Annotated in this window: 50 protein-coding genes, 2 tRNA genes, 3 rRNA genes, 3 pseudogenes and 1 riboswitch (2 of these 59 running past the window's edge); of the genes and pseudogenes, 31 read left to right on the forward strand and 27 right to left on the reverse strand. The window is 43.3% G+C overall.

Annotation, left to right across the window (positions count from 1 at the left end; genetic code table 11):
- From E5Y90_RS06820 to E5Y90_RS06850, 7 genes are all read right to left on the reverse strand, one after another.
- Positions 1-146: the beginning of a D-Ala-D-Ala carboxypeptidase family metallohydrolase gene (locus E5Y90_RS06820; protein ID WP_174659788.1), read on the reverse strand. The gene continues 571 nt to the left of window position 1, outside the view; 146 of the gene's 717 nt are visible here — the first part of the coding sequence; its start codon is at positions 144-146; its stop codon lies off the left edge, out of view.
- Positions 147-287: 141 nt separating this feature from the next.
- Entirely contained in the window at positions 288-611 is a 324-nt protein-coding gene (gene fdxA, locus E5Y90_RS06825) for a ferredoxin FdxA (RefSeq protein WP_004973093.1), read from the reverse strand.
- Between the two features lie 204 nt (positions 612-815).
- Entirely contained in the window at positions 816-3,395 is a 2,580-nt protein-coding gene (mutS, locus tag E5Y90_RS06830) for a DNA mismatch repair protein MutS (protein WP_218955279.1), read from the reverse strand.
- Positions 3,396-3,937: 542 nt separating this feature from the next.
- On the reverse strand, positions 3,938-4,351 hold the full coding sequence (locus E5Y90_RS06835) for an HIT family protein (RefSeq protein WP_151203145.1): 414 nt from the start codon (positions 4,349-4,351) through the stop codon (positions 3,938-3,940).
- 31 nt (positions 4,352-4,382) lie between these two features.
- A complete protein-coding gene (locus E5Y90_RS06840) occupies positions 4,383-4,652 on the reverse strand; it encodes a YARHG domain-containing protein (RefSeq protein WP_151203144.1) in 270 nt (89 codons plus the stop codon).
- A gap of 86 nt (positions 4,653-4,738) precedes the next feature.
- Positions 4,739-5,611, reverse strand: coding sequence for an NAD(P)-dependent oxidoreductase (locus E5Y90_RS06845; protein ID WP_151203143.1), 873 nt, complete (start codon positions 5,609-5,611; stop codon positions 4,739-4,741).
- Between the two features lie 65 nt (positions 5,612-5,676).
- Positions 5,677-6,774, reverse strand: coding sequence for an alpha/beta fold hydrolase (locus tag E5Y90_RS06850; RefSeq protein ID WP_174659790.1), 1,098 nt, complete (start codon positions 6,772-6,774; stop codon positions 5,677-5,679).
- Positions 6,775-6,916: 142 nt separating this feature from the next.
- Here E5Y90_RS06850 and E5Y90_RS06855 point away from each other — a divergent pair, with 142 nt between their 5' ends.
- The 9 genes from E5Y90_RS06855 (at position 6,917) to trpB (ending at position 14,628) form a co-directional block, all read left to right on the forward strand.
- A complete protein-coding gene (locus E5Y90_RS06855; RefSeq protein ID WP_151203141.1) occupies positions 6,917-8,104 on the forward strand; it encodes an O-succinylhomoserine sulfhydrylase in 1,188 nt (395 codons plus the stop codon).
- Positions 8,105-8,132: 28 nt separating this feature from the next.
- Positions 8,133-8,462 (forward strand): YbaB/EbfC family nucleoid-associated protein, encoded by a 330-nt coding sequence (locus tag E5Y90_RS06860; protein ID WP_151208127.1) that lies wholly within the window; start codon positions 8,133-8,135, stop codon positions 8,460-8,462.
- A gap of 13 nt (positions 8,463-8,475) precedes the next feature.
- Positions 8,476-9,072, forward strand: a complete 597-nt coding sequence (recR, locus tag E5Y90_RS06865) for a recombination mediator RecR (RefSeq protein WP_151203139.1) — start codon at positions 8,476-8,478, stop codon at positions 9,070-9,072.
- A 179-nt stretch (positions 9,073-9,251) separates the two neighbouring features.
- On the forward strand, positions 9,252-10,394 hold the full coding sequence (locus tag E5Y90_RS06870) for a ribonuclease D (RefSeq protein ID WP_151208128.1): 1,143 nt from the start codon (positions 9,252-9,254) through the stop codon (positions 10,392-10,394).
- Positions 10,395-10,523: 129 nt separating this feature from the next.
- Entirely contained in the window at positions 10,524-10,832 is a 309-nt protein-coding gene (locus E5Y90_RS06875; protein ID WP_151203137.1) for a YcgL domain-containing protein, read from the forward strand.
- A 21-nt stretch (positions 10,833-10,853) separates the two neighbouring features.
- Positions 10,854-11,237 carry a hypothetical protein gene (locus E5Y90_RS06880; RefSeq protein WP_174659791.1) on the forward strand — a complete coding sequence of 128 codons (384 nt, stop codon included), beginning with the start codon at positions 10,854-10,856 and terminating at the stop codon, positions 11,235-11,237.
- 21 nt (positions 11,238-11,258) lie between these two features.
- Positions 11,259-12,110, forward strand: a complete 852-nt coding sequence (locus E5Y90_RS06885; protein ID WP_174659792.1) for an AAA family ATPase — start codon at positions 11,259-11,261, stop codon at positions 12,108-12,110.
- Between the two features lie 12 nt (positions 12,111-12,122).
- A complete protein-coding gene (locus E5Y90_RS06890; protein WP_174659793.1) occupies positions 12,123-13,310 on the forward strand; it encodes a vWA domain-containing protein in 1,188 nt (395 codons plus the stop codon).
- A 109-nt stretch (positions 13,311-13,419) separates the two neighbouring features.
- Positions 13,420-14,628 (forward strand): tryptophan synthase subunit beta, encoded by a 1,209-nt coding sequence (trpB, locus tag E5Y90_RS06895; protein ID WP_174659794.1) that lies wholly within the window; start codon positions 13,420-13,422, stop codon positions 14,626-14,628.
- A 128-nt stretch (positions 14,629-14,756) separates the two neighbouring features.
- On the opposite strand, the gene E5Y90_RS06900 is transcribed toward trpB, so the two are convergent.
- The 3 genes from E5Y90_RS06900 to E5Y90_RS06910 all read right to left on the reverse strand — a co-directional run bounded on the left by E5Y90_RS06900 (position 14,757) and on the right by E5Y90_RS06910 (position 16,071).
- Positions 14,757-15,188 carry a CBS domain-containing protein gene (locus E5Y90_RS06900; RefSeq protein WP_174659795.1) on the reverse strand — a complete coding sequence of 144 codons (432 nt, stop codon included), beginning with the start codon at positions 15,186-15,188 and terminating at the stop codon, positions 14,757-14,759.
- A 101-nt stretch (positions 15,189-15,289) separates the two neighbouring features.
- Positions 15,290-15,685, reverse strand: a complete 396-nt coding sequence (locus tag E5Y90_RS06905) for a DUF2750 domain-containing protein (RefSeq protein ID WP_151203131.1) — start codon at positions 15,683-15,685, stop codon at positions 15,290-15,292.
- Between the two features lie 152 nt (positions 15,686-15,837).
- Positions 15,838-16,071 carry a hypothetical protein gene (locus tag E5Y90_RS06910; protein WP_151203130.1) on the reverse strand — a complete coding sequence of 78 codons (234 nt, stop codon included), beginning with the start codon at positions 16,069-16,071 and terminating at the stop codon, positions 15,838-15,840.
- 225 nt (positions 16,072-16,296) lie between these two features.
- Here E5Y90_RS06910 and E5Y90_RS06915 point away from each other — a divergent pair, with 225 nt between their 5' ends.
- Both E5Y90_RS06915 and E5Y90_RS06920 read left to right on the forward strand, forming a co-directional pair.
- Positions 16,297-16,656, forward strand: coding sequence for a hypothetical protein (locus E5Y90_RS06915; RefSeq protein ID WP_151203129.1), 360 nt, complete (start codon positions 16,297-16,299; stop codon positions 16,654-16,656).
- Positions 16,657-16,752: 96 nt separating this feature from the next.
- A complete protein-coding gene (locus tag E5Y90_RS06920; RefSeq protein ID WP_174659796.1) occupies positions 16,753-17,076 on the forward strand; it encodes a hypothetical protein in 324 nt (107 codons plus the stop codon).
- Here the strand turns inward: E5Y90_RS06920 and E5Y90_RS06925 are convergent.
- Positions 17,073-18,575, reverse strand: a complete 1,503-nt coding sequence (locus E5Y90_RS06925; RefSeq protein WP_174660577.1) for a M16 family metallopeptidase — start codon at positions 18,573-18,575, stop codon at positions 17,073-17,075. The two genes, E5Y90_RS06920 and E5Y90_RS06925, sit on opposite strands and share 4 nt — an antisense overlap.
- Before the next feature lie 8 nt (positions 18,576-18,583).
- A complete protein-coding gene (locus tag E5Y90_RS06930) occupies positions 18,584-19,981 on the reverse strand; it encodes a M16 family metallopeptidase (RefSeq protein WP_174659797.1) in 1,398 nt (465 codons plus the stop codon).
- Between the two features lie 175 nt (positions 19,982-20,156).
- Between E5Y90_RS06930 and ftsY the strand changes: the two genes are divergently transcribed.
- The 9 genes and pseudogenes from ftsY (at position 20,157) to rrf (ending at position 29,587) form a co-directional block, all read left to right on the forward strand.
- Positions 20,157-21,272, forward strand: a complete 1,116-nt coding sequence (gene ftsY, locus E5Y90_RS06935) for a signal recognition particle-docking protein FtsY (RefSeq protein WP_151203125.1) — start codon at positions 20,157-20,159, stop codon at positions 21,270-21,272.
- 176 nt (positions 21,273-21,448) lie between these two features.
- A pseudogene (locus tag E5Y90_RS06940) lies at positions 21,449-22,137 on the forward strand (nitroreductase family protein).
- A 183-nt stretch (positions 22,138-22,320) separates the two neighbouring features.
- Positions 22,321-22,914: a nitroreductase family protein gene (locus E5Y90_RS06945; RefSeq protein WP_151203123.1), complete on the forward strand. Its 594-nt coding sequence runs from the start codon at positions 22,321-22,323 to the stop codon at positions 22,912-22,914.
- A gap of 173 nt (positions 22,915-23,087) precedes the next feature.
- On the forward strand, positions 23,088-23,756 hold the full coding sequence (locus E5Y90_RS06950; protein WP_174659798.1) for a DUF2057 family protein: 669 nt from the start codon (positions 23,088-23,090) through the stop codon (positions 23,754-23,756).
- A gap of 466 nt (positions 23,757-24,222) precedes the next feature.
- Positions 24,223-25,763 (forward strand): 16S ribosomal RNA (locus tag E5Y90_RS06955).
- A gap of 59 nt (positions 25,764-25,822) precedes the next feature.
- A tRNA-Ile gene (locus tag E5Y90_RS06960) sits at positions 25,823-25,899 on the forward strand.
- Positions 25,900-25,967: 68 nt separating this feature from the next.
- Positions 25,968-26,043, forward strand: a tRNA-Ala gene (locus tag E5Y90_RS06965).
- A gap of 346 nt (positions 26,044-26,389) precedes the next feature.
- A 23S ribosomal RNA gene (locus E5Y90_RS06970) occupies positions 26,390-29,282 on the forward strand.
- A gap of 190 nt (positions 29,283-29,472) precedes the next feature.
- Positions 29,473-29,587, forward strand: a 5S ribosomal RNA gene (gene rrf, locus E5Y90_RS06975).
- The 16S, 23S and 5S rRNA genes sit together here with 2 tRNA genes alongside, the layout of an rRNA operon.
- Positions 29,588-29,756: 169 nt before the next feature.
- On the opposite strand, the pseudogene E5Y90_RS06980 reads toward rrf, so the two are convergent.
- The 7 genes and pseudogenes from E5Y90_RS06980 to E5Y90_RS07010 all read right to left on the reverse strand — a co-directional run.
- Positions 29,757-30,424 (reverse strand): annotated as a pseudogene (locus E5Y90_RS06980) (IS30 family transposase); the annotation flags it as partial.
- 439 nt (positions 30,425-30,863) lie between these two features.
- Positions 30,864-31,445: a lytic transglycosylase domain-containing protein gene (locus E5Y90_RS06985; protein ID WP_174659799.1), complete on the reverse strand. Its 582-nt coding sequence runs from the start codon at positions 31,443-31,445 to the stop codon at positions 30,864-30,866.
- A 258-nt stretch (positions 31,446-31,703) separates the two neighbouring features.
- On the reverse strand, positions 31,704-32,189 hold the full coding sequence (locus E5Y90_RS06990; RefSeq protein ID WP_174659800.1) for a GNAT family N-acetyltransferase: 486 nt from the start codon (positions 32,187-32,189) through the stop codon (positions 31,704-31,706).
- A 111-nt stretch (positions 32,190-32,300) separates the two neighbouring features.
- Entirely contained in the window at positions 32,301-33,500 is a 1,200-nt protein-coding gene (locus E5Y90_RS06995; RefSeq protein ID WP_174659801.1) for an acyl-CoA dehydrogenase family protein, read from the reverse strand.
- Between the two features lie 22 nt (positions 33,501-33,522).
- Positions 33,523-34,818 (reverse strand): acyl-CoA dehydrogenase family protein, encoded by a 1,296-nt coding sequence (locus E5Y90_RS07000; protein ID WP_174659802.1) that lies wholly within the window; start codon positions 34,816-34,818, stop codon positions 33,523-33,525.
- A 246-nt stretch (positions 34,819-35,064) separates the two neighbouring features.
- Positions 35,065-36,438: an ABC1 kinase family protein gene (locus tag E5Y90_RS07005; RefSeq protein ID WP_174659803.1), complete on the reverse strand. Its 1,374-nt coding sequence runs from the start codon at positions 36,436-36,438 to the stop codon at positions 35,065-35,067.
- Positions 36,439-36,594: 156 nt separating this feature from the next.
- Positions 36,595-36,903: a hypothetical protein gene (locus tag E5Y90_RS07010; protein WP_151204378.1), complete on the reverse strand. Its 309-nt coding sequence runs from the start codon at positions 36,901-36,903 to the stop codon at positions 36,595-36,597.
- Between the two features lie 201 nt (positions 36,904-37,104).
- Between E5Y90_RS07010 and E5Y90_RS07015 the strand changes: the two genes are divergently transcribed.
- From E5Y90_RS07015 to E5Y90_RS07040, 6 genes are all read left to right on the forward strand, one after another.
- Entirely contained in the window at positions 37,105-37,491 is a 387-nt protein-coding gene (locus E5Y90_RS07015; protein WP_174659804.1) for a lysozyme inhibitor LprI family protein, read from the forward strand.
- A 198-nt stretch (positions 37,492-37,689) separates the two neighbouring features.
- Entirely contained in the window at positions 37,690-38,700 is a 1,011-nt protein-coding gene (prmB, locus tag E5Y90_RS07020; protein WP_151204380.1) for a 50S ribosomal protein L3 N(5)-glutamine methyltransferase, read from the forward strand.
- A 13-nt stretch (positions 38,701-38,713) separates the two neighbouring features.
- Complete coding sequence (gene aroC / locus E5Y90_RS07025; protein WP_151204381.1) at positions 38,714-39,808, forward strand: chorismate synthase; 1,095 nt, start codon at positions 38,714-38,716, stop codon at positions 39,806-39,808.
- Positions 39,809-39,876: 68 nt separating this feature from the next.
- Positions 39,877-40,089, forward strand: coding sequence for a hypothetical protein (locus E5Y90_RS07030; RefSeq protein WP_151204382.1), 213 nt, complete (start codon positions 39,877-39,879; stop codon positions 40,087-40,089).
- Positions 40,090-40,218: 129 nt separating this feature from the next.
- Positions 40,219-41,127: an AEC family transporter gene (locus E5Y90_RS07035; RefSeq protein WP_151204383.1), complete on the forward strand. Its 909-nt coding sequence runs from the start codon at positions 40,219-40,221 to the stop codon at positions 41,125-41,127.
- A 266-nt stretch (positions 41,128-41,393) separates the two neighbouring features.
- A riboswitch (glycine riboswitch) is annotated at positions 41,394-41,481 on the forward strand.
- A gap of 131 nt (positions 41,482-41,612) precedes the next feature.
- A complete protein-coding gene (locus E5Y90_RS07040) occupies positions 41,613-42,857 on the forward strand; it encodes a D-amino acid dehydrogenase (protein ID WP_174659805.1) in 1,245 nt (414 codons plus the stop codon).
- A 118-nt stretch (positions 42,858-42,975) separates the two neighbouring features.
- On the opposite strand, the gene E5Y90_RS07045 is transcribed toward E5Y90_RS07040, so the two are convergent.
- Positions 42,976-43,632: a hypothetical protein gene (locus E5Y90_RS07045; RefSeq protein ID WP_151204385.1), complete on the reverse strand. Its 657-nt coding sequence runs from the start codon at positions 43,630-43,632 to the stop codon at positions 42,976-42,978.
- Positions 43,633-43,732: 100 nt separating this feature from the next.
- Here E5Y90_RS07045 and ispF point away from each other — a divergent pair, with 100 nt between their 5' ends.
- Positions 43,733-44,221, forward strand: a complete 489-nt coding sequence (ispF, locus tag E5Y90_RS07050; protein WP_151204386.1) for a 2-C-methyl-D-erythritol 2,4-cyclodiphosphate synthase — start codon at positions 43,733-43,735, stop codon at positions 44,219-44,221.
- 2 nt (positions 44,222-44,223) lie between these two features.
- Here ispF and E5Y90_RS07055 read toward each other — a convergent pair whose 3' ends face one another.
- From E5Y90_RS07055 to E5Y90_RS07065, 3 genes are all read right to left on the reverse strand, one after another.
- A complete protein-coding gene (locus tag E5Y90_RS07055) occupies positions 44,224-44,748 on the reverse strand; it encodes a protein tyrosine phosphatase family protein (protein ID WP_151204387.1) in 525 nt (174 codons plus the stop codon).
- A 62-nt stretch (positions 44,749-44,810) separates the two neighbouring features.
- Positions 44,811-45,902 carry a 3-deoxy-7-phosphoheptulonate synthase gene (locus E5Y90_RS07060; protein WP_151204388.1) on the reverse strand — a complete coding sequence of 364 codons (1,092 nt, stop codon included), beginning with the start codon at positions 45,900-45,902 and terminating at the stop codon, positions 44,811-44,813.
- Positions 45,903-46,029: 127 nt separating this feature from the next.
- Complete coding sequence (locus E5Y90_RS07065) at positions 46,030-46,920, reverse strand: sulfite exporter TauE/SafE family protein (RefSeq protein ID WP_174659806.1); 891 nt, start codon at positions 46,918-46,920, stop codon at positions 46,030-46,032.
- A gap of 547 nt (positions 46,921-47,467) precedes the next feature.
- Here E5Y90_RS07065 and lpxB point away from each other — a divergent pair.
- The gene (gene lpxB / locus E5Y90_RS07070; protein ID WP_174659807.1) at positions 47,468-48,640 is read left to right on the forward strand and encodes a lipid-A-disaccharide synthase; all 1,173 of its coding nucleotides are present in this window, start codon (positions 47,468-47,470) and stop codon (positions 48,638-48,640) included.
- On the opposite strand, the gene E5Y90_RS07075 is transcribed toward lpxB, so the two are convergent.
- Positions 48,629-49,579, reverse strand: a complete 951-nt coding sequence (locus tag E5Y90_RS07075; RefSeq protein WP_174659808.1) for an AraC family transcriptional regulator — start codon at positions 49,577-49,579, stop codon at positions 48,629-48,631. The genes lpxB and E5Y90_RS07075 overlap by 12 nt on opposite strands.
- A 184-nt stretch (positions 49,580-49,763) precedes the next feature.
- On the opposite strand from E5Y90_RS07075, the gene E5Y90_RS07080 reads away from it, so the two are divergent.
- Positions 49,764-50,981, forward strand: coding sequence for an alkane 1-monooxygenase (locus E5Y90_RS07080; protein WP_174659809.1), 1,218 nt, complete (start codon positions 49,764-49,766; stop codon positions 50,979-50,981).
- Between the two features lie 347 nt (positions 50,982-51,328).
- Here the strand turns inward: E5Y90_RS07080 and E5Y90_RS07085 are convergent, their stop codons facing one another.
- The gene (locus E5Y90_RS07085; RefSeq protein ID WP_174659810.1) at positions 51,329-53,116 is read right to left on the reverse strand and encodes an acyl-CoA dehydrogenase; all 1,788 of its coding nucleotides are present in this window, start codon (positions 53,114-53,116) and stop codon (positions 51,329-51,331) included.
- Positions 53,117-53,229: 113 nt separating this feature from the next.
- On the opposite strand from E5Y90_RS07085, the gene E5Y90_RS07090 reads away from it, so the two are divergent.
- The gene (locus E5Y90_RS07090) at positions 53,230-54,210 is read left to right on the forward strand and encodes a GlxA family transcriptional regulator (RefSeq protein ID WP_174659811.1); all 981 of its coding nucleotides are present in this window, start codon (positions 53,230-53,232) and stop codon (positions 54,208-54,210) included.
- Between the two features lie 4 nt (positions 54,211-54,214).
- Here E5Y90_RS07090 and E5Y90_RS07095 read toward each other — a convergent pair.
- Positions 54,215-55,415, reverse strand: a pseudogene (locus E5Y90_RS07095) (MFS transporter).
- A complete protein-coding gene (locus E5Y90_RS07100) occupies positions 55,402-55,845 on the reverse strand; it encodes a MarR family winged helix-turn-helix transcriptional regulator (protein ID WP_227548032.1) in 444 nt (147 codons plus the stop codon). Before E5Y90_RS07100 ends, E5Y90_RS07095 begins: the two are co-directional and overlap by 14 nt.
- 542 nt (positions 55,846-56,387) lie before the next feature.
- Here E5Y90_RS07100 and E5Y90_RS07105 point away from each other — a divergent pair.
- Positions 56,388-57,671, forward strand: partial view of a cytochrome ubiquinol oxidase subunit I gene (locus E5Y90_RS07105; RefSeq protein ID WP_151207663.1) — the 5' portion only. It continues 162 nt past the right edge of the window; only the first 1,284 of its 1,446 coding nucleotides appear in the window; its start codon is at positions 56,388-56,390; its stop codon lies off the right edge, out of view.

Raw genomic sequence — 57,671 nt, forward strand, 5'->3', positions numbered from 1 at the left:
CGATCGTATTGAACCCGTTCTTGTGGAATATAAATCCGTTTTCCATCTGCAGGGCTTACACGACCGGGTTGTTTTGTGGTCGTACAACCCACAAATATCAGCGGGATTAGGCATAGACCTAAAAGTCCCTTTGAAAATTGCTTCATTTAAAGAAATACAAGTGTTTATAAAATAGCGCTATTCTAGACTAAATATGCGGAGAAAATTGGAGAATATTGCAATGAAATGTGTGTTATGAGTATAAAAAAAAGATCAGTATGTACTGATCTTTTTTAAAATACGCTAAATTACTTTTCAAGATATTGTAATTTATCAGGTTTACCGTTCCATTCTTCACGGTCAGCAGGCTGGTCACCGATTTGAGTGATATTTGGCCATGTTTGTGAAAGTTCAGCGTTTAATTCGATAAACACTTCTTGGCCTTCTGGTAATTCATCTTCGGAGAAAATTGCATTGGCAGGACATTCAGGTTCACATAACGCACAGTCGATACATTCGTCTGGATTAATTACAAGGAAGTTAGGGCCTTCATAAAAACAGTCTACAGGGCAAACTTCCACACAGTCTTGATATTTACATTTAATACAATTTTCAGTGACAACGAAGGTCATGGCGACAGCTACCTAAAAAATATGGTTCTAATTACGAATGCTGTATTTTAGGCAAAAACGGGGGGAACTAACAATTCCTTTTATTGATATTTGTTATAGATAGGGCTGTTAAATTTGAAAAAAATTAAATTATACGGATAAATGGCTAAAAATGAGGAAACTTATGACCAGAACCCTAGAAAAATCAGGGTTCTGGCAAAGATGTTAGCCTGGTTGTTTCATCAGATCTTTTAAAGCATACAATTGTTGTAGCGCTTCACGTGGACTCAGATTGTCAATATCCAGCTCTTCCAGCAGCTCCAGCGCTGGCGACGTTTTTTCAACCTCAATGATCTTTTCCACGATTTCAGGTTCGGAAAACAGATCATGCTGTGGACTGAAAGGTTTCACCTGATGCTGCTTTTCCAGAGCTTTCAGACGATTTTGTGCTTCTTTAATGACTGCCGCAGGAATGCCAGCCAGTTTGGCGACCTGCAAGCCGTGACTCTGACTGGCCGGACCATGTTGAACTTTGTGCAGTAAAATCAGATTGCCATTCAGTTCTTTGGCAGTAACATGGTAATTGTCGATACCTTTTTCCCGGTCAAGTTCGGTCAGTTCGAAATAGTGGGTCGCGAACAAGCACAAGCATTGAATGCGCTTGGTCAGATCAAGTACACAAGCCCAGGCTAATGACAAACCGTCATAAGTACTGGTACCGCGACCGACTTCATCCATCAGAACCAGTGACTGGCTGGTGGCATGATGTAAAATCTGCGAAGTTTCAGTCATTTCCACCATAAAAGTTGATTTGCCAGTAGAAAGGTCATCTGCAGAGCCAATTCGGGTAAAAATCCGGTCAATCGGACCAAGTACGGCCGATTGCGCGGGCACATAACTACCGCAGTAGGCCAGCAAGGCAATCAGGGCAGTCTGGCGCATAAAGGTCGATTTACCCCCCATGTTTGGACCGGTAATAATCGCCATGCGATGTGCATAATCGAGCTTGGTATCATTCGGGGTGAAGGCAGTCTTGCTTAGAGCTTCAACCACAGGATGGCGCCCAGCAATGATTTTAACACCAGTTTCAGGACTGAATGTCGGTCGTGACCAGTTACGCAGTCGTGCCTGATAGGCAAAGTTTGCCAGCAGATCAATCTGGGCAATGGCACTGCTCATCATCTGTAAGTTGCCAATATCTTGCCGTAGTTCATCCAGAAGCATTTCAAACAGCATTTTTTCACGGGCAAGCGCACGAGATTCGCTAGACAGTACCTTATCTTCAAAAGACTTTAATTCTGGCGTGATATAACGTTCGGCATTTTTCAGGGTCTGACGGCGGATATAATGTTCAGGTGCCTGTTCTGCCTGCGAACGATTCAGCTCAATATAATAGCCGCTCACTCGGTTGTAACCGATTTTCAAGTTGGGAATACCGCTTTGTTCGCGCTCCCTGATTTCCAGATCAATCAGGAATTGACCAGCATGGTCCCGAATTTTACGCAGTTCATCCAGCTCGCTGTCAAAGCCTTCCGCAATGACATTGCCATCACGCAGTAACACGGGCGGATTCTCTACAATCGCAGACATAAGCCGCTGATGCAGACCATGAAAATCCCCAAGCTCTTGATTTAGCTGCTGTAACAAGAAGGATTGTGGTTGGCTGATTGCCGGTTGCAGGGCATGCCTTAAAAATGGGATTTGTGCACAGGCTTGGCGCAGTTGAACCAGATCGCGTGGACGGGCACTGCCTAAGGCAATCCGGCTTAATACACGCTCAATATCACTGATTTCTTTTAATATCAGGCGTACAGGGGTTTCATGAAAACCGTCCAGCAAGGCCTGTGTGGCATCCAGTCGCTCATCTAAAACCGCAGTATCTCGTAAAGGCTGCATCAGGGTGCGGCTAAGTAGGCGACCCCCCATCGCCGTCTGGCAGTCATTGATCAGTTGAAACAGTGAAGTACCATGGTCAAAAAGTGGTTCAATCAGTTCCAGATTACGACGGGTGACAGGGTCAAGTGCAATAAAGTCCGAGCTTTGTTCCAGCTGAATCGTGCGGATATGCGGTAAAGCCGTTTTCTGGGTTTCTTTGGCATAGTGAATTAAAGCAGCAGCGGCGGCTTTGGCCAAAGGCAAGTGATCAATGCCAAATCCTGAAAGGGTGCTGACCGCAAACTGGTCACACAAAGTTTTTTGGGCATTGTTCAGGTTGAAGTCAACATTCGGACGTTTGGTCACCGGCAAATCAAGCTGTTTTTTAAGTTGCTCAATGATCTCTGGATCTGCAATATTTTCATCTAAAACAATTTCGCTTGGCATCAAGCGTGCCAGTTCAATGGCCAGCTGGTTAAGGTCATAGTCCTGCTGCTGGACTTTAAAGAGACCTGCACTCAGATCTAAGAGTGCAATCCCGATCTGCTGTTGCTGAATACATAAGGCGACCAGATTGGAAGATTGGTGAGCGCCTAAGAGAGCATCATCCGTTAAGGTACCCGGGGTAATAATACGTACCACACCACGCTCGACCGGTCCTTTACCTGTAACTTCACCGATCTGCTCGCAGATCACCACAGTTTCGCCGTTTTTTACCAGACGGGCCAGATAACCCTCGGCTGCATGAAAAGGTACGCCAGCCATTGGAATCGGCTGGCCATTGGCTTTACCGCGATGAGTCAGGGTAATACCTAAAATTTTGGCAGCCTTATGGGCATCTTCAAAAAACAGTTCATAGAAGTCACCCATCCGATAAAACATTAATGAGTGTGGATGTTGCATTTTGACCGACATGTACTGCTGCATCATCGGTGTAAGCGTGGATAGGTCAGGGATTATATTTTCTGTTTTCACTTTATTTAGCACCCTTAAAACTATTAATATTTACAATAAATTGCATAAAAAAATCCTGACAAATCCCGTTAAATCTTTTTGAAACCTGATTAATCTAATGAGTAAGTGTACCTTCTCAGGGTTCAAGTTTCTAATACCAAGCATTAGATAGCGGAGGTTTGAGCTTCTGAGCAGGATTCTAGCAAAAACTGCGTTGTAAGTTCTAAGAGGATTTTTAGGTGAGTGAAAAAGAAACGTAATTAACAGTCTGCTGCGATTGCCTCATGGTAACCGAGTCAATATACATACCCAAGCAACAGAATTTTTATGGCCAATTAAATTTTATTTTTTGAACAGCGAATAGCCGCCGACTATGGTGAGGTTATTAATTTACATTCTTAAATGCGGTTGGAATTGTCTCAGCGTATGATTGAAATAATTAAAAATAAAAGATTATAGTGCCTGAAAGAGCATAAAAAATGGAGCTATCTAGCTCCATCTTTAAATTGATTTCGTACTTAAAGTGCAGCTTTAATTTTTTCAGCAAGCGCCTTGATTTTCTCTTGATCACCCATCTGTGCGGCATGTTTGCCCAGGTTATGCAGAGAAGTCGGTACGAGATGGAAATGCACATGTGGTACGGTCTGACCTGCGGCTGCACCTGACAACTGCATCAAGACAATTCCATCTACGCCTAAACCTTTCTCAATAGCTTTCGCAATTTTCTGTACGACCTGAATGGTATAGGCTGCTGTTTCTGCTGGCAGATCCAGCAGCGTTATTGCTGGCGTTTTGGGAATGATCAGGGTATGACCATCTGCCTGAGGCATAATGTCCATGAATGCAAGAACCTGGTCATCTTCATACACTTTAATGGCAGGAAGTTCACCACGTAAAATTCGTGCAAAAATATTCTGATCATCATAAGTCATAGTTACATTCCTTGAAATTATTGAAACTGTATTATTTACAGTTCAATTCTTTCTGACGTTCCTTGATCGCGTCAAGCCGTTGTTGCTCTTTTTCAGAGAATTTTGGCTTGGTGGTATAGCAATTGTCATTACCAAACTTGGCCTTGGCTTCAGGATCTTTAAAACAGAAGCCTTTAGATGCATAAATGACATCATGATCATTTTTCAGTTTTTTGCATTCCTGTTCAGATGCAAGTACCGATGTTGAAGCCCCAAACAATGTTGCAAAACCTACTAATACTGCAACAGATAATTTTTTCATAGCAATTTCCTCTAGCTTATTCACTCAGTGTGACTGCTTTATAGTCACAATATGTGGTTTTATTATCATTATTCAATGGCGAGATATTACTCAATGGTAATTTTACTCCATGATTCATACATTTTCACGGCAGTTGAAAAATCACTATTTTTATCTGATAAGCTGTTTGCTGCCTGAATCAGATTCTGTGCCAGCGCCAGAACAGGTACTGAAAGTTTGGCTTCTTGCGCCAGATCTATGGCAATGCCTGTGTCTTTGGCTAATAAAGGCAGAGCAAAGGTTAGCGGGAAACTGCGATTTAAAATACGCTGTGGAATCACGGTTTCAGTCACCATACTTTTACCGCTCGATGCATTAATACAATCCAGTGCTTCACTCAGATTAACACGGTGTGCTTTTAAGGTGGTCAAGCCTTCGGCCGCTGCGCAAAGGTGAGCGGCCATTAACATATTATTCACCGCTTTGACTGCAAAACCAGAGCCAGATTCCCCGACATGCTTGATTAGCTTGCCAAAAGCCTGCATGGCTGGCAGAGCTTTTTCAAAGCCTTGGGCATCACCGCCGACCATCACGGTTAACGTGGCATTTTCAGCGCCAATCGTCTGGCCGCTTACCGGCGCATCCAGAAAAATAACGCCCTGATCACTCAGTTGAGTGACCAGTTTACGAGCGGATTCAGGCACACCACTGGTACAATCTACCCAGATAGAACCTGCTTTAAGCGGCAGGTCTTTTAAGAGATGTTCAACATCCGCACTGGTGGGGAGGCAGGAGAAAATAATATCAGCCTGAACAGCCTGCTCCAGAGCAACCGCCTGTGTAGCATATTCAGCGGCATGTTGTTCAGCCTTGGCAAAAGTCCGGTTCCAGACATAGACCGTATCGAAATGCTTGGGCAGATGCGCTGCCATACGATAACCCATTGCACCCAAACCAATAAAAGCCACTGACTGAATCATGTTTATCCTCTGAATATTCTTTCTGATTTAAAGCTAATTTTAAAAGGCTCTGGATCCCCGAGCGGTCAGGCATCAAGTCGTGTGGAGCGGTGTGCCAGCCAAGCGGTTAATTTAGGCCAGAAGGTATTGGCCGCTTTCTGGTTGGACATCAGCCCCAAATGGCCCCCTGGGATAAGAGTAAACGTCTTATCGGTGCTGCTTGTCAATTCCATCAAAGGCTTAGCTGAGTGCTTGGTGACAATCTGGTCGGTTTGGCCTGCGCCTACCAACAAGGAGCAGTTGATATTTTTCAGGTCGATGGTTTGCCCCTTTAAAGTCATAGAACCTTCTTTCAGAGGATTCTGTAACCATAAATTCAGCACCATGTCCTGATTGATTCCACCCGGATAGTCAATCATTTTGTTAAGAAAATTGCCCATGGTGGCATGTTCATAGACATCTTCTACATTTTCCAGATTCAGTAAAAACTGCTTCTGGCTTTTAAACCAGCCAATAGGGTCCAGTAATTTAAAGCCAAGCGCATTGAGGACACCCGGTGAATGGATATAGAGTTTTGGAATCAGGCCTTGATAGAGGCTATGTTGCAAGTTTTTATTTTTAGAAATTAACTGATTGGCGCTCCTAAACAGTTTACCAATACGACCAGAAGCATAGCTGTCAATCGGGCTGCCGAGTACGATCAGATTTTTAACATGTTCAGGTGAATGCAGGGCAGTATAGAGCGTGACAAAAATTCCGGCCATACTCCAGCCATGCAACGAAATAAACTGGCTGCCAGAATGAGCACAAATGCGCTCAATTGCTTGCGGAATTGCGCCGTCAACAAAGGATAGGAAATTTAAATGGCGATGTTTATAGCGAAAACGTTTCCATTCCACCAAATACACATCAAAGCCACTATGCTGAAAATGTTTGACTAGGGAGCGATAAGGATAAAGGTCGTAAATATCCATATTGATTGCAAGTGGCGCGATAAAGACCAGGGGCTCACGATATTTCTTGTCAGGAGAGGCATAATAACGAATCTTGCAGAATTCAGTGGCGGCAATATATTCAAAAGGTGTTTTTTGCGAAAGAATCAGGGTAGATGAGTTAAACAGACGCGCATTAAGATGTTTTAATTTTTTCCGCTGGCGCTGAATATTTTGTTTTAATTGAATCATGTAAATAAATTATCCGTATTCGGGAAGATTTGATCGAAGTCTAAGCAATATTTGCTTATTATACCTTGACCTGAAATAGCTTAGGCGCTCAAAATGTTGGCAAATTTTTACAAAAGGCAGTCCCTTGGACTGGGGTAAAGTGATGAGCCAGCAAGATGATATTTCCTACCAGTTAGAAACCTTAGCCATTCGTACCGGTCATACCCGTAGTTTTGAAGGCGAGCACGGCGAACCGATTTTTCTAACATCTTCATTTGTCTATGAGAATGCGGCCGAAGCGGCAGCAAAATTTTCAGGCCAGGAACCGGGCAATATCTACTCCCGCTTTACCAATCCAACTGTGGCCACTTTTGAAAAACGTCTGGCTGCACTCGAAGGTGCAGAGCGCGCCGTTGCTACCAGTTCAGGTATGGCAGCCATTATGGCCGTGGCAATGGCTTTTTTAAAAGCAGGCGATCATGTGATCTGTTCACGTGCAGTATTTGGCTCGACTGTATCTTTGTTTGAAAAGTACGTGGCTAAATTTGGCGTGGCTGTAGATTTCGTCGACCTGCATGATATAGCGGCCTGGAACAATGCTATTAAGCCAGAAACCAGACTGCTCTTTGTTGAATCTCCATCAAATCCTTTGGCAGAAGTGGCGGATATTCAGGCGCTAGCAGATATTGCGCATGCAAATGATGCCTTGCTAGCAATTGATAACAGCTTCTGTACGCCTGTATTACAACAACCCATCAAATTTGGTGCAGACTTGGTGGTGTATTCTGCGACTAAATATCTGGATGGTCAGGGGCGTGCTCTAGGCGGTGCAGTTGTGGGGAGCCATAAGCTGCTTGAAGAGGTTTTCGGTTATGTACGCACGACGGGGCCATCCATGAGTCCGTTTAATGCCTGGGTCTTTTTGAAAGGTCTGGAAACATTACGCTTACGTATGCGTGAACATTCTGCCAATGCACAAAAATTAGCCGAGTTCCTGAATGCGCATCCGAAAGTAGAAAAAGTCTATTATGCAGGCCTGCCTGAGCATGTTGGTCATGAGCTGGCAGCAAAACAGCAAACTGGTTTTGGCGGTATAGTCTCTTTTGTGGTGAAGGCGGGCCGTGAAGGTGCATGGAAAGTAATTGATAATACAAACTTTATCTCAATTACCGGTAATCTGGGGGATGTCAAGTCAACTATTACTCATCCGGCAACCACCACGCATGGCAAACTGTCTCCAGAAGCCAAAGCTGCAGCAGGTATTTGCGAAGGTTTAATTCGTATTTCTGTCGGTTTGGAAGAGATTGATGATATTATCCGTGATATTACACGCGGTTTAGATCTAATTTAATTTTATAAATATATGTTCGGAGATTTTTATGAACATTAATATGTTGATGCAGCAAGCGCAGCGCATGCAAAAAGAAGTTGAAAACAACGTGAAAAAGGCCAAAGAAGAGCTTGCGCAAACTGAAGTGCATGCTGAGGCTGGTGGTGGTTTGGTAAAAGTAACCATGACTGCACGTAATGTAGTGAAACGTATCGAAATTAACCCTGAACTTCTTCAGGACGATCCTGACATGATCGAAGACCTGATTGCAGCTGCTATGAATGATGCAGCACGTCAGGCTGAAGCCATTTCAGAAGAGCGCATGAAAGCAGCAAACTCAGGCATGGGCTTGCCACCAGGTCTGGCTGGTTTATTCTAAGGAAGAGTGCGCAATGTTTAGTGATCGTTTTGATCAACTCGTTCAAGCATTACGCATTTTGCCAAGCGTTGGGCCGAAATCGGCTCAGCGTATGGCTTTGCACCTGATCATGAAAAACCGTGAAGGTGCGATTGGTCTGGCACATGCTTTGACTGAGGCGACCAATCATATTCATGAGTGCTCTATTTGTCATTCGCTGACCGAAGATGAGGTCTGTAATATCTGTACCTCCTTGGAGCGAGATGATGAATTGCTGTGCGTGGTAGAATCACCTGCCGATGTGATGGCTATTGAGCAAAGTGGCAGCTTCCGGGGTAAATATCATGTTTTGGGTGGGCACTTGTCACCACTTGACGGGATTGGGCCGGAAGAAATTGGCATTCCTTATTTACTGCAGCGTTTAAGTCAAGGGCAGATTAAGGAAGTGATCCTGGCCACCAATGCGACTGTAGAAGGACAGGCAACAGCACATTATCTGGTTGAAGCCAGCAAGCATTTAGCGGTGCAGATGACGCGTATTGCTCAAGGTGTGCCTCAAGGAGGCGAACTGGAGTATGTGGACAGCCATACGCTGAGTCAGGCCGTGCATAACCGCATGAGGATTAAATAAAATTTGTATAACTGAAGGTGTGAGTTTAATAGGAAAAAGATATTAATTTATACCTAACTACTCCTTACAAAGTAAATTATTTTAGATAATTAGTCGCATTAAGTATGTTTTTTTATATAAATATTTTATATATTAGCTAGTATTCCGCTATCGAGCATCTATCCTTAGACTCAGCCTTTATGTTTCAGTTTATTCAACACCAAAACGACCTGTATCCTGTTCTGGATTTAATGGATCAAAATTCAATCTATGGTCTGGATACCGAGTTTATCAAGGTAGATACCCTGTGGCCCAAACTCGGTGTTTTTCAGATCAATGTCGACAATCAGGTTTATCTTCTGGATGGAACCACTCTGGATCTGACTGAGTTTTTGCACAAAATTTTTAATGCTCAACAGAATGTTTTTCACGCCTGTAGCGAAGACATCGACCTGATTTATCATTATACCCAGCAAAAAGCACTGGAGAATGTTTTTGATACGCAGGTGGGTATGTCATTTTTGGGTCATGGTCTGCAAGTCAGCTACCAGAATGCCTTGAAGCAGATGCTGGAAATAGATATTGAAAAAGACCAGACCCGCTCCAACTGGCTGGCGCGTCCTTTAAGTAGCGAGCAGTTACTGTATGCGGCCAATGATGTACATTATCTGATGCAATTGGCTGAAAAAATCAAACAGGATTTAAACAGCAAATCCCTGCTTGATTTTGCCTTACAGGATTGTCAGTTCCTGACCCGGGAAATAGGGGAAGAAACACCGACTGCCTTGCTGTATCAGGATGTGGGAAATTACCGGCATTCTCGCCGTCAGCTTATGCAATTACAGCAGCTGGCAGTTTGGCGTGAACAGATTGCCAAGGCTTTAAATCAGCCACGCAGCTTTATTCTGAAAAATGCGACCATGATTGATCTGGTTGAGAAATTTCCGCGCAATAATTTTCAGTTGAGCCAGGTGAAAGATATACGTGCCAATATTGTACGTGATCATGGTAAAACGATTCTGGACTTATTGAAATTCCTGCCAGAACAGTCGGACTGGCCATTACGTCTGGCTCGTCCAATCCGTCATTCTTCCAGAGAAGTTGGTGATAAAATTGATCTGCTTATTCAGCAGGTCTCTGCTGAAACCACCATTCCTAAGGAAGTGCTGATGCGTAAAAAATGGCTAAATGCCCTGTATCAACATGTGGTCTTTCATAAGGATGAACAAGAGTTGCCGGATTATCTGCTAGGCTGGCGCTATGAGCTGCTGACCTTGCCGCTACTTCGGGTGCTGCATGAGGATGAATCTTATCTTTCGACCCAGATGAAAGTCACGGAATGACTGGGGAAAGAATTGATTAAAGATAAAGCAATTATACAAAATCACGACTGATGCATTCGGCAAGGCTAATGTATCTGTCTTTTTTTTAATGTATCCTTGCGGTTGTTTTTAAGAAAAGTCGTTTAAAACATGCAAGTGTCTATCTACAAATCCAGTAAAAAAGATGAAATGTATCTTTATGTGGCGCGTCCTGCAGATGAGGGCGAAACTGAAGAAACATTTGAGCCGCTCGAAGTCTTGTCTGAGCCGGTACGTGTAGCATTTGGGCGTGCAACTTTTGTCATGCACCTTGAATTGAGTGAATCGCGCAAACTGGCGCGTGCCAATGTCCTGCATGTAATGGACTCCATTGTGACTCGCGGTTTCTTTTTGCAAATGCCGCCAGAAGGCCTGATCAATCCAAATGCAGTAGCGCCCGAAGGATTGCGTGGTGCCTAATATGAATTCAGGAGTTGTGAGATGAATGGTTATGTAAACGTATTAGATTCAATTCCTGAACAGAGTATTGCAGTAGCCGTGTATATGCTTGGCAGCCTGATTGCCTTACTTTGCTGGTATGGGGTAACCAGACGCCTGCCAAGAGTAATGGGCAGTTTTTTATGGTTACTGGCCTTCGCGGTTTTATTAACCCCCACCGTTTCTGAAGGCCCGAATGCCTCGGTTGCCCCGGCAATTTTCGGTCTGCTATTTGGGGTTTTAACCAAGGAGCAGGAGCTGGTTTGGATTAATGCGTCACTTATTTTATTTGTCATTGGCCTTGGATGTGTGATTGGCTATTGCTGGTCCAGTTATATATCGAAAAAACCGGATACGACTTTAAACAAGAAAAGTTCACCGTTGTAAGTAAAAAAATAAGGTTAAATCATGTCTGCTGATATTCAACAATTTTCAGGTACAGATCAGTACATTGCGACTGACAGTCTAAAGCTGGCCGTAAAAGCTGCGCGTAGTTTGCAAAAGCCTTTACTGGTAAAAGGTGAGCCGGGGACCGGTAAAACCCTGCTGGCTGAACAGGTGGCACACAGTTTGGGATTGAGGCTGATTACCTGGCATATCAAGTCGACCACCAAGGCACAACAGGGATTGTATGAATATGATGCAGTTTCTCGTTTGCGTGATAGCCAGCTGGGTGATGACCGGGTCTATGATATTAAAAACTACATCAAACCAGGTAAACTCTGGGAAGCTTTTACCAGTGAAGAGCGCTGTGTTCTGCTGATTGATGAAATTGACAAGGCCGATATCGAGTTTCCAAATGACTTGTTGCATGAACTCGATAAAATGTCGTTCTATGTTTACGAAACTGGCGAGACCATTACTGCGACCCAGCGTCCAATCGTCATCATTACCTCAAATAATGAAAAAGAATTGCCAGATGCATTTCTGCGCCGTTGTTTCTTCCACTATATCGAATTCCCGGATGAAGCCACCATGCGCGAAATCATCGATGTGCATTTCGAGAATATCTCTGCCACATTGGTGAATGAAGCTTTACAAGTTTTCTTTAAATTACGTCAGATTCCCGGTTTAAAAAAACCACCTTCAACCTCTGAACTGATTGACTGGCTCAGCCTGCTCATGGCCGATGACATGCCGGAAGATGTGCTGCGTAATGCTGATAAAACCAAAGCCATTCCGCCACTCTACGGCGCACTCATCAAAAACGAGCAGGATGTACAGCTGCTTGAGCGTCTAGCCTTTATGTCACGCCGTTAGGGGGAAACAGGCATGTTTGTGCGACTGTTTTATACCTTGCGCCGCTATGGTGTGCCGGTTTCGACCCGTGAACTGATTGACCTGAATCAGGCAGTAGCTGCCGGAATTGTCTTTGCTGATCAGGATGAATTCTATCAGCTGGCCAAAACTATCATGGTTAAAGATGAGCGCTATTTCGACAAGTTTGATCGCGCCATGAAAGACTATTTTGATGGTATTTCAACCTTTGATCTGGATGAGCTGTTGAATCAGGTGCACAAACTGCCTAAAGACTGGTTTGACCTGGAATTACTGGAAAAGCATCTGACACCTGAACAGCGTGAAGAGCTGAAGAAAGCCGGTTCGCTGGAAGAGCTGATGAAAATGCTGGAAGAGCGTCTGCGCGAACAGCATAAAAAACATCAGGGTGGTAACAAAATGATTGGCACGGGTGGGACTTCTCCCTTTGGTGCCTATGGTGATCATCCGGAAGGTGTGCGGATTGGCGGGCCAGGGCGTAAACGCTCTGCGGTAAAAGTCTGGGAGCAGCGTCAATATCGTAATCTGGATGATGACCAGCTTCTGGGTAGCCGGCAAATGCAAATGGCGCTACGCCGTTTGCGTAAATTTGCCCGTCAGGGTGCAGCGGAAGAGCTGGATATTGATGGTACGATTCGTGAAACAGCCAAGCAGGGCATTCTGGATGTACAACTGGTACCAGAGCGCCGTAACCGTATTAAAGTACTGATGCTGTTTGATATCGGTGGTTCCATGGATGCGCACATTGCCCAGTGTGAAAAGCTGTTTAGTGCAGCCAAGACCGAATTTAAGACCCTTGAATATTTCTATTTCCATAACTGTCTGTATGACTACGTCTGGAAAGATAATGTTCGGCGTTCCAGTTCACGCATGAATACCTGGGATCTGTTCAATACTTATGGCCGAGACTATCGGGTAATTGTGGTGGGTGATGCCAGTATGGCGCCTTATGAATTGAATTCGGTAGGCGGCTCAGTTGAATATATGAATGACGAGGCCGGACAGGTCTGGTTACAGCGACTGCGTCAGCATTTCGATAAAACCGCCTGGCTCAATCCGGAAGAAGAAAGATACTGGCATTACACCCATACCATCGGACTCATCAGGCAAATCTTTGAGGGGCATATGTTCCCGATGACCTTAAAGGGTATTGAAGATATGACCAAATATCTGACCCGTTAATTTAGTTTTTATATCAATGGTTTAAGTTTTGATTGCTCAAGTTGTTGCTTTCACGCTTATAAAGTAAAGCAATTGAGTGCTCATCTATATTTCACAGTTAAGGATTGCTATGAATCATCAAATTAATGGCATTGCGCTGCCAAATGAAGAAGGCTTCTTTGGCCAATATGGTGGTCAGTTCATTCCGCCTGATTTAAAACAGGCCATGAATGATATTAATGTTGCCTATCAGGAAATTCGCCAGACTGAAGAATTTCAAAATGAACTGAAAGAGCTGTTTGCTCATTATGTAGGCCGTCCGAGTCCTTTATTTCACGCCAAGCGTCTCTCTGAGCAATTGGGCGGTGCGCAGATCTATTTAAAACGCGAAGACCTGAACCATACTGGTGCTCATAAAATCAATCACTGTCTGGGTGAGGCACTTTTAGCCAAATATATGGGAAAGACCAAAGTCATTGCTGAAACCGGAGCAGGCCAGCATGGTGTGGCACTGGCTACGGCATGTGCCTTGGTTGGTATTCCATGTGAAATCCACATGGGACAGGTGGACATCGAAAAAGAACATCCAAACGTTGTCAAAATGAAAATTCTGGGTGCTCATCTGGTGACTGTGACTCGTGGTACCGCAACTTTAAAAGATGCGGTTGATAGTGCCTTTGAGGAATATTTAAAAGATCCGAAAAACTTTATTTATGCGATTGGTTCTGTGGTAGGGCCACATCCATTCCCAATGATGGTGCGTGATTTCCAGTCCATTATTGGTGAAGAAATTAAAGTTCAAACGTATGAGCGTTTTGGTGCAAACCCGGATTATGTGGTTGCCTGTGTCGGCGGCGGTTCAAATGCTGTAGGTGCATTTAGTGCTTTTTTAAATAATCCCGAAGTCAAACTGATTGGAGTGGAACCGGCAGGTCATGGTCTGAATACCGATATGCATTCAGCAACCTTGACTTTGGGTAAGCCGAGCCAGTTACATGGTATGGCCTGTTATGTACTGGAAGATGAACAAGGTGAGCCTTTGCCTGTGCATTCAATTGCCTCAGGCCTGGATTATCCGGGTGTGGGTCCGCAGCATAGCCTGCTTAAGGATTTGGGTCGGGTAGAATACACTACAGCGACAGATCAGGAATGCCTGGATGCCTTTATGACCTTGTCACGTGTGGAAGGAATTGTTCCGGCTTTGGAAAGCTCACATGCAGTTGCCTGGGCGATTCGTGAAGCGGGCAAGCTGTCAAAAGAGACAAAAGTTGTGGTGAACCTGTCTGGCCGTGGTGATAAAGATTCAGACTATGTTGCAGAGAAACTGGGCTTAAATTAATAGCCTGAGTTCAGCTAAAGATCCCAGCCTAGTGCTGGGATCTTTTTTTATATCTCATCATCTTAAAATCATTACAAGCCAATAATGAATAGTTGGAATGAGATTTCTTTGAATACCTTAAAGAAAGCTTAACCCGAAATATATTGTTGTAGTTGATCAATCAATTGCCGTTGATCTTCCATGGTTGCTTTGACCAGATCACCAATTGAAATCAGGCCTATTAGCTTTTCATTTTCAACCACAGGCAGGTGACGTAAATGATGATCAGTCATCAGCTCCAGACAGTTTTCGACTGTGCTGCCTGTAGTTACAGTAATCACTTTAGGCGTCATAATTTCATTCACCGTTGTATCGACAGAAGATCTTTGCATAAGGGCAATTTTACGAGTGTAATCCCGCTCTGACAGAATGCCGACCACTTTGTCTTCCTGAGTCACGACCACTGCACCAATTCCTTTATCTGCCATTAGAGTGATGGCTTCTAGTACGGTTGCATCTGGATGAATGGTATAAATTATCTGGTGTACTTTGGCTTTGAGTACTTGTGCCACATTGGTCATTCTATTGGATCCTTTCGTTCATTTATTATTGGTTTTAGAAGAAATATAAACTGATTATCGCTAGTTACTTCTTAGTTTAGTCTTTATAAATAACATGTTATTCAGGCAATGTGCAGTCTCTGTTGAGAAAAAAATAAATAACGCATCTGTTCTGTAGTTAATTTCAGTTTTGATCCGTTTGGATTACATAGAGCAGGAATTACATTAAGGCGCGTTAGGGTAGGCAGCAGATTGTTCTCAAAATCCTCTGAATTGATTTTGCGTGGCTCATAATTTGGCCAGTGCTGTTTGGCATAATTTTTAGCATCTAAAGGGTTAAGCCAAAATGGAAAGATACAATCCTCATGATCCCGCATCATGGCCCAACCCTGATGATAGACGCCCCACAGGATGCCACAGTACATCAGGGATTTGAGCATAGTCACTTTCAGCAAATTTTTTTTGCAGATCGGATTGTACTGAATAAGATTGGGATAGGTCAGCTTAGGTATTGTCATTAGAGTAAAGTACGTATTGGACTTGGGTGCTATTTTAGGAAATCTGTATGAAATTACTGTTTCAGCTTTGCAAGCAATCGTAATAAAGTATGTAAGTGTTAGTAGTTTATTGAAATATAAGGTGAAAAAAACGCCACCGAGGTGACGTTTTTTTATGCTTGCATCGTGGCCATACTCTGCCAGTACTGGGCTTTAAGAGAATCCCGTTCTACACGAAAACCCTGATAATACAGTTCTGCTAAAAAGAGAGCTGCTTTACCATGACCAGCACGCGCTGCATCTTCTAGTTGTTTGACTGCATCTACAAAGTTCATTTGTGATTGGATCGTATTGACTGCATCAGCATACAGATGCTCTAAGTCATGTTGAGAGATTTGTTGTATCATATAAAAACTCCTTAATTTTAATTATGATTACAGGATCGACTTTAACTAAGTCTACATACAAGTATAGCTAAGTATTATTAAACTAATATTACAGAATGATTGAAAAGTCAATTATTGTTGAAGCTTTGTTATCAGTATTATAGTTTACATGATTAAACTATACACACTTATAATTTTTAATAGTATAAATTTTAATAAGACAAGAAACAAGAAAGGAGAAAAATGATGAGCACAAGAATATTGGATGGTATTACTTTTGACATGCCACCTACAGCTGGTCAGGTCCTCCAGCTTGCAGACTTACATCGCCAGAAACTCGATAATGTGATTTATGACAGGCATGCACATTTAGGGCATTTTGGTCTGGCTCAGCGTAAAGAAGTTTATGATTTCACCCGTGCCCTGGATGAGAATCAGCGAGCACAGTTTTATAAACTCTACAATACTGAACTGGTTCGAATTGCAACAGAAGACCGCTGGCATCCACCAGAAGCAGAGGCAGGTCTAAGCAAATTTGCAATTTTCCTGGTGCTTGCTCTGGTAGCGTTTGTCATTGCCTGGAGTGTGTTTGAGCGGCTGAATTAATCGCTGTATAGCATTTCAGCAGGTGATGGATATTCGGATTCATGACTTGAACTTCAGTAACTGCAGCCATACACTACTTTTAACTTGAGGTAGTGTATGGCTATAGACAGCAAAAAGATTAGTGATTTTTTCAGCAAGATTCAGCTTGAACAAATTTATAATACGGTTGTGATTTTTATTGTTGTGGTGATTTTAGCTTTAGCCACCTTTGCATTGTATCGTCCTTTAACAGCGGCGCAGTTGAATCAGTTGCTGCACTTGTCTGAGCAACATTACTTGCCACAAACCCAGGACATGGCACAGCTGCTATTAAAGCAAGAGCAGATTTCCCGAGGACAATATCTAAAACTGATGCAAGCCTATCAGCGAGAGTCTTTACGTGCACATCAGCTGCCACCAATCTCTCTAGAAAATCCCTAGTTTTTACTGGATATTGCTTCACCAGAACGGGTCTCAAGCAGATTGTGTTGCAGGTGCATTTTTAGTTGAGCACTGTCCAGTTCCTTGCTGACTATCACCAGACTGACATTTTCCGGATGTAAATGTTTGCGCACTGAATCTTGTACATCCCTTGCACTGATTTTGCTGAGCTGCTCAGGATAGCTAGATAAATAATCTGCTTTCTCACCATAAAAGCCCATTGTGCCCAACTGGGCATTAATGGTTGCATTGCTGCTGTAGTTGTTAGGAAAGGCGCGCAACATGCCGGCCTTGGTTTCCTCCAGGCGCTTTTGATCAATAGGTTGCCGGACAAAATCAATAAATGCCCGATGCGCGACTTGTATGCTCTCCAGCAGTTGATCCTGCCGGGTAGAATATTGAAAACTAAATACCCCCGGTGCCTGACTAAAAGTAAAGGAGCTGCTGGCACTATAAGTAAAGCCTCGTTTGATGCGTAACTCCTGCATCAAGACCGAGTTAAAGCCTCCGCCGCCAAACATCCGGTTGGCGACTTCAAGCGCCAGACGGTCTTCACTAGAGCGTGTTGGTCCTAAATGCCCGAAAATGACATACGCCTGCGAAGACTGATAGGGTAAATGTACCACCTCCAGACCAGTTTTGAGTTCAGGTTCAGGTAAAGGTGCAGCTTTTGAACCTTGCCGTATGTTGCCTGCAATGCGTTCTGATAAATTTAATGCCTGTTTTGGAGTGAGTTTTCCGGTAATCGCAATATTCATATTCTGTGCGACCACAAACTGATCACGAAATTTTTTTAACAAGTCGGCTGTTATTTTTTTGGTACTGCCTTGCGTCCCACTAATTGGTTCTGCATATGGGTGTTTACCATAAAGTGTACGGTAGAAACGGATGTTCATTAAGCGGCTTGGATTTTCTTGTAGCTGTTTCTGGCCCACCTGGGTATTACTTAAGACAAGGTTAATACTGGAGCTTTTAAAGGAGGCATGATTCAGTATTTCCATCATCATGCTTAAGGCAGGTTCCAGCTTTTGAGGATCGGATAGTGAACGTAAACGGATAATGAACATATCCCGATAAGCTTGCATACTCAATTGTGCACCAGCCTGATCAAGTACGGCAGCAATCTGATTGGCGGTATAATCTTCTGTACCTTCACGCATCAACTTGGCTGCCATATTTGATAGTCCGTATAAGCCGGGTGCAATTTCCTGATCACGTGCTGCGCCCGCATTAAAAGTCAGCTGAATATCGACCATCGGCAGATCTCGAGTTTCTACAAACAGGGTGCGTACCTTGTAACGATTGTTGAGATCATGAATATGAGGTGCCTGAAAGGTCTGTTCTAAATTCAGCTTCTTTAAACTTTGTAATAGTGGAACTGATGTCAACTGATCAGGCAAGTTGTTTACACCAACTTCGGCATTTAAATAACTTTCTGCCCACAGAGCAGGACTAAAACTCACACTGACTAGCAAAAGAAAACAGCGAATAGAAGGCATATACGTCATTATTGTTGGCTTTTCTGTTCAGGCATAATGTAGAGCGTACTCAGATTGTCACGCACAAAGTAGGTATTTGCTACATGCTGGATATCTTCGGCACTGACACTTGCATAGTGTGTGGGTAATGCATCAATCAGGCGGTAACTTAAACCGTTGACCTCCAGATTGCCTATGATTTTTGCCTGCCCGCCAATATCATCCTGGCTGTAGATTAAACTGGAGATAAAGCGCGTGCTGATGCGTTCAAGTTCCTGTGTGGAAACTATTTGAGTTTTTAACAGTTCAATTTCCTGCTGAATGGCTGTTTGTGCTTCTCCCAGAGAAATGTCAGGGGCTGGCAAAGCTGAAATCCCAAAAATACTGTCGCCGCGATTATAAGGATCATAAGTGGCGCTAACAGAGGTCAAGACTTTGCGATCACGTACTAAACGATCCTGCAAGCGTGAAGAAATCCCACTATCCAGCAGGCTGCGAATAATACTGAGGGTATAGGCATCTTGGGGATTTTTGGCACTCGCCAGAGACTTTACATTCCAGGTCATATACAGGTTTGGTACCTGTACATCGGTGGTTATTTCCATATGCCGATAGCCCGGCTGTTCAAATTCCAGCACATCATTACGGGCTGGTGTAGGGCGTGAAGGAATATCGCCAAAATATTTTTGTACCTGATGCAATGCAGCTTCTGATTCAACATCTCCGACAATCACCAGAATGGCATTGTTGGGTGTATACCAGTCCCGATACCATTTTTTCACATCATTTAACTGAATATTATTCAAAGTTTTCATATGGCCAATCACTGGCTGGCGATAATGACTGGTGGGATAACTAATCCATTTAAAGCGTTCAAAAGCACGTGCGCGAGGATTGTCTTCGGTGCGTTGGCGCCGTTCTTCCATGACTACTTTGATTTCAGGTTCGAAGTCCTGTTGCCTTAATAAAAGATTACTCATGCGATCAGCTTCAAGTTCCAGCGCTAAGGGAAAGTAGGCTTTGGGATAAAGCTGATAATAATTGGTGTAATTGGTAAAGGTCGCTGCATTGATGCTGCCACCATAGAGTCGGCTAAGGCGAGTAAATTCATCATTGGGAACCTTGGTTGTGCCTTTGAACATCATATGTTCCAGGACATGAGATACACCCAGAATATTGCCGGATTCGTCTGAGCTGCCTACTTTGTACCAGATATGGGTCATCACCATGGGCGCGCGATGATCTTCCCGGATAATCACTTTTAAACCATTGCTTAAAGTGGTTTCAAAAGTCGTACGTGAAAGTTCACTGCTGGTTTGAGCATAAGCTTGGGTTAAACCCAAACTTATGAGAAGAGTGGCGACAGGATAAAAACTCTGTCTGAGTAATTTAAAATAAGAGGAAGTGGTAAGTCGGGAGTTGAACACTCGATCTTCCTGAATATATTTGTATTTATCGTTATTTTTAATAAATGTCGGACTGAAAGCAACCACAGCTTGTAACTTTTTGCTGTCTTTGTTGGGCGATTGGATTGCTAGCTCAAAAAGGCCCAAGTTATGGTAGAATCCTATTTTTTAACGCAATGCTTTTCAAGGATTCGGCATGCAACAGCAATCTACTGGGCAAAACAAATTTTTGATTGATGCTGATATCGGAGATGATGATGTCACATTACCGAGTTTACCTGCGGTTAATGTGCCGATTGTAGAAGCATCAGTAGAGACACAGGGCAGTGAGACCCTCCCATCGACACCTGGAACAGAGGACGTTCAGGCAGAAGAATCTGCTGCAAAAGGTGGTTTCTTTAGTCGGATGAAAGAAGGATTAACCAAGACCCGTAAAAACCTTGCGGATGGTATGGTGAATATCCTGATTGGTGGTAAAGAAATTGATGATGAGCTATTAGAGGAAGTCGAAGAGCAGTTATTAGTGGCAGATATTGGAGTAGAAGCCACTAAAACAATTATTGCCAACCTGACGGAACGTACTGCACGTGGTGATCTGATTTATTCACATTCACTTTATAAGGCACTTCAGGAAGAACTGGTGGCTTTACTGGCGCCACGTGTCAAGCCTCTGCACATTGATCCGAACAAATCACCATATGTGATTTTGGTGGTGGGGGTGAATGGCGTAGGTAAAACTACAACTATCGGTAAGCTGGCAAAACGTTTGCAAGGTGAAGGTAAAAAAGTCATGCTGGCGGCGGGCGATACTTTCCGTGCTGCGGCAACCGAGCAATTACAAATCTGGGGTGAGCGTAATAATATTCAGGTTGTGGCCCAAGGTCATGGTGCTGACTCTGCCTCTGTCATTTTCGATGCATTTGAAAGTGCACGTGCCAAAGGTGTGGACGTGTTGATTGCTGATACTGCCGGACGTTTGCATAACAAAGGTCACTTGATGCAGGAGTTGACCAAAGTAAAACGTGTTATGCAAAAAATCGATGCGACTGCACCTCATGAAGTCATGCTGGTGGTCGATGCCGGTACAGGTCAAAATGCGATTAACCAGGTTGAAATGTTTGATGAAGCGGTCGGCTTAACTGGCTTAACCATCACCAAACTCGATGGTACAGCTAAAGGTGGGGTGTTGTTTAATATCGCTAGCCGCACTCATGTACCCATTCGTTTTATTGGGGTGGGTGAGAAAATTGATGACTTACGTCCTTTCTCGGCCAAGTCTTTTGTAGCTGCGCTTTTTGAAACTGAAAAATAAGGAATGCAGGCTGCATCACATAAACTCCGCTAAATGCGGAGTTTATTGTTTTTAAAGAAATTAAGTGTTTTAAAAAACAACACTAGAAATTTCAGAAAACTAATCTGCTGACTTAAAGCCATTATAATTGTAGGGGATTTGCCAGATGTAATGTAGCTCGGGCTTTGGGGGATAAGATGGCATTGCTTAACAAGATTGGTCATGTATTAACAACCGATTTAACTAAAGATTTTAAAATTTCAAGAAAACAAAAAATATCTGAACATCAGCAGATACCATTTGTTGAACAGTTAAAAAAACGCCGTAGTATCTATCAATTAGGAAAACGGGTGCAGCATAGTCAGGCTTATCTGACCGAACTGATTGAGGAAGCCGTAAAAAGTTGTCCTTCTGCATATAATGCTCAAACTGCGCGAGTCGTGGTGTTATTTAGTGATTCACATCATCAGTTCTGGGATATTGTAAAAGATGTACAACGACAGTATGTACCTCCCCAGATTTATGAAGGTGTTGAAGTTAAGCTAAATCAGTGCCGAAATGCCTTGGGGACGATCTTGTTTTATGAAGATCAGCAAGTGATTCAGCAGCTACAAAAGAAAGTGCCATTCAGCGCAGAAGACTTTCCGGTCTGGTCCGAGCAAAGTTCAGGTATGGTGCATACGCAGCCTGGACGGCTCTTGCATCTGCTGGCGTGGGGGCTTCACTACAGCATTATAACCCGCAGATTGATCGCCGGGTTGGTGAGCATTTTCAAATAGATCTAAACTGGCTGCTGCGAGCTCAATTATGTTTTGGTTCAATTGAAGAAACTATCGCAGAAAAAGTAAAGCAGCCGGAGCAGGAATTTTTCCAGGTTTTTAGCTAAATTTAAATTATGTCAAGCAAGACGAAGGGGCCAAGGCGCTAGATACAATTCATCAATTTTAGTGCTATAAAGAATGTTCTATAAATAAAACGCATTGTTATTGAAATAAGGCTGTTTAAAAGCAGAAAAATGCCTAAGATGGCTTTATTGATTTTAATAAACAGAATAGATAAAGGTGGATTCATGGCATTTTTAAATGAGATCAAACAACGTCGTACTATTTATGCAATTGGTAAAAACGTGAGCCTGGAACAGGCAGAAATTGAAAACATTATTAAAGATGCAGTCAAGCATAGCCCGTCAGCTTTTAACTCCCAAACTTCACGTGTCGTGATTCTGTTCGGTGAGTCACATGAAAAGTTCTGGAATATTGTTCGCGAAACCTTACGTGATCTCATATCTGCTGAGGCTTTTGAAGGTACCAATACCAAAATTAACGGTTTTGCAGCAGGTTATGGCACAGCATTATTTTATGAAGATCAAGATATCATAAAATCTCTGCAAGAACAGTTTGCACTCTATGCAGATCACTTTCCAGACTGGTCAGAACATTCTACGGGTATTGCTCAGTTCGCAACCTGGACAGCATTAGCAGAAAGAAATATTGGGGCTTCCTTGCAACACTATAATCCAATTATTGATGAAGAAGTTGCCAAAACTTTTAATGTGCCATCTAATTGGAAGCTGCGTGCTCAGTTGGTCTTTGGTTCAATCGAAGCGCCAGCGGGTGAAAAAACCTTTATAGATGATGCTGATCGCTTTAAAATTTTTGCATAATTGGGTGGAAAGCTAAAAAGAAGCACATTGTTGCTTCTTTTTTTATATTTGTCGTTTCTAAAATCTCCAGATTGATGCAACTGCAATATAAATGAAATGTTTGTCATAAAGTTGACATTTATACACGGCATAGTGCAACTGAACTTTTAAGAATCATTCAATGAGTAGAGAGTATGGGTTTACGTATCACAGCAGTGACAATGGCATTACTTGGCAGTACGTCAGCTTTTTCAATGGTCACTTTAACTGTACCTGAAGAAATTAAAATTGTTGCGGTGAATGATCAGAAGGTAAATTCAGGCTTATTACGTTCAAATCAGACTTATAAAATTGATCCGGGCGTGAATACGATTAGCGCTCGCTATAATGAGTTCTTTGAACATCATGATAGTTCACATGATATTTTAAAATCGGGCGTGGTAACGATCAAAACTCCAGAATTAAAAGATGGCGAGGCTTATAACTTGGCCTTAATTAATGCACCACAAGATTTTGATGAAGCGAAAGCGTATAAAGATCAACCTATTATCGGTTTATATAATGCTAATCAGCAACTATTGGTTCAGCAAGCAGGAGCAAAAGCCTCTTCTAAACGATGGTTTGGAGGTAGAGTTTTGGATAATGCCACCGACTTAAGTGGAGGGGAGGTTACAATACCAGTCAATCAACCCGCAGCTGTATATACACAACATACAGCTAAACCTGTGGTTACAACGGTATCAGCTCAACAAAGTTCAGCTCTAAATAGCAGTAGTGATCAGCAAATGATTGAGTTATGGAAAAAAGCATCTAAGAGTGAACGCCAGAAATTCATGGCGTGGTTTGCTGAACAGGCTAATTAAGCTTTTAGGAGTTAGGAGATAAGGATCAACAGTAATTTTGATCCTTTTTTATTTAAGAAGTTTGAGAAAATTCACATTTGCTTAAACTTTAAATGCAGAAGTAGCTAGAAAAACTCTAAAAAAGTGTTAAAAATAACCTTTCGGATTAAAAAATAAGCAGGCAGTGGCGTTTTTTGAATATTTTTAAGAAAAGCACTTGCGCTCGTTTTGAAACTGTATAAAATACGCAGCACACCAACGCAATGCACTAAACGAAAAGTTAAGTCATTAAGTTGGACTTAAAGCTGACGAAGTTTTAAGAAGATCATTAAGAGATTATGAAGAACAACTTGTGTGGATTTTTACTGGTTGATTAATCGAAATATTATCATTGATTGATTGGTTTAAATTACTCGAAGTTTATTTGAGAGAATTTGTCAGAAAATTGATGAGCCAAGATTGGTGTCCTTTAGGCACTACTGATTTTAAACTGAAGAGTTTGATCATGGCTCAGATTGAACGCTGGCGGCAGGCTTAACACATGCAAGTCGAGCGGGGCGAAGGTAGCTTGCTACTGGAACCTAGCGGCGGACGGGTGAGTAATACTTAGGAATCTGCCTATTAGTGGGGGACAACGTTCCGAAAGGAGCGCTAATACCGCATACGCCCTACGGGGGAAAGCAGGGGATCACTTGTGACCTTGCGCTAATAGATGAGCCTAAGTCAGATTAGCTAGTTGGTGGGGTAAAGGCCTACCAAGGCGACGATCTGTAACGGGTCTGAGAGGATGATCCGTCACACTGGGACTGAGACACGGCCCAGACTCCTACGGGAGGCAGCAGTGGGGAATATTGGACAATGGGGGGAACCCTGATCCAGCCATGCCGCGTGTGTGAAGAAGGCCTTTTGGTTGTAAAGCACTTTAAGCGAGGAGGAGAGTACCCTGGTTAATACCCAGGAGTGCTGGACGTTACTCGCAGAATAAGCACCGGCTAACTCTGTGCCAGCAGCCGCGGTAATACAGAGGGTGCGAGCGTTAATCGGATTTACTGGGCGTAAAGCGCGCGTAGGCGGCTCTTTAAGTCGGATGTGAAATCCCCGAGCTTAACTTGGGAATTGCATTCGATACTGGGGGGCTAGAGTATAGGAGAGGATGGTAGAATTCCAGGTGTAGCGGTGAAATGCGTAGAGATCTGGAGGAATACCGATGGCGAAGGCAGCCATCTGGCCTAATACTGACGCTGAGGTGCGAAAGCATGGGGAGCAAACAGGATTAGATACCCTGGTAGTCCATGCCGTAAACGATGTCTACTAGCCGTTGGGGCCTTTGAGGCTTTAGTGGCGCAGCTAACGCGATAAGTAGACCGCCTGGGGAGTACGGTCGCAAGACTAAAACTCAAATGAATTGACGGGGGCCCGCACAAGCGGTGGAGCATGTGGTTTAATTCGATGCAACGCGAAGAACCTTACCTGGCCTTGACATACAGAGAACTTTCCAGAGATGGATTGGTGCCTTCGGGAACTCTGATACAGGTGCTGCATGGCTGTCGTCAGCTCGTGTCGTGAGATGTTGGGTTAAGTCCCGCAACGAGCGCAACCCTTTTCCTTATTTGCCAGCACTTCGGGTGGGAACTTTAAGGATACTGCCAGTGACAAACTGGAGGAAGGCGGGGACGACGTCAAGTCATCATGGCCCTTACGGCCAGGGCTACACACGTGCTACAATGGTCGGTACAAAGGGTTGCTACACAGCGATGTGATGCTAATCTCAAAAAGCCGATCGTAGTCCGGATTGGAGTCTGCAACTCGACTCCATGAAGTCGGAATCGCTAGTAATCGCGGATCAGAATGCCGCGGTGAATACGTTCCCGGGCCTTGTACACACCGCCCGTCACACCATGGGAGTTTGTTGCACCAGAAGTGGATAGTCTAACCCTCGGGAGGACGTTCACCACGGTGTGGCCAATGACTGGGGTGAAGTCGTAACAAGGTAGCCGTAGGGGAACCTGCGGCTGGATCACCTCCTTAACGAAAGATTGACGATTGGTAAGAATCCACAACAAGTTGTTCTTCATTGATGTATCTGAGGGTCTGTAGCTCAGTTGGTTAGAGCACACGCTTGATAAGCGTGGGGTCACAAGTTCAAGTCTTGTCAGACCCACCACTACTGACGAAGCAAGCAATTGCAGAGTAAGACAGAGAATCAGAAACATTAAATCTAAATGATAAGCTGGGGACTTAGCTTAGTTGGTAGAGCGCCTGCTTTGCACGCAGGAGGTCAGGAGTTCGACTCTCCTAGTCTCCACCATAGATTATAGAGCTTAGTAAGTTTATACTTGTTAACCTCTGTGATTTATCACAGTTTCTAGACCTGACGAAGGCTAGAAAAATCATTAACAGCATATATTTGAGTTGAAATAATTTGTTCATACTCATAGATAGAACGGAAGTTAACAGTAATTTATTACCTGTTAATGACTGTACTTGAAATGAGAACTAGCGAAATTAACTGAATCAAGCGTTTTGGTATATGAATCTAATTGAAGCTGTACAGTGCTTAAGTGCACAAACGCCAACTGTGTGATTGACTGAGAGATTGGTTAATCATGTTGCTCATCCTGCTTGTAGGGATGAACGACTGTTTGGGGTTGTATAGTCAAGTAATTAAGTGCATGTGGTGGATGCCTTGGCAGTCAGAGGCGATGAAAGACGTGATAGCCTGCGAAAAGCTCCGGGGAGGCGGCAAATATCCTGTGATCCGGAGATGTCTGAATGGGGAAACCCACTTACCATAAGGTAGGTATCAATAACTGAATACATAGGTTATTGAGGCGAACGCGGGGAAGTGAAACATCTCAGTACCCGTAGGAAAAGAAATCAATTGAGATTCCCTCAGTAGCGGCGAGCGAAAGGGGAAGAGCCCATTAAGTTATCTAAGTTTTAGTGGAATGCTCTGGGAAGTGCAACCATAGTGGGTGATAGTCCTGTACACGAAAGGGCTTAGATAATGATGTCGAGTAGGGCGAGGCACGTGAAACCTTGTCTGAATATGGGGGGACCATCCTCCAAGGCTAAATACTCCTGACTGACCGATAGTGAACCAGTACCGTGAGGGAAAGGCGAAAAGAACCCCTGTGAGGGGAGTGAAATAGATCCTGAAACCGCATGCATACAAGCAGTGGGAGCCGACTTGTTCGGTGACTGCGTACCTTTTGTATAATGGGTCAGCGACTTATATTCAGTAGCGAGGTTAACCGAATAGGGGAGCCGTAGAGAAATCGAGTCTTAATAGGGCGTTTTAGTTGCTGGGTATAGACCCGAAACCGGGTGATCTATCCATGAGCAGGTTGAAGGTTGGGTAACACTAACTGGAGGACCGAACCCACCGTCGTTGAAAAGCCGGGGGATGACTTGTGGATAGGGGTGAAAGGCTAATCAAACTCGGTGATAGCTGGTTCTCCCCGAAAGCTATTTAGGTAGCGCCTCGGACGAATACCATTGGGGGTAGAGCACTGTTTCGGCTAGGGGGTCATCCCGACTTACCAAACCGATGCAAACTCCGAATACCAATGAGTACTATCCGGGAGACAGACTGCGGGTGCTAACGTCCGTAGTCAAGAGGAAAACAATCCAGACCGCCAGCTAAGGTCCCTAAATCTATATTAAGTGGGAAACGATGTGGGAAGGCATAGACAGCTAGGAGGTTGGCTTAGAAGCAGCCACCCTTTAAAGAAAGCGTAATAGCTCACTAGTCGAGTCGGCCTGCGCGGAAGATGTAACGGGGCTAAAATATAGTACCGAAGCTGCGGATTTACGCTTATGCGTAAGTGGTAGGGGAGCGTTCTGTAAGCCGATGAAGGTGGATTGAGAAGTCTGCTGGAGGTATCAGAAGTGCGAATGCTGACGTGAGTAACGATAAAACGGGTGAAAAACCCGTTCGCTGAAAGACCAAGGGTTCCAGTCCAACGTTAATCGGGGCTGGGTGAGTCGACCCCTAAGGCGAGGCCGAGAGGCGTAGTCGATGGGAAATTGGTTAATATTCCAATACTTCTGTGTAATGCGATGAGAGGACGGAGTAAGTTAAGTCAGCCTGGCGTTGGTTGTCCAGGTGAAAGGTTGTAGGCATGCATCTTAGGCAAATCCGGGGTGCTCTATGCTGAGAACTGATAGCAAGCCAGTTTACTGGTGAAGTGGCTGATACTATGCTTCCAGGAAAAGTCTCTAAGCTTCAGTTACACAGGAATCGTACCCGAAACCGACACAGGTGGTCAGGTCGAGTAGACCAAAGCGCTTGAGAGAACTCTGCTGAAGGAACTAGGCAAAATGGTACCGTAACTTCGGGAGAAGGTACGCTGCCGGTGGTGATAGGACTTGCTCCTTGAGCTGCTGGCAGCCTCAGAAACCAGGCCGCTGCAACTGTTTATTAAAAACATAGCACTCTGCAAACACGAAAGTGGACGTATAGGGTGTGATGCCTGCCCGGTGCTGGAAGGTTAATTGATGGGGTTAGCGTAAGCGAAGCTCTTGATCGAAGCCCCAGTAAACGGCGGCCGTAACTATAACGGTCCTAAGGTAGCGAAATTCCTTGTCGGGTAAGTTCCGACCTGCACGAATGGCATAATGATGGCGGCGCTGTCTCCAGCAGAGGCTCAGTGAAATCGAATTCGCCGTGAAGATGCGGTGTACCCGCGGCTAGACGGAAAGACCCCGTGAACCTTTACTGCAGCTTGACATTGAACTTTGATCTTACCTGTGTAGGATAGGTGGGAGGCTTTGAAGTGGCGACGCCAGTTGCCATGGAGCCATCCTTGAAATACCACCCTGGTAATATTGAGGTTCTAACTCTGTCCCGTGATCCGGGACGAGGACCATGTCTGGTGGGTAGTTTGACTGGGGCGGTCTCCTCCTAAAGAGTAACGGAGGAGTACGAAGGTGCGCTCAGCGTGGTCGGAAATCACGCGTAGAGTATAAAGGCAAAAGCGCGCTTAACTGCGAGACCAACAAGTCGAGCAGGTACGAAAGTAGGTCTTAGTGATCCGGTGGTTCTGTATGGAAGGGCCATCGCTCAACGGATAAAAGGTACTCTGGGGATAACAGGCTGATACCGCCCAAGAGTTCATATCGACGGCGGTGTTTGGCACCTCGATGTCGGCTCATCTCATCCTGGGGCTGAAGCAGGTCCCAAGGGTATGGCTGTTCGCCATTTAAAGAGGTACGCGAGCTGGGTTTAGAACGTCGTGAGACAGTTCGGTCCCTATCTACCGTGGGCGTTGGAAATTTGAGAGGATCTGCTCCTAGTACGAGAGGACCAGAGTGGACGAACCTCTGGTGTACCGGTTGTCACGCCAGTGGCATCGCCGGGTAGCTATGTTCGGAAGGGATAACCGCTGAAAGCATCTAAGCGGGAAGCCTACCTCAAGATAAGATTTCCCCGAGACTTTATGTCTCCTAAAGAGCCGTTGAAGACTACGACGTTGATAGGCTGGATGTGGAAGTGTAGCGATACATGAAGCTGACCAGTACTAATTGCTCGTGAGGCTTGACTATACAACACCCAAACAGTTGTTGTATAAAGCGCAATTGATTCGATATCCAGCAAAACAGCTTGATTCAGAAGCTCGTTAGTACGACAATATTCAACTCAGATATCCCTGTTAATGTATTCTATTTGGTACCAAGTAAGGCAAACACTGCAAAAGCAGTCAGATAAGACCCGAACAAGTCCATAAACAGTTGTGCTGGCGACCATAGCAAGAGTGAACCACCTGATCCCTTCCCGAACTCAGAAGTGAAACCTCTTTGCGCTGATGGTAGTGTGGGGTTACCCATGTGAGAGTAAGTCATCGCCAGCTCATTATTCAAAATCCCCCTGCTAAAAAGCAGGGGGATTTCTTTTTTTATAAAAAGAAAAGAAATAAAAGAATTACATCGTTATCTATATGAGTCATCCGCAGCACTCAACTAGAGATATAGTATTATATCTATCCAGACTAATTATCAGATACATCTGCTAGGGGAATATAGTGCAAATTCTATCTGCTCTATTTGTTGGTTTGACACGCCATTAAACGATGATGATTTTGGCAGATATTGTCTGATCAGACCATTCGTATTTTCTGAGTTCAACCAAAGTTAAGAATACTCCCTGATAATTCTTACCTATTACAGTATCACCTCCGAGGTCTCCTAAACATTGTCGTTGATCAACAACCTCATCTCGGCACTGAATGCTAGTTTTATCAAAAACTTATCCTCTAATATCGGTATTTCTATAGCCATGTTTACGATATTTTTTTGATATCTTAAATGAAGATGAAGTTTAGCGCCTTTTGATTTATTTTGATAAATGTACTGTTAAATCCACTCCTGTAAAGGTACATCTAATCAATCCCATTATGTTAAAGCACCTGAAATTTTTTCAGGTGACTAGTTTGAGCCAATCAAATAATCAACATAAGCGAAAGTAAACACAATTATTTGTGATGAAGGATGATACTGTCTTTGATTTGCAAATTTTGCTGCTTGTTGAGCTCTATATCCACATTGCCCAGTATTTCTTTTTAATTCAGGATAGATGGTTGATCGTGAACGTCCTAAGTCGAGCAAGCGTAGCGATTAAACTTTTACTTTTTAAAGTTGGATAAATTTCGTATCTTATCATCTTGATAAAGTTGAGTGCATTTCTTCATTGTGTGCTTTCCAATTGCGAGTTAAAAAAGTCTAATGATTCTATGAATGCCCCTAACTTTTTCAACAAACTACAAATGTGTCACACTTGTGACTTGAATCTGCATAGATTGAAAAATTTAAAAACTATAATTAACTCATCAATAAAAACCAAAATTGAGTTTGTAGTTGTAATACGGATAAGTAGTTGGAATTGATCTTCATCCAAATTAATAATTTAAATTTATATAAGAGTTTGTTTTCTTTTAAAGAAAAGAAGTTATTATCAAGAGAGCTATTGTTGTTCTGGCTCGTATTAAACTGCTTAGGAATTTATCTTTCATTAAATATGCTTTGATTTTATTAAGTAGGGTTAAGCTAACCATTACTCATTAATATTATTCAATATATTTCAAATGAAATAGCCTAAGCGGTTTTGGGTCAATTCGTTTTCTTTAGGGATTAAAGTGCACTTTTTAAAGCTTGTTTATGTTGTTTAACTTGCTTGGCATAGCGTTTACCTTGTTTTCTCATCTTACGATTATTTTCGTAATTTGAAGGCCCAACATTGTAATAAGCGAGTGCTTTTTCCCAGTCTCCTGCGGATTGATGGTATTTAGTTAATATATAAGATCCACATTGAATATTGTTATTTTCATTATATAAGTTGCCTGGACAAGTTTGCTGCCAGTAGCGTGGCATCACTTGCATGAGTCCTACTGCACCTACAGGCGAGACTGCCTGACTCCGGTATGTCGATTCCTGGCGAATTACAGCAGCAACTAAAAGTGGATCTAGCCCCTGACGTTCTGAATGTAACACGATCATGTGAGATACTCGCTCAGCAGTACTGGCAGGTGTTGAATAAGCAGTCTGAATACCTTTTGATAATTTGGCAGCACGTCTTTCTATAGATCCGCCACCTAGGGATGAGCACCCAGTAAAAACTAAAGTAGTGAGTACAATAGAAGAAAGTTTAAATGAAGTCGAACGAGATAATGGAGATTTAAGATTAAAATCAGTGAAATAACGAGAAAAAAGCAAAACTTAAGTTCCATGCCTAAATTACACGTTTAGATGGTATGTAAGCAATCCATTTGAGTCAACCCGAGAAACAGCAAAAACTCTCTATTTTTAAATAGAGCTATAAAGCTTTAAAAGACTGAATTGATAAAACTTATATTTTGCTTTCATTAGGCTACAATTTAAACAAGATCTTATTGATTTATATTTTTTAAATTGATATTGAAATCAATCAGTCTATACAAGTACTACCGCAATAAATAATGCAAATTACTTAATTTAAAGCTTTTTTAACATCCAGATTTCACAGGCTTCACTATGTCCAGTATTTCCTTTAGGAGAGTCTAAATGCTCAAACCCCAGTTTTTCATACAGCCTGACCGCCTGCCACAGTGCTTTAGTGGTTTCTAAATAGACTGCATTAATGTGATGCGCCTGTGCAAATTCAAATGCTAACTCTAAAACTTTTTTAGCTAATCCTTGCCGACGGATTTCAGGTAGAAAGTACATTTTTTGAATTTCTAAAATATTTGCATCACCTTGCAGTGGAGCAATTCCACCACCACCATAGATTATATTTTGTTTATCTATAATTACCCAATAAGCTGAATTGGATTGCTGATAAACCTGATAAAGTTTATCTAAAATAGAATCCCCTACAGCAAAACCGGATTCAGCTGCCAGTCCAAATTCTTGGGAAACACGACGAATAATGGCAGCAATTTGAGCATTATCTTCAGGTTGGATTAGGCGAATAGAATACATATAAATTTATTGAATGGTGAAATAAAAAATGATGAATTTTTATAGCCTTAAATGCTTAAAAAATCCACCATTTAATCAATTTAATTGTTTGATTTATCAGCAAAGTAAAAACTATTTTAATTCACTAGAGGATTTATTCAGTTCACGTCGGGCAATAATCAGTTGTTGAATCTGTTGAGTACCTTCAAAAATATCCAAGATTTTGGAATCACGTGCCCATTTTTCCAGAAGTTCGGTTTCATTGTAGCCTAATGTAGCTGCCAGCTCGACGCATTTTAAGGTGATTTCATTACCGATCCGGCCAGCTTTGGCCTTAGAAATTGAAGCTTCACGTGAATTAGGTTTGCGATTATCTGCCATCCAGGCAGCTTTTAACATCAATAAACGTGCTGCTTCCCATTCCGCTTCCATACGGTAAATCTGTGCAGCGATATTGGAACTTTGTAAATATGGCGTGCTGTAGTGGGCATCTAGTTCATCTTTGAAAATTTCTTTAATACGCTCCAGAGATGCTTTTGCGCAGCCAATTGCCATGGCAGCGACCAATGGACGGGTATTGTCAAAGGTTTCCATTACTCCCGCAAAACCTTTGGCGACATCGATTTCCTCATGCCCTAACAAGTTGGCAGCTGGAACACGGCAGTCAATAAAACTAATTGCTGCGGTATCTGAAGCTTTAATACCCAGTTTATGTTCCAGACGCTCAATCTTCATGCCAGGCGTATTTTTAGCGACCACAAAAGATTTGATGGCAGCACGGCCCAGTTTTTTATCCAGAGTTGCCCAGACTACAACCGCATCGGCACGTTCTCCAGAAGTCACAAAAATTTTCTCGCCATTCAGAATATAGTCATCGCCATCTTTTGTAGCCGTTGTACGAATGGCTGCCGAGTCTGAGCCACAACCCGGTTCTGTAATTGCCATAGCCGCCCAAATTCCCTGAAAGCGCTGTAACTGTTCATCATTGGCAACTGCAGCAATTGCAGAGTTTCCTAAACCTTGACGTTGCATGGATAACAATAGACCAGTATCGCCATAACACATCTCGACAATACTGAGCGCTGTAGACATATTGACGCCATTTTTATTACTTTCGTCGCTATCACCGCGCTTGTTCACCGCAGCACCGGCATTCATGCCTTCACTACCTTGATTCATGCCATCGACGACAGAAGCCAGCATGTCCAGCTCTTTGGGATAAGTATGTTCAATTTTGTCATATTTACGTGAAATAGGGCGGAGTACATTTACTGCAACTTCATGGGCTTGATCAATCAGCATTTTAAATTTTTTAGGATTTTGTAAGTTCATCTCTTTTTTCCCTTATTTTTGCTCACGCATGCAAACCAGAATGCAGGATGGCAGTTGCTCTTAAATCCCGATACCAGCGTTCGACCGGATGCTCCTTGGTAAAGCCGTGTCCTCCGAGAATCTGTACGCCATCTGTACCAATTTTCATAGATTTTTCTGCACACAGCAGGCGCGTCAGATAGGCTTCACGATGAAAACTCTGACCAGATTCAGCCAGGCTCGCAGCATTCAGGACCAGCATCTGCATGGCATCTATTTCAATTGCCATATCTGCAATCATAAAAGCCACGCTTTGACGATGTGAAATTGGTTCACCAAAGGCCGTCCGTTCATTGGCATACTGTATGCAGTATTTTTTCACGGCCTCACAAGTACCGACGGCCATCGCGCACCACATTAAATTGCCTAGGTCCACAAAAGCGGTGTAATCAAAATCTTCATCTCCTAAGCGCTGAGCTGGTGTGTTAGCAAATTTCAAGCTCATGGTTTGAGTGGCTTTTAGGCCCATGGCTGGAGATTTTTGTGCAGTGATGGTCTGGTCACGCTGTACAACAAAGATGTCGGCCGTTCCATTCAAACTGGCACTGACCAGATAAAGGTCAGCACTTTCTCCCAGAATGACCAGCGTCTTTTCCCCATTGATCAGATAATGATCCTGATGGGGGGTGGCTGTGGTCTTTAGCTGATATGGATTAAATGCGGCAGTTGCTTCCTGTACTGCAAAAGTGGCTTTTAGCTGAGGGTCTTCAGTAAAGGCAGAAAGATAATCTGTCTGGATCTGTTCCGAACCCCAGTGAGTAAGGGCATTGATGACACTAAAGGTAGATAGCAACCCGGCTGTCAAGCTGAAATCACCTTGGGCTAGACTTTGGGCAATCAGAACATTACTGACAATATTCTGCTCTGATGCCACACCACCTAAAGCTTCAGGAAGGGCATAAAGGTTGAGGCCTAAATCAGTTGAATATTGCCAGAGTTCCTCGGGGAAGTTTTCATGGTGATCTGCCTTATATGCCAGAGGATAAAGCACTTCTCTGGCAAACTGCTGCATGGCATCACAGGTCATTTGCTGTTCTTGCGTCAAGTTCAAGTCAAATAGTGATTTGGGCTGATGTGGGAGACGTTGCTTTTGGAGTGTTTGACCAGATTTTAGGATTTTTTGTGTCTGGCTGAGCGTCTTAAAGCCAGCCTTTGAGCTTTGATACAGAGATTTTTCTAAAAATTTTCGTAACCTGAATTGGTCAAGTAAATCGCTGCCAGCCACTCTGGTTAGAAGAGACAAGCCAAATCCTTGAGCTTTATTTACCATATTATTCATTCTGATTATCCTGTGGAATATTATGTTGTTTTCTTAATGCTGACACGTAGTCGGAGAAAAAACCATGTCATCAATGACATGAAATATTGTCAATTTACAATCAAATCAAAATGATTAACTAAATAGTTAAATATTTGAAAACTAACAGAAAAATAAAATATTTGAAATTTTGGATTTTATAATAATTGACCCGGATGACAGAATCATCCGGGTCTAGGCTTAAAGCTCAAAGCTGGTTTTAATACATCAGAGGTAACGTTTAATCATGCTGCGTACATTCGTTCTGGCATCAATCACGGTCATAAAAGTATAGGCACCAATGAATTTACGGCTAATAAACATAAATTCTTTGGGCGGGACACTGAAATAACGTGAAGCCATTGATTTTGAAGCTTGCTGCATCACACGGCTATGTAGCTGGCTTTTTTTCCAGTTATAGCGGTCATATTCATCCATAACTCCGGCAGGCAGGTCTTTATTATTAAGGGGTGAACTAAATGCTTCAGTGGCTAATAAAAAGACTTTGGCCATATCCGGTTTAATGCTATGCGGGATTGAGTCAAAGAACTCATAACCGGTCATTGCTTTCACCATCATATCCGCATCATGATGATAACCTGCCTGAATCAGGTTGCGCGCAACGTTTAGCAGATGCTGGTCAAACTGACGAATTGCCCCAAAATCCAGCAGGACAATTTTGTCGCTAATATTTTCACCATTACCTAAGCGAACCAGGTAATTACCGAAGTTCGGATCGGTCTGCATCTCGCCCCATTCGAAAATTTCACGTACAGCAATTTCTAAAGAGGCTTCACCAAGCTGGTTGCGGCGTTCCTGAGGCAGGGACAGCATAACGGGACTATTAATTGGCACACCACGTTCAAAGGTCATGCACAGCACACGGTCAGTACAATATTGATCGATAATCGTAGGCACGATATAACGCGGATCTTCTTTTAAACGAGCAGCGAAACGGCGCGTAGTGTCAGCTTCAATTTTATAGTTGACCTCACGATGCATCATTTCACGGACTTCATCGAACCACTGGTCAAATTCACGTGTCTGCGGCACCATGCGGGTCAGCTTCAGCATGTTCCTGAACAGGCTCATGTCGGAATCGATCGCTTCAGCCACACCTGGATACTGAATTTTAAGGACCAATTCCATGCCATCTGATTTACGAATAGCACGGTGAACTTGGGCCAGAGAGGCGGTACCCAAAGGTTCATGATCCACGGTCAGATCATCTAGCTTTGAACCCAGCTGCTGTTGTAATTGAGCTTTAATTGCCGGCCATGCCAGAGCAACGGTCTGGTTATTCAGGGTATTGAGAGCCTGAGTAATTTCTTCGGGCAGAAAATGTTCGCCATAAAGCGCCATCATCTGGCCAATTTTGACGATTGAGCCTTTTAGTTTACCAATTTCTGCAACCAGATAATCAGCCTGTTCTTTCATAGCTTTTTTGCGTTTTCTTTCTTTTTCTTCCTCGCTAGAGAACATGGAACTCGCGCTCGATGCCGCCCAGCGCGTACCTGCCAATAAGGATGCCTTTGCGATCGATAAGCGTCGATCCATTGAGGAAGTTTTCAGTTGTTTAAGCTTATCGTTCTGATCTGACATGTAAACTCAATCCTTTCATCAGCATAAAGCAAAATAAATCATTGTAGTGAATATTACCGTGTCTACAGATATTAAAACAGTTTGAGCCGTTGAATTCACAGTAAAACCTTAGCAAGATTTGGTCACTTACCAACTTAGACCAGTGTAGGACAGCTATTATGACATTTGAAATTGGATTTTTAATTCAGATCGTTGCTGTAAGTGTTGTTTATTTGTTTGAATGTGTTGATGAATCAGACCCTGCACTACTTCATGCATAAAGCCCAGTGCATAACCTTTTACAATAACAATACTGGGCAAGCTAAAGAACAGGTATTTGGCATCTTCCAAAGTTGCACTATCAAATACACCTTGCTGTATTAAAGTCGTTTGTAAAAATATCTTTTCTTGCTGCACCTGAATGGACAATTGATCATTCCAGTAATTTTGGCGCATTGCCATAAGATTATTGTGCTTATAGCTCATAAGGTCTGGGCTCGTTTGGACTTTATTGCCAGATGATATGGAGGCAGATTACAGATTTTCAAACCTTTAAATGTGACATCTTTTTAAGCGAAAAAACGATAGGATTTTAATAAGGACTGGGTTAGTATCGGGCAATAATTTATACAAGATTTATTGTTCAAAATTAATTTGAAGCAGACCAGTTTGGCTAAAGGGGATATGATGCGTTTTGCATGTTTATTAGTTGCAGGTTGTTTGGCGGCATTGGGGCTACAGGTTCAGGCAGCAGAAGGTTATTCTAAGGCATATACTCAGTGTATGAACTTCAGTTATGGTAATACCGCGAAAGCAAAAAAATGTGTCAAAAAAGAATTAAAAGCGCAAAAAAAACGCTTGAAGAAAAACTATAAAACTTATTTGAAATTGAATTCGCCTTATCAAAATAATATCCGTGCTCAGCATACGCTATGGGAACGAAAAATGTCCCAGCAATGTAACTTGGGAATGACTGGGCAATATGCACAGATTCAACAAGGCCAATGCAGGCTAGCGCTGGTCGTGGATCAGGCCAGTCTGTATCAATCCCGTTCTTATAGTAGAGGGCTTTAACAGGATTTTCAGGCCAATAAACCGGTCGAAGAGTTGTAGCCTGTATCAGAAACTAAAGGTTGAATGGATGTAAGGGCAGAAATCCGGCAGATTAAGCAGCCATGGAGAATTCACGTTTTTCATGGTTTTGGCATTATAAAAGCCGTTAAAACAAGGTATCATAAAGCGTTTTAAAAAATGACCTTGGAGACGCCTTAAGTGGATCGACCGACTATTAGCCCTGAACATTTGCAGGAAGCCGCTGAAAATTTAACGACCATTCGTGACTTTGTTCGCTTTGGTGTTACAGCATTACGTCAATACGATGCGCATTTAGGCCAAGGTACAGAAGATTATTTTGCTGAAAGTTCGGCACTGGTATTACAAACCTTGTCGCTGGACTGGAATGCTGATCCAGAAATTCTGGATTCCAAACTGTTGCCAAGCGAAGTGGCTGAATTTCTCAGTCTCCTGGAACGTCGTATCAATGAAAGAGTGCCAACTTCTTATTTATTGAATCTGGCTTATTTCTTCGGCAAACCGTTTTATGTCGATGAACGCGTCCTGATTCCACGTTCTCCGATTGTCGAGCTGATTGAAAACCGTTTTGCGCCCTATTGCCTGACTGAAAATGGTGAAAAGGGAGCAGCAGTAAATAACTTGCCAGAAAATCCGAATCCAAAAACACCGCAACGTATTCTGGACATGTGTACAGGTTCAGGCTGTATTGCGATTGCATTGGCTTATGCTTTCCCTGATTCAGAAGTAGATGCTACCGATATTTCCAAGGATGCTCTGGAGGTTGCACAGATCAACTGTGAACATCATAACAAGCAGTATCAGGTGGCACTGCTGGAGTCTGATCTGTTTGCGAAAATTCCTGCTGAAAATCAATATGATCTGATTGTGTCTAATCCACCGTATGTCGATGCAGAAGATATGGCTGATCTTCCAGATGAATTCCATCATGAGCCAGAACTGGCATTGGCAGCGGGTCAAGACGGTCTGGATCTGGTGCGTAAAATGCTGGCTCAAGCCGCCGATTATCTGACTGAAGATGGTCTGATCGTGATTGAAGTCGGAAATTCGGAATGGGCCATGCGTCAAAACTTTAATACAGTCGATTTTTACTGGCTACAATTTCAGCGCGGCGGTTCAGGTATTTTTGCACTGACAGCAGCACAATGCCGCCAATATCGCGATTTATTCATTCAATCTGTTCATTCATAAGGAGTCGTTGAACATGGCAGGTAATAGTATAGGGCAACTCTTCCGTGTAACGACTTGTGGTGAATCTCATGGTGTTGGCCTGATGGCCATTATTGATGGGGTTCCACCAGGAATTGAACTGTCTGAAGCTGATTTACAAAAGGATCTGGACCGCCGTAAGCCGGGGACTTCGAAATTTGCAACCCAGCGCAAAGAACCAGATGAAGTTGAGATTATTTCTGGGGTATTTGAGGGTAAAACGACTGGAACTTCTATCGGTCTGCTGATTCGTAATACTGACCAGAAATCTAAAGATTATGGCAATATTGCGCAAACTTTCCGACCTGGACATGCAGACTATACCTATACCCAGAAGTATGGTTTTCGTGATTATCGTGGTGGTGGCCGCTCTAGTGCGCGTGAAACTGCAATGCGTGTGGCGGCGGGTGCAATTGCCAAAAAATTTCTGTTTGAAAAATTCGGAATTGAAGTTCGTGGTCATGTGACGCAGATTGGCACTGAAAAAGCTGAAAAACTGGACTGGAATGAAGTGCCAAACAATCCGTTTTTTTGCGGTGATGTGGATGCCGTTCCGCGTTTTGAAGCCTTAGTCACATCTTTGCGTGAACAAGGCACCAGTTGCGGTGCGCGTCTTGAAATTATAGCTTCTGGAGTTCCGGTTGGTTGGGGGGAGCCGGTTTTTGACCGTCTTGATGCGGATATTGCTCATGCAATGATGTCGATTAATGCCGTCAAAGGTGTGGAAATTGGTGACGGTTTTGGTGTGGCTGAGCAGTTTGGGCATGAAACCCGTGATGAACTGACAGCTGACGGTTTCCTTGCTAATCATGCTGGGGGAATTTTAGGCGGTATTTCCAGTGGTCAGGACATTCGTGTTTCGATTGCGCTGAAACCCACTGCGTCAATTACCACGCCAGGTAAAACCATTACCATTAACCGTGAAGATACAGATGTACTGACCAAAGGCCGTCATGATCCTTGCGTAGGTGTGCGTGCAACACCGATTGCTGAAGCGATGCTGGCGATAGTACTCATGGACCACTTCATGCGTCATCGTGCGCAAAATGCCGATGTGGTGGCACCATTTTCACCAATCGAACCAAAATAATCTGCTTTTCATCTTCAGTAAATATAATTAAAGTCAGACTCCGGTCTGACTTTTTTATATTGAAAATAATGCAAAAGAAGAATATACGTTTAGTGACTAGCGCAGATATTTCTGAGCTGAGTCTATTGATAAATACTGCTTACCGCGGTCAGGGTGGTTGGACTACTGAATCAGGCATTATTCAGGTCACTGAAAAAACTGAAGCATATCCAATAGATCAACAGGTTGGGAAGCCGTTGGTTCAAGTGCACTTGGTGGTTTTAGAAAAATTACTAGAATAAATGACGAGCTAATAAAAATTCACGTTTTTTCTATTTGAATTAAATGGTGATTCAGCGGCTTCATATGCTAAGTTTTGTTTACTGTCTCAAGATAAGGGATCAATAGATAGATACCGATCAGGATAGGCCATGCTGCATATTATTTTAACTTCTTTATTTCCTCTCATCGGGCTGATCAGTTTTGGTTATCTGCTGAAGCGTACTCAATGGTTGAGTGAAGATTTTTGGCGGGGTGCAGAAAAGTTAAATTATTATGTGTTATTTCCTGTAATGCTGTTCTTAAATCTGGCTGCCGCAAAGATTAAGATAGAGGTTATTCAGGATGTGGCTCTGGTGATTTTTAGCCTCGTGACTGTGGTCAATATTGCATTATATATTTTGCGACAGATTTACCAGATTGGTTATGCACGTTTCGGGGTCTATGTTCAGAGCTTGCTACGTTTTAATACCTATATTGGCCTCGCAGCAGTCAACGCTTTGTTTCAGCAGCAGGGGATGACTATTTTTGCCGTCGTGATGGTATTGTGTATTCCGCTGGTGAATGTCCTGTCCGTACTGGCATTTACTCGTAGCCATGACATGCAGATCAGCAAAATCCTGATAGATCTGTTAAAAAATCCACTAATATTGGGCTGTATTGCTGGGGGACTATTTAACTTTTCAGGCTGGTCACTCTGGCCAGGTCTGGAACTGTTTTTAAAGCAGCTTGCCTTATGCAGTTTACCCTTAGGTCTGATGTGTGTGGGGGCTGCCTTACAATTCCAAGGACTTCAACGGGATATTCTACCGCTTAGTTTATCTACATTTGGACGCCTATTGGGCATGCCGCTGGCTGCATTTTTTATTTGTCAATTATTTGAAATTGATAGCTTAACTACTCAGGTATTGGTTCTGTTTTTTGCCTTACCGACTGCTTCAGCCTCTTATGTACTAACTCGGGTTTATGGCGGGGACAGTCAGCTGATGGCCAGTATAATCAGTGTACAGACGGTGGTGGCGGCCGGTTCTTTAATGCTAGTGCTTTCCTGGCTGATTTAACTTCAGAATCTTAAAGCCATATCACTGTATTTTTAACTTATTAAATAGCCTAAGCAAATAGCAGCTATTCTTTTTATTTTAGTGACCTTTTATAAATTCAGAAAATCTAATACTGATTGATAGAAAAAACTCAAATTCTTTCATCCACTCAATGTTTTTTATTGAATATCTGACACAGATACATCACGCTTTCCATCACGTGAATTAACATAAATAAAAATTCTCTTTTTCTATAAAATGATACATATCTTGCTCAAGATAATAAAAATATTATTGCAGGAGAGAAATGCTGCTGCATTCGCCGAAGGAGCAAGCTCCCAGAATACTCTCAGGCAAAAGGACTGCAATAATATAAAAACTCTGGAGAGAAGTGTTTAATCACTCACCGAACGAAGGGGGGAAGGCTGCTCTGAGTGCTATACAGTGACCGAAGCTCTCAGGTATACCTGACAGATAGGAAGACATCATAAAGCAAGGAGGTGCCTATGCGTCATGTGGTCGTAATTGGAGCAGGCATTACTGGTATAATCACAGCCTACGAACTGGCTTTACTCGGGTATCAGGTCACTGTGCTTGATCGTCATCTTTATCCGGCAATGGAAACATCCTTCGCCAATGGCGGTCAGCTCTCCGCTTGTAATGCAGAAGTCTGGAACCAGAAAGCGACTGTGCTGAAAGGCATTAAATGGATGTCACAAAAAACAGCTCCCTTACTTCTAAATCCTTCTTTTAGCCTGCATAAATACAGCTGGCTGATGGAATTTTTGGGGAATATCAAAAACTATGAAGCCAATACCCGGGAAACGGTCAAATTGGCTCTACTGGCAAGAAAGCGTCTGTTTGAGATTGCCGAAATCGAGCAAATCGACTTTGATCTGGAAAAGCGCGGGATTCTACATTTTTACCATAATAAAGCCGATTATGATGTGGCGATTCGAGTGAATGACCTGCTGTGTAGCGGAGGTCTGGAACGTAATGCGATTAGCAATGAAGAAATCAAGCAGATTGAGCCTGCATTAACGGGAAATTACTATGCCGGTTTCTACAGTCAGAATGATGCATCAGGGGATATTCATAAATTCAGTACAGGTCTTGCCAAAGTCTGTATGCAAAAAGGAGTGAGGTTTGAATTTGGTCAGGATGTGTTTGCAATAGCGTATCAGCTACAGCATGTCACCTTGAAGTACCGGCCAAGTACTGAAAATGTACATGCAAATCGTAATGAGATTGTAGAGATAAAGGCAGATGCGATTGTGGTCTGTGCAGGGGTAGGTAGTTATCAACTGGCTAATCTGCTTGGTGAGCGGGTCAATATCTATCCGGTCAAAGGTTATTCAATTACAGTACAGTTAAATGATCAGCAAAGTCAGCACAACGCACCTTGGGTCAGTCTGCTGGATGAAAGTGCCAAAATTGTTTTATCGCGTTTAGGCCCAGAGCGCCTGCGTGTTGCAGGAACAGCTGAATTTAATGGTTATAACCGGGATATTCGTGCAGACCGCATTCAGCCTTTGATCGATTGGACACAGCGTAATTTAAATTTGTGTACCGAGCATGTTCTTCCTTGGGCAGGGCTGCGTCCTATGATGCCGGATATGATGCCTGTGGTACGTCAGGGTAAACGGGAAAGGATATTTTATAATACTGGTCATGGTCATTTGGGCTGGACCCTGTCAGCTGCAACAGCGGCTATGATTAGTCAACAGATTCTCCGGCAGTATCCTGCCTAAAAAGGCTTAACCCGCTTCAGTGCCTTTAAAATAAGAAAGTGTTAGTGGGTAGAAAATTAATTGTCTAATTTACTGAAATATAATTAAATATTGTATAGAAATAATCGGTTTTAGTTATTTAGTCATACAGACGGTATATTCCATTAAAGCGTTCACAGCCTTTTTGTGGACTACTGACTTTCAAGATGGCTTTGTCATAGCGAAACTGATATTTGCAATCATGTTCATTGTCAAAAATCTGGGTTTTCGTGTCTGGTGTGCTATAGGCCAAAAAAGGAACAGTCTGTGTTTCAGGGCGGTTATTTGGACTACGATAGGCGATTCCTTCAATCTTGATGCGGTCTTTGCTCAGTTGGTGGATTTTGAGATGTACGGGCTGTTTGGCCATGTATCCATTTTCAAATTTCAGATAATGCTGGGTAAGGCTCTGGTTAAGAGAAATATAAATATTTAAGTCATCCAGACGCAGCTCAAACTGCTGCTTGAAACAGTCCAAGGTTTTGCATTGCTGTATGCGTTTTGCCCATAACTGATGCGTATCTTTAAGTAAATACAGCGGCGCATCGGTAATTAAAAAAGCGGTCAGATATTGATTGGCCAGTTTTTCCCGAGGCTCATCCAGATCTGACGAACACATTTTTTTTATCGCGGCATTATTATTACTTTGCTTCACGCAATCCGGTAATTCTGCATGGCCGCTGGTCGTCGCCAGCATTGCTGTGCCGAAACATAGACCGATTATTTTCATCATATTTAGATCAGTTTTCAGTAGCATGATCGCTTATACTTTCACTGTGTTACGCTTGGTCTAACTATAGCGAAATAGAAACGTAGTATACAAGATTTCAATTGGTTATTTCTAAAGGATAAAAGCAGTGGTTGCACAAATTCGTATTGGTCAGGGTCTGGATATACACGCATTTGAGGAAGGGGATTTTGTGACCTTGGCGGGTATCCAGATTCCGCATACGCATGGCTTAAAGGCCCATTCTGATGGTGATGTGATTCTGCATGCATTGAGTGATGCCTTACTCGGGGCATTGGCACTGGGGGATATTGGTCAGCATTTTCCAGATACCGATCCGCAACTCAAAGGAGCGGACAGCAAGGTGTTATTAAAACATGTCTATCAGTTGATTCTGGACCGGGGTTATATACTGAATAATGCAGACATCACGGTTGCCTGTGAACGTCCAAAACTGGCCAAACATAATCTGGAAATGCGTCAGAGCATTGCCGATGTGTTGAATGTGGAGGTGACTCAAATCAGTATTAAAGCCACCACTACTGAAAAATTAGGCTTTACCGGACGTCAGGAAGGTATCCTGGCCACGGCGACTGTCCTGGTTAGTCATCATAAATAACATCAAACAAAGTGATGTGGATGAATCAAGGACAATTCCAGTTCATGGGTTGCTTTACGGCCTTGAAGTTGTAGGGCAACTGCGTGCATGAGTCCGGTCCAGGTTTCATTGGGTTCCCAGATTTCATGCAAATATTCCTGGGCAGCTGGCATATCTATATTCATTGAGTATTGACGGTATAGATACATCAGGCAGCTGACATGATAATTCTTTGAGCAATGTACCCAGACCATGTGCTGTTTTACCAGATGATCAATCAGATCAAGTACTAACAGACATTGATCGTCAGAAGGTCTTTCCCAGGAAATGGGCAGCTGGATATAGTTCAAACCCAGATCAAGGCAAATTTTATCTTCATGTAATAAATGTTGGACGCTGTCGGTCAAAGCCACATTAATAACAGTGGATACGCCGTATTCTTTCATCAGTTTTAGCTGTTCGGCAGTCGGTTGGCCCGAGCTGAACAGATGCTCATGGATGAACTGAAAGTTTTCAATTTGGCTGAGCGCAGTTTCAATGTCATTCATTAGATAAAATTTTCCTTGTGCAGAAAAAAACGCCATCTTAGCGATGGCGTTTGTTAGATCGTTTAACGGTTCGGTAAAACGTCTTTTAATGCCTCATGCATGTCGAGTAATACTTTTTCTGTAGTATCCCAGTCGATACAGCCATCAGTTACTGATTTACCATATTCCAAATCGGCCAGATTGGCTGGAATATCCTGACGACCCCCTTTCAGGTGACTCTCTACCATAATACCAACAATTGACTTGTTTCCATCAAGAATTTGTTCGGTAATGTTTTTTAAGACCAGAGGTTGTAAGAACGGATCTTTATTCGAGTTGGCATGGCTGGCATCAATCATGATCTTGCTACTGACTTTGGCTTTGGCCAAAGCAGCTTCAGCATCAGCAACCGAGCCGGCGTCATAGTTCGGTTTGCCATTACCACCACGGAGTACCACATGTGCATATGGGTTACCTGAGGTGCGAATTACAGCAACCTGTCCCTGATCATTCAAACCGAGGAAGCTATGGCCATGTTTAACTGATTGCATGGCATTGGTTGCAACTGTTAAACCGCCATCAGTACCATTTTTAAAGCCTACTGGTGAAGACAGGCCGGAAGACATTTCACGGTGAGTTTGGCTCTCGGTGGTACGCGCACCAATCGCTGACCATGAAATTAGATCCTGATAATATTGCGGAGAGTTTGGATCCAGGGCTTCGGTTGCACATGGCAGGCCCATTTCATTGAGTTCCGTTAACAGTTTACGACCGATACGCAGACCTTTTTCAATATTGAAAGAGTCATTCATATCCGGGTCATTGATCAGACCTTTCCAGCCCACAGTCGTACGTGGCTTTTCAAAATAAACACGCATCACGATATACAGCGTATCTTTGACTTTCTCGCTCAATACTTTCAGGCGTTCAGCATATTCGTGTGCAGCAGCCGGATCATGGATAGAACATGGACCAATGACCACAAATAGACGTTTATCCTGACCATCTAGAATATTGCGAATCGTTTCACGACCATGCAGTACGGTTTGATAAGCAGTTTCAGTCAATGGTAATTCTGTTTTTAACTGAGCAGGCGTTACCAGAGGAATCATGCTTTGGATATTCACGTCATCAATATCTGATGCTGAAATAGGTTTTGACTGTAGTGTATTCATTGCCGTCACTGGTTTGATCATACAAAAGGTTGTTTAATAGCCTGAATATAACATGAATGATGCGTCACTTTGTTATAAAAAAGATGAATATTTCTTTGAAAAAAAATTGATGAATCGGATAGTTAGTTTAAACAGGCTGTATTTTGTCGGGTTGAAGTATCACTGCGGATTCAACAGGTTGCACAGGTTTAGATTTCACCGGATTAAGCATGAAATTGATACCAAGAGCAAACAGGGTGATTCCCAGAATCTTGCGGATCAGTTTTTCCGGCATACGTGAGCTGAGTAAAGTACCGATCACAATCGCCGGAATAGAACCGACAAGCAACCATCCCAACAGATAAAAGTCTACATTACCTGAACTCATATGGCCAAGGCCTGCGACTAAAGTCAGTAATACCGCATGTACCACGTCAGAACCAATAATGCGGATCATGGGTAAATTGGGAAACATCAAGACCAGTGCCATAATTCCAAATGCACCAGCACCTACCGAGGAAAGGGTGACAAACACGCCCAGTATAATCCCCATAATCATGATCAAGACACGTTTATCATTGGCTTGCAGTTTGACATGCTCCAGTTCTTGGGTCATATCTGGAAATGCCTGTTTACGGTATGTATTAAATAGCGCTTCAATCTGGCTACGAAATACAATCGAGGTGCCGGTCAGGGTGAGCATGAAACCCAAAACCATTGTCAGTACTAATTTGTAGTGAGCCGATTGGCTTAGGTAATTATCCAGTACCCAATGCGTGGCAAAAGAAGCCGGAATACTGCCTACAGCCAGCCAGATAACGATTGGCCACACAATATTCATTTTTTGGGCATGAACAAAAGAACCGCAAAATTTGGAAATGGCAGCATAGAGCAGGTCCGTCCCAATGGCGATATGCGGCTCAATCCGGAACAGGCCAATCAGGATTGGAGTCATCAGCGAGCCACCACCTACACCAGTAATGCCTACACAAAAACCCACCAGAACGCCTGCCAGAATAAATTCAATTGGACCAAACATGCATGTATGCCAAAATAAAAAACGAGCTTATCTTATGGTTTTTAAGCTTAAATTGTTGTCTTTATTGATGATTTACTTATTCTAAAAAAAGATAAAGATTTTATTGACTAAAGGTTCATTCTTAATATTCAAGTGATTAGTTCAATCTTACCAACGCAGTTTTAACAAATCTGAAGTGTAAAATTATAAAAGCCGAAACAGTGAGATTTTCTTGAATATTTAAACTCAGAAGAAATACAAGCTCTGTTTTCCATACAGAGAGCTGGAAAATTATTGGCACTGTGGGTTTCGCAAAGCACAGTTAATACAAGAATATTTATCTACGTGCTGTTTTAGAATTAGGCGGTTTTCTTCAATACTTTTTAATACCTGAGCATTTTATCTTTGATCTTTTAGATAAGGAGTTCACTGCTTAAGATTACTTTTACCGCATCATTTTCTTTTATTTCGGCGGCGGGGTTCGCTGTATATTGCTTACTCAGGATTAAATTGTGGATTATGTTAGAATCCTGTAGGGCTGACATTCAACACATCTGAGGGAATACACTTGCAAAAACGGAAACTTAAAATCGGAATCGTGGTGGGAGAGGTATCGGGAGATACGCTTGGTGCAAAGCTCATCCGTAGTTTTCGAGAGCAGGGTATTGATGTGGAATTTGAAGGGATTGGCGGGCCGCAAATGTTGGCCGAAGGCTTTAAGAGCTATTATCCAATTGATATTCTGTCAGTCATGGGAATAGTTGAAGTTCTCAAAGATATTAAAAAGCTGTTTGCCGTCCGTGATGGTCTGGTGGACATTTGGAGTAAAGATCCGGTCGATATTTTTATTGGTATTGATGCGCCTGATTTTAACCTGCGTCTTTCTAAAAGCCTGAAGCAGAAGCAGTTACCGATTAAAACCGTGCAATATGTCAGCCCCTCGGTGTGGGCATGGCGTCAGGGACGTGTGCATGGAATTAAAGCCAGTATTGATCTGGTCTTGTGTTTATTTCCTTTTGAAAAAGTGTTCTTTAAAAAGTGGGATATTCCAGCGGCCTTTGTCGGCCATCCACTGGCAGGTCAGTTGCCGCTAAAAAATGATCTGACCGAAGCTCAGACAGAACTGGGGCTGGATCCGGCATTGAAATACATCGCCTTGCTGCCAGGAAGCCGTCGGGGAGAGATTGAGCGTTTAGGGCCATTGGTCCTGGATGCAGCCAACCTTTTACACCAGAAACATCCCGATTATATTTTCCTGGTTCCTGCCATTAATGAGGCGCGCAAACAGCAAATTGAAAGTTTGTTGGTGCAATATCCGGCCAGTTTAACAGCGCGGGTACGACTCATAGAAAATAGCGGTCGCGAGTCAAAGATTGGCCGTCAAGTGATGAATGCCTCGAATATTATTGCCTTGGCTTCCGGGACCGCGACGCTGGAGGCGATGCTATTGCATCGACCAATGGTGACCTTCTATAAACTGCATTGGCTGACTTATCGAATTGCCAAACTGTTGGTGAAAATTCCTTATTTCTCATTGCCAAATATTATTGCGGGCAAAAAAGTCATTCAGGAACTCATCCAGTCTGAAGCAACCCCAGAAAAGCTGGCGACCGAAATTGAAAAGCTGATGAGTATTGAAGTGGCTCAGATTCAGGTTATGCAGCACATCACTATGCACAAGCAGTTGCTATCCAGTAATAGTGAAGATCCTGTTAAGGCAATACTAGACTTAGTCCAATAATCGAACTTTAGTGCCCTGGCAATTGGAGCGATAGCGGGTTGGCGTTTGTTCAAACTGTTTTTTAAAGCTTTGACTAAACGCCGTCTCAGATGAATAGCCCACCAGATAGGCAATTCGCTGGATGCTAAATCCGCTATTTCTTAAATATTGGGCAGCTAGGCGCAGACGGTGCTGTTGCAGATAGGCCAGAGGCGGTTCACCCACGACCTGAGTAAATAGTTGGGCAAATTTGGATCTGGACATGTGACATTGTCCGGCCAGACTTTCAACGGTCCAAGGTAGTTCCGGTTTGCCATGAATAACTGCCAGTGCATTCGACAGTTCAGGATGTGAAAGGGCATTCAGCCAGCTTGAAGCATCTTCCAGATTCAGAATATGATCACGGACACATTCAATCAGTAAGATACTGACCAGATGGTCCAAAATTTTATCACGTCCCGGACGCTGCTGCTGGGTTTCTTGGGCCAGAAACTGTAGGCCGATTTGTAGCCATTCCGGGGCCGTATCACCCAGAATATGCTGAATATGCAGATGCTTGGGTAAGGCACTGAGCAAAGGTTTAGCCATCTGAATATCCATACTTGAGCGAATGGCCAATATAAAACTGTGTTCTGCCGATTGATCCGGATTGAGATCTACACATTGCTGCGAATGGGTCGGAAAAAACGGATTAATCGGAAAGTATTCAGAGAAGTCGGTGGTATCCGGGCAAGACAGGCGGTGTGCAGTGCCCGCGGGTAATAACACCAGATCGCCTTGTTGCAGCTCAAGCAGACTGCCGTCCATGAATTTTAATTGTGCTTGGCCATGTAACAGTACATAAGCCAGCATGGATGGTTCATGCTGATAGGCAAAGCCACCCGGATGAAAGACCTTAATATAAAGGTATTCTGATTTCTCCAAATGAATATCATCAAAAATTTTACTTAAAGCATCCATGCCTAACTCGATGTGACTATTTTAGTCAGTTTATTTCAAATGATCTGGTTTTTGTGATTGAGGGCCAAAATTTGGCCCATGGAGCCAAAGACGCTGACATAGTTTTTCTGGACTTTAAATACTGTTCGCCGATGCTGAAATATTGAACTATATGTGCAGAGTAACATAAAAAAGGAGGGTCGCAATGAATGCCCCTGCACAAATTCAAACCGTTCAGTTCAAGCAGGATGCACCCGCACTCAAAGGGCGGCAACTGGATAAGAAACGTTTTGGCTGGCTACTCAGCCCCGGCTTGCCTGTAATTGGTATGGGAATTCTGGCTGGTTATCATTTTGGCCCCAAGGCAACTAAAAAATTTTTTGCCTTGGGTGGACCTTTACTACTGCATGTAATTATTCCGAGCTTGGATGCCCTGATTGGTGATGATGCCAATAATCCCGATGATATGCAGATTCAGGTACTGGTTAAAGATCCTTATTATGACCGTATTGTGAAACTGTTTATTCCCTTACAAATAGCAGCTAATGCCTTTGCAGGCTATGTGGTGACTCGTCCGGAAGTGTCTTTGCTGGACCAGATCCTGCTTGGTATGTCGATGGGTGCGATTAACGGCATCGGGGTGAACACAGCCCATGAGCTGAGTCATCGTCCTCATAAAAAAGACCATTACTGGTCACATGCCAGTCTGATGCCGTTGGTCTACAACCATTTTCGTATTGAACATCCATATGGGCATCATAAGCGGGTAGCGACCCCGGAAGATCCGGCTTCTTCAAAAATGGGCGAATCTTTTTATCGTTTCTGGCCACGCACCGTAATAGGGGGGCTGAAATCCGCAGTTCAGATTGAAAAAAGACGCTTGGAGCGTAAAGGTTTAAAGTTCTTCAGTACGGAAAACGAGCTGTTTCATGGCTGGGCCATGAGTGCCTCTTATCATGCCCTGATGTTCAAGGCGTATGGCAAGAAACTTATTCCTTATACTGTGACGCAGGCATTTTATGGCATCAGCCTGTTCGAAATTGTGAATTATCTTGAACATTATGGTCTGAAGCGCGGACTAAAAGCCGATGGCAGTTATGAAAGAACATTGCCAGAACATAGCTGGAACAATAACAATATTGTGACCAACCTGTTTTTATATCAGTTACAGCGCCATTCGGATCATCATGCTTTTTCAAGCCGGCCATTCCAGGCACTACGCCATTTTGATGAAGCACCGGAATTGCCAGGTGGTTATGCCACGATGCTGATCCCAGCTTTAATTCCACCTTTATGGTATAAAATGATGGATCAGCGCGTGTATCAGCATTATCAAGGGGATTTGACCAAGGCTAATATTCTGCCTTCCAAACGGGCTAAAATCTTTAAAAAATTTGGTGTGTTAGACAGGACAATGGCCTAATTGAATTGGCTTTATTCTGTATGAGAAGTTTAGAGATACACGTTCTGATTTTGATTTGGCATTTTTTCATTCTGCATTAAATTTCAGCAATTATTTTGATTATTTGGGTTTGGTTCATATGCGCAGCATAGCTTCACAAGGCGGATATCTTGTGAAGCTATGCTGTTTAGCTTAAAACCCGTCAAATACTGCTCTTATTTGAGATCACAGAATACAGCGAGTTTCATGCAGTCTAACCTCCAACCAGTGCGGAAGAGGTTTTAGTGGATCGTATATCCATGAACTTAAACTTTAAAAGTAAAGCCATTTTATATGCGCTCAACAGCTAATTAAACATACAAAAGATCTTAGAACCAGTCAGCCTGCATCTTCAGGCAGGTGTCATCAAAGTTCATCAGTAACTTGGCCTGATGTTCAATTTCAGGTAATTCCCATCGAATAAAATATTGAGCCGCCTGCATTTTTCCGGCCAAAAAATCCTGATCTTCCTGCTGAGGGGAAGAGGCGAATTTGTGTTGAGCTTGATGAGCCATCTCTAGCCAGAGCCAGGCAATGATGGTTTTGCCCATCATGTCCAGATATAAGCCTGAATTCGCCAAGGACTCACTGACCTGACCCTGCATTAAGGCCTGACCCAGTTTCTGTGTAGTTGCCTGTACCGTATTTAGATGCTGTTTAAATTGTTCTGCCAAGTCGATCAATGTTGGATACTGAATATCAGACAGGGTTTTCTGCATTCGCTGCATCAGCAAACTCAGGCCCTTACCATTGTGCTGCCAGAGCTTGCGTCCAAGCAAATCCAGCGACTGAATCCCATACGTGCCTTCATGAATCGGATTCAGGCGATTATCCCGATAACATTGTTCCACCGGATATTCGCGGGTATAGCCAGCGCCCCCCAAAACCTGGATTGCCAGATCATTGGCTTTAACCCCATAAGCAGACGGGAATGATTTGACCACAGGTGTAATTAAATCTAGCAAGATAGCACTGTCTTCATTTTGTGCAGCCTGATGCTCATCAATCAATCGGGCTGCAAAAAGGCAAAGGGCCAGAGAGCCTTCTACATAAGACTTCTGTGCCAGCAGCATACGTTTTACATCCGTGTGCTCAATAATATTGACGGGTTTGATATCAGTGCCTTTTTCATGTACCGGACGGCCTTGTGGACGGTTCTTGGCATAATCCAGCGATTCCAGATAGCCGCGATAACCAATCATGGCAGCGCCAAGGCCTACGCCGACACGTGCTTCATTCATCATCTTGAACATGTATTTTAAGCCCTGTCCTGGCTCACCAATTAAATAGCCTAAGCAATTATCATTTTCACCAAAATTCAAGATAGTGGACGTGGTTCCACGATAACCCATCTTGTGCAGAAGACCCGCCAGTTGTACATCATTGGATTTACCGAGTAAACCATCACTATTGGTTTGGAATTTCGGCACAATAAACAGGGAAATGCCTTTCACTCCTTGCGGAGCATCCTGAATACGGGCCAAAACAAGATGTACTATATTTTCAGTAATATCCTGATCGCCGCCAGAAATAAACATTTTTTGACCTTTAATGCGATAGCTGCCATCTGCTTGAGGAGTAGCTCTCGTGGTCAGATCTCCTAGAGAAGAACCGACATTCGGTTCAGTCATTGCCATGGTGCCTGCAAAGCGGCCACTCAACATAGGTGGTAAAAACAGCTGTTTTTGTTCTGCCGAGGCAAAGGCCTGAATCAGATTGGCTGCGGCAGCAGTCAGAAAAGAATAGGCCACAGTTGAAGGGTTCGCTGACATGAAATAGGCATTACACGCCATATTCACCAGAACCGGTAATTGCATACCGCCATCTACATAATCATGTTGCGCACAGAGCAGTCCGGCATTGGCAAACTGTTGCCAGGCTACTTTGACTTCAGCAATGGTTTCTACCTTTGTACCGTCAAAGCTGGGCTCATGCTGATCGGCCTTGGCATTGTGCGGCGCAAAATAATCAGTTGCGATGCCTTTGGCTGTATCCAGGATACTATCAAAGGTGTTTTTATCATGATCCTGATAGCGCTCCAGTTCGGTTAGCGCGTCCAGTTTAAATACATCATAAAGCAGGAAATTAAGATCTTTATCATTGATTAGTTGAGTCATGGTTCGGTCCTGAAAAAACATCCTTGAGATAGCTTTTCAGACTAGCAGTTGCTTTTATTTAAGAGGATTGTCAATAATGACATGAAGTGGGTGAAAAGTGACAAAAAGCAAAGATGCAACAGATAGTAATTTTAGGTTTTGATGGCGCTTTGGCTTCAGCAATTACTGGAGTGGCCGATTTATTCGCTATGGCCGGTGTGAGCTGGAACCGGATTCAGCAGCAGCATGTGCAACGTCGGTTTACAGTTAAGGTTGCCAGTCCAGATGGGCAAGCTGTCCGCTGCATTAATGGTCTGGAATTGCAGGCCCATTGTGCCTATCACGAAATTAAGAATGCGGATATTCTGGTTGTGCCCACAATTGCTGCTCCGATTCTGGAAGTACTGGAGCAGAATCGGAGTCTGATCGAGTTTCTTAAAACCGCTCATACGCAGGCAATTCTCATTGCTGGAAATTGTACCGGGAATTTCTTTCTTGCAGAGGCTGGAATTTTAGACGATCGTGTCGCCACCACACATTGGGGCTTTCAGGATATGTTTCGCTTACGCTATCCGCAGGTCAAACTGAATGCTGATTTGATGATTAGCCGCGATCAACATATTTATTGTGCGGGTGGAGGTTTGGCCTGGTTTGATCTGGGATTGCATTTGATCGAGCGTTTCCATGGCTTTGAAGTTGCCATGCAATCCGCCAAGTCTTTTGTCATTGATTATCGGCGTGATAGCCAATTGTCTTATTCTTTATTGAAAATTGGCAAGCCGCATCAAGACGAACTGGTACAAAAGGTACAGGAGTGGCTGCAGCAGAACTTTGATCGGAATTTTGTTCTGGATGAGCTGGCGGGCCAGTTTAATGTCACTACTAGAACCCTGATCCGGCGCTTTAAGCAGGCATTAGATGTACCGCCAAACCAATATTTGCAAGCCATCCGTATTGAAGCAGCACGCAAACGGCTGGAAGAAACTGATCAGGCCGTCGATCTTATTATGCAGTATGTGGGCTATCAAGATCCCAGCTCATTCCGGCGTTTGTTTCATAGAAAAACAGGACTAACTCCTTTAGAATATCGGCGCCGGTTTAGCCAGCGCTTTTAAAACGTTATTCACTTGAAGTTTGGATTTTGGCAGCAGTTCTGCCATGCAACAGATAATACCAGATTAACCCGCTGATACTGACTAAGGCCAAGACGAGATATAACTGACGATAGCCGATCTGATCCAGCAGCATTCCCAGAAAATAAGGTCCAAAACCTAGACCGGCATCCAAAGCAATAAAGAAGGTCGAAGTTGCCAGACCCATACGCTGCAAAGTGGTACTTTTTACAGCAATCGTCTGACAGACCGACAGGATATTGCCGAAACCAAAACCAAGCAGCGCAGCGCTTGTTAGTAACATGACTGAGTTTTGGGTCTGACTGAGCAAAAAAATACCCAATGCCATAAGGATAATCGCAGGATAAATAATGATATTTTCACCTTTACGATCCATTAGTGGACCAGTAAAAGGGCGCGATAGCAAAATGGCAATGGCATACATCAGAAAGAAGAAAGAGGCTGTTTCGACCAGATCAATGTCTTGGGCATAGAAATGGATAAAAGACAAAACGCCTGAATAACACGTCGTTAACAACAGGACAATGACTGCAATTGGTAGGGCTTTCGGCTCAATATATTGCGCCAGTTTACTGGAAGCCTGTGAAGTCGCTTGAATTGATGTCCTTGATTTAATAGGGGGCGGCTGGATAAATACGCTACAGATAAGGCTGCTCAGTGCGATGACACTGCTCACCAAAAAAATCATCTGATAATCAAAATGTGACATCAACCAGATGCCCATAAAGGGACCAATTGCGGTGCCGACCGTATTGCTCATACTGAAGTAGCCAATTCCTTCACCGCGCCGTGTTACCGGAATAGTCTGGGCAATCACCGTACCCAGCACAGTTGATGCCACCCCCATCATAAAGCCATGGATCAGGCGAATCCCCAACAGAAGTTCCAGCTGAACCGGAATCATATAAAGTCCGGAAAAGATCAAAAAAACCTGTTAAACCTGATAGAAGGGTAAGTTTGAGACCCAGACGGTTCAGTAATTTTCCAATAATAATACGGCCCAATAAGGTCCCGACAATAAACAGGCCGGAAACCAGACCGGCTTGCGCTGTACTGGCGCCCAATTCGGCCACAGAGTAGCCGACAATCACAATCACCAACAAATAGAAAACCAGTACCAGTTGAAAATTCACCAAACTGATCAGGATGAAATTGGAAGTCCAAAGAGGAGCTTTATCTTGGCTCATTGGCATCTCCTTGAGACGAAGTAGGCTGCAATTGCTGCATCAATTCCAATAAAACATGTCGGCTGGCAGCGATTTCTTTATCTGGAATTTGAGCCAGAAGCTGATCTTCAAAAGCATCGATCTGTGTGGAACAGACTGCAAAAGTCTCAAGACCTTTGGGGGTTAAAGTAAAAAGCTTCTGACGTCGGTCTGGGGTTTCAAGCTGAGAAATAAGGTCTAATTCGACCAGATACTGAATCCGTTTGGTAATACAGGGCTTAGATACATTCAGATAGCTGGAAATGTCGGCCAGCGTACATTGCTGCTGTGACTGAATCACATAGAGCACCTGCCACAAAGAATAATTAAGTTGTGATGACAGCAATATGATATTGATTTCATCACTCATGAGCCGTGCACAGCGTAAAAGCAGAGCACGAAACCGGAGCATAGTAGGCTGCATATAGTTAACATGGCTAACTAATTTTTGTTCAATGTACGCTTATTTTTTTATAGATACAAGATTGGGGAAATAAAAAGCTGCCGAGCGTTTTTACTGAGCTGAACAGATTTAGCTAAATGTTAAGCTGTGTAAAGAATGATCGACAAATTGCTACATATTTAAGCAGGGCTTAGGTCTAAGCTAAATAGAATTAAAAGCTTAGTGTCTTAAAAATTAAGGGATATCGACTTAAGGTTTGTTGAGATTTCATAAATGGATTGCGCTGTAAGCTCACCTTGAGCAGATGAGGTATGAAACAAAGGGAAGAGCAAAACTATTGCCCGGTTTCATAACAAAATCTGAGCTGGTTTGAGCTACTGCCTTTCAGGACGAGTATATTTTTTTGCTTCTATCTCGTTATGAGTCATTCATTGAGAGTGACTAAATTGCCTGTCTTATATCAGCTAAAAATTTTGCGAAATATATTCTTTACGTCGCAGACATATATGAACTGTCAACCAACCCTAATAACTTATTCATAGGTGAAACTTATGAGCTTGGGTCTAACTGCATTAGAATTAGCGCGGATACAGTTTGCCTTTACTGTGTCCTTTCACATCATTTTTCCTGCCATTTCTATTGGGTTAGCCAGTTTCTTAGCCATATTGGAATGGCGCTGGCTAAGAACCCGAAACCCGATTTATCAGGACCTGTTTAAATTCTGGGTCAAAATCTTTGCGGTTGCCTTTGGCATGGGCGTCGTTTCCGGCGTGGTCATGAGCTATCAGTTCGGTACCAACTGGAGTGAATTTTCCCGGATCGCGGGCAGTGTAACCGGTCCTTTACTGGCTTATGAAGTGCTTACAGCCTTCTTTTTGGAAGCTGGTTTCTTGGGCATCATGTTGTTTGGCTGGGGGCGAGTGGGGCCGCGTGCTCACTTTTTCTCGACCCTGATGGTGGCCGTCGGTACCTGTATCTCGATGTTCTGGATTTTATCTTCAAACAGCTGGATGCAGACTCCACAAGGCTTTGCGATTGAAAATGGCATTATTGTGCCACAGGACTGGCTCGCTATCGTATTTAATCCATCCTTTCCTTATCGGCTGGCCCATATGGCCATTGCTGCCTTTTTAGTCTCGGCCTTGCTGGTCGCGGGTACGGCAGCTTGGCATCTGATCAAAGGGCGGCGTGATGCTCTGGTAAAAACGTCATTTTCCATGGCAATGTGGCTGATTCTGGTGCTTTCGCCTTTACAGGTGTTCATTGGAGATCTACACGGTCTGAATACCCTCAAACATCAGCCAGCCAAACTGGCTGCCATGGAAGGGCATTGGGAAACCAATCATGATGGTGGAATGCCACTTTACCTGTTCGGTATACCGGACATGCAAGCCGAAAAAACCAAATATGCGATCGGGATTCCAAATGTGGGCAGTCTGATTTTGACGCATTCGATGGATGGAAAAGTAACCGGCCTGAAAGATTTTGCGCCTGAAGACCGGCCGAATTCACTGATTGTATTCTGGAGCTTCCGGATTATGGTGGGGCTGGGCATATTGATGCTTTTACTGGCTGTATGGGGTGCCTGGGCGCGTCAACGAGGACGCTTTTATGAGTCTCGTAGCCTGCATCGATTTGCGCTGATTATGGGACCGTCCGGCTTTATCGCCTTGCTTGCAGGATGGTTTACCACTGAAGTCGGCCGTCAGCCATGGGTGGTCTATGGCGTGATGCGTACCCGTGATGCGCTATCTCCGGTGTCGGCAGAACAGGTCGGTTTGACCTTGATTATCTTTGTGCTGGTGTACTGTGTAGTTTTTGGGATTGGGATTTAT

Source organism: Acinetobacter sp. 10FS3-1 (genome assembly GCF_013343215.1).
Classification (GTDB): domain Bacteria; phylum Pseudomonadota; class Gammaproteobacteria; order Pseudomonadales; family Moraxellaceae; genus Acinetobacter; species Acinetobacter lwoffii_C.

Bases quoted from the DNA above. Each gene is read 5' to 3' on its own strand.
- E5Y90_RS06925 (WP_174660577.1), bottom strand. From the start codon at position 18,575: ATGCCTTCTATTCGCTGTTTTCTTTTGCTAGTCAGTGTGAGTTTTAGT.
- E5Y90_RS06880 (WP_174659791.1), top strand. From the start codon at position 10,854: ATGAATGGTTATGTAAACGTATTAGATTCAATTCCTGAACAGAGTATT.
- E5Y90_RS06950 (WP_174659798.1), top strand. From the start codon at position 23,088: ATGGGTTTACGTATCACAGCAGTGACAATGGCATTACTTGGCAGTACG.
- E5Y90_RS07030 (WP_151204382.1), top strand. From the start codon at position 39,877: ATGCAAAAGAAGAATATACGTTTAGTGACTAGCGCAGATATTTCTGAG.
- E5Y90_RS07080 (WP_174659809.1), top strand. From the start codon at position 49,764: ATGAATGCCCCTGCACAAATTCAAACCGTTCAGTTCAAGCAGGATGCA.
- E5Y90_RS06910 (WP_151203130.1), bottom strand. From the start codon at position 16,071: ATGATACAACAAATCTCTCAACATGACTTAGAGCATCTGTATGCTGAT.
- trpB (WP_174659794.1), top strand. From the start codon at position 13,420: ATGAATCATCAAATTAATGGCATTGCGCTGCCAAATGAAGAAGGCTTC.
- E5Y90_RS06850 (WP_174659790.1), bottom strand. From the start codon at position 6,774: ATGATTCAATTAAAACAAAATATTCAGCGCCAGCGGAAAAAATTAAAA.
- E5Y90_RS06870 (WP_151208128.1), top strand. From the start codon at position 9,252: ATGTTTCAGTTTATTCAACACCAAAACGACCTGTATCCTGTTCTGGAT.
- E5Y90_RS06905 (WP_151203131.1), bottom strand. From the start codon at position 15,685: ATGACAATACCTAAGCTGACCTATCCCAATCTTATTCAGTACAATCCG.
- E5Y90_RS06875 (WP_151203137.1), top strand. From the start codon at position 10,524: ATGCAAGTGTCTATCTACAAATCCAGTAAAAAAGATGAAATGTATCTT.
- E5Y90_RS06945 (WP_151203123.1), top strand. From the start codon at position 22,321: ATGGCATTTTTAAATGAGATCAAACAACGTCGTACTATTTATGCAATT.
- aroC (WP_151204381.1), top strand. From the start codon at position 38,714: ATGGCAGGTAATAGTATAGGGCAACTCTTCCGTGTAACGACTTGTGGT.
- E5Y90_RS07015 (WP_174659804.1), top strand. From the start codon at position 37,105: ATGCGTTTTGCATGTTTATTAGTTGCAGGTTGTTTGGCGGCATTGGGG.
- E5Y90_RS07075 (WP_174659808.1), bottom strand. From the start codon at position 49,579: ATGGATGCTTTAAGTAAAATTTTTGATGATATTCATTTGGAGAAATCA.
- E5Y90_RS07045 (WP_151204385.1), bottom strand. From the start codon at position 43,632: ATGCTACTGAAAACTGATCTAAATATGATGAAAATAATCGGTCTATGT.
- E5Y90_RS07060 (WP_151204388.1), bottom strand. From the start codon at position 45,902: ATGAATACACTACAGTCAAAACCTATTTCAGCATCAGATATTGATGAC.
- E5Y90_RS06990 (WP_174659800.1), bottom strand. From the start codon at position 32,189: ATGTATTCTATTCGCCTAATCCAACCTGAAGATAATGCTCAAATTGCT.
- E5Y90_RS06855 (WP_151203141.1), top strand. From the start codon at position 6,917: ATGAGCCAGCAAGATGATATTTCCTACCAGTTAGAAACCTTAGCCATT.
- E5Y90_RS07055 (WP_151204387.1), bottom strand. From the start codon at position 44,748: ATGAATGACATTGAAACTGCGCTCAGCCAAATTGAAAACTTTCAGTTC.
- E5Y90_RS07085 (WP_174659810.1), bottom strand. From the start codon at position 53,116: ATGACTCAACTAATCAATGATAAAGATCTTAATTTCCTGCTTTATGAT.
- recR (WP_151203139.1), top strand. From the start codon at position 8,476: ATGTTTAGTGATCGTTTTGATCAACTCGTTCAAGCATTACGCATTTTG.
- E5Y90_RS06915 (WP_151203129.1), top strand. From the start codon at position 16,297: ATGAGCACAAGAATATTGGATGGTATTACTTTTGACATGCCACCTACA.
- E5Y90_RS07065 (WP_174659806.1), bottom strand. From the start codon at position 46,920: ATGTTTGGTCCAATTGAATTTATTCTGGCAGGCGTTCTGGTGGGTTTT.
- E5Y90_RS06840 (WP_151203144.1), bottom strand. From the start codon at position 4,652: ATGAAAAAATTATCTGTTGCAGTATTAGTAGGTTTTGCAACATTGTTT.
- E5Y90_RS06920 (WP_174659796.1), top strand. From the start codon at position 16,753: ATGGCTATAGACAGCAAAAAGATTAGTGATTTTTTCAGCAAGATTCAG.
- E5Y90_RS06900 (WP_174659795.1), bottom strand. From the start codon at position 15,188: ATGACCAATGTGGCACAAGTACTCAAAGCCAAAGTACACCAGATAATT.
- E5Y90_RS06995 (WP_174659801.1), bottom strand. From the start codon at position 33,500: ATGAACTTACAAAATCCTAAAAAATTTAAAATGCTGATTGATCAAGCC.
- E5Y90_RS07040 (WP_174659805.1), top strand. From the start codon at position 41,613: ATGCGTCATGTGGTCGTAATTGGAGCAGGCATTACTGGTATAATCACA.
- ftsY (WP_151203125.1), top strand. From the start codon at position 20,157: ATGCAACAGCAATCTACTGGGCAAAACAAATTTTTGATTGATGCTGAT.
- E5Y90_RS06885 (WP_174659792.1), top strand. From the start codon at position 11,259: ATGTCTGCTGATATTCAACAATTTTCAGGTACAGATCAGTACATTGCG.
- E5Y90_RS07035 (WP_151204383.1), top strand. From the start codon at position 40,219: ATGCTGCATATTATTTTAACTTCTTTATTTCCTCTCATCGGGCTGATC.
- E5Y90_RS06845 (WP_151203143.1), bottom strand. From the start codon at position 5,611: ATGATTCAGTCAGTGGCTTTTATTGGTTTGGGTGCAATGGGTTATCGT.
- E5Y90_RS07100 (WP_227548032.1), bottom strand. From the start codon at position 55,845: ATGCTCCGGTTTCGTGCTCTGCTTTTACGCTGTGCACGGCTCATGAGT.
- E5Y90_RS07000 (WP_174659802.1), bottom strand. From the start codon at position 34,818: ATGAATAATATGGTAAATAAAGCTCAAGGATTTGGCTTGTCTCTTCTA.
- E5Y90_RS07090 (WP_174659811.1), top strand. From the start codon at position 53,230: ATGCAACAGATAGTAATTTTAGGTTTTGATGGCGCTTTGGCTTCAGCA.
- E5Y90_RS06860 (WP_151208127.1), top strand. From the start codon at position 8,133: ATGAACATTAATATGTTGATGCAGCAAGCGCAGCGCATGCAAAAAGAA.
- E5Y90_RS07005 (WP_174659803.1), bottom strand. From the start codon at position 36,438: ATGTCAGATCAGAACGATAAGCTTAAACAACTGAAAACTTCCTCAATG.
- E5Y90_RS06890 (WP_174659793.1), top strand. From the start codon at position 12,123: ATGTTTGTGCGACTGTTTTATACCTTGCGCCGCTATGGTGTGCCGGTT.
- E5Y90_RS06835 (WP_151203145.1), bottom strand. From the start codon at position 4,351: ATGACTTATGATGATCAGAATATTTTTGCACGAATTTTACGTGGTGAA.
- fdxA (WP_004973093.1), bottom strand. From the start codon at position 611: ATGACCTTCGTTGTCACTGAAAATTGTATTAAATGTAAATATCAAGAC.
- mutS (WP_218955279.1), bottom strand. From the start codon at position 3,395: ATGATGCAGCAGTACATGTCGGTCAAAATGCAACATCCACACTCATTA.
- E5Y90_RS07010 (WP_151204378.1), bottom strand. From the start codon at position 36,903: ATGAGCTATAAGCACAATAATCTTATGGCAATGCGCCAAAATTACTGG.